The following is a 49,319-nucleotide window of genomic DNA, read 5'->3' on the forward strand; positions in this document are numbered from 1 at the left end:
TGCGGCCGGGCACCGGAATTGGTGGCGAAGCGCGGGTCGGCGGCCAGGCCGGGGACGCAGCCGGCGACCACGGTGGTCACCGCAACCAACACCGTGGCGAGCGTGATCTGCCGACTCATGCCGACCACAGTAGCTAGGCGGCGATCGCAAGCGCGGCGAAGCCGGGCGCAGGGGGTCGCCGCAAAGCTAGGCCTTGACGTAGCGGGTGTACAGGTAACCGGCGTCGTCGGTCAGAACGTGGGCACAGCGCATCCGGGTCAGCAGCTGGCTGGGGCCCGTCGCGATGCGCCGGGCCAGGCCGCCGACCAGGTAGGGCGCGATGGTCAGACACAGCTCGTCGAGCAGGTCGCGCTGGATCAGCGAATCGAGCAGCATCGGCCCGCCCTCGGTCAGGATGCGGCGCAGTCCGCGATCGCCGAGGATCGCCAGCATGGCGGCCTCGTCGACCTCGGCGGGGTCGTCGCCGGAGCAGTCGATCACCTCGCACAGGTCGGTGAGCATCTGGCGCGCCGGGGTCGCGGCCGCCGCGCAGGTGAGCACCAGCGGCGGCACCTCGGTCCGGGTGAACACCGCCATGTCGCGGTCCAGGCGACCCGATTTGGTGACGATCGCCAGCTGCGGGACCTCGCTTTGCCCGCGGGCCTGCCGCCGCTGCCGTTGAGCGGCGCTGAGCTGCGCGCCGGAGTAGCCCTCGACCCGCACGGTGCCCGCGCCGACGACGATGACGTCGGCGAGCTCGCGCAGCAGGTTGAACACGAACCGGTCGCCGGGGCCTCCCATGGTTCCGCTGCTGCCGCCGGAGGTGGCGCCGCCGTCCACGCTGGCGATGAAATTGGCCCGCACCCACGTCCCGTCGCCTTCGGGATAGTCGTAAAACCGGGGGATTTCACCGTCGGTGAGTTCGCGTACCGATCCGAGCAGCGACAGCGGCGTCTCGGGAAGGCCCATGAGGTTGATTGCAGCACGCCGCTACAGTTCTGGCATGCACGGGTCCCCCTCGCGGTCGGTGGCGCGCCTGGTGGACCGGCATCCGACCGTGTCGCCCGAGCGATTGATCGCCCAATTGACGCCGCCCCCAACGTTCGCCGACGTGAGCTTCGCGACCTATGAGCCCGATCGGGCGGAGCCGACGCAAGCGGCCGCCGTGGCGGCGTGCCGAGACTTCTGCCGTGAGGCGGTGCAACGCCGCGCGGGCCGGCGAAAGTTGTTGGGCCGACGGGCGGTGCTGCCCGGTGTCGGGTTGTATCTGGACGGCGGGTTCGGCGTGGGCAAGACCCATCTCCTGGCGTCGGCCTACTACGAGTTGCCCGGCGACGGACCGGAGTCGTCAACTCCCAAGGCGTTCGCGACATTTGGGGAGCTGACGCAGCTGGCCGGCGTGTTCGGTTTCGCCGAATGCGTGGACCTGCTGGCCGGCTACACGGCGGTGTGCATCGACGAGTTCGAGCTGGACGACCCCGGCAACACCACCCTGATCTCGCGGCTGCTCTCGTCGCTGGTCGAGCGGGGGGTGTCGGTGGCCGCGACCTCCAACACGCTGCCCGAGCAGCTCGGCGAGGGCCGGTTCGCCGCCCAGGACTTTCTGCGTGAGATCAACACGCTGGCAAGCATTTTCACGACGGTACGGATCGACGGGCCCGATTACCGGCACCGGGGGCTGCCGCCTGCGCCGCAGCCGCTGTCGGACGACGAGGTCGCCGCGCGCGCCACGCGGGTCGACGGGGCGACGCTCGACGATTTCGACGCGTTGTGCGCGCACTTGGCCACCATGCACCCGTCGCGGTACCTGACCCTCATCGAGGGGGTGACCGCCGTGTTCCTGACCGGAGTGCACGGTATCGACGACCAGAACGTGGCGCTGCGGCTGGTGGCGCTGACCGACCGGCTGTATGACGCCGGCATCCCGGTGGCCGCCTCGGGCGACAGGTTGGATTCCATCTTCAGCGAGGAGATGCTCGCCGGGGGCTACCGAAAGAAGTACCTGCGGGCCATGTCTCGGCTGCTGGCGCTGACGGTCAACGAACCGCGCGGGTCATGATGAAGTCGTTCTCGAGGCTGGCGCCCACCCGGAAGGTCCGGGTGCCGCTGACCGCGAAGCCGCTCTTGGCGTAGAAGCGTTGCGCGCGTTGGTTGGCCTGGTTGACGCCCAGCCACACCCGGCGCGCCCCCCATTCCGCGGCCGTCGTCAGCGCGAGGTCCATCAGCGCGGCCGCGACCCCGGTGCCGTGGTGCTCGGCCGCGACGTAGATTTTGGACAGCTCGGCGGCGTCATCGTCGTCGGCGTCGCGAATCAGCATGGCGTAACCGGTGATTCGATCGTCGTAGCCCGCCGTCAGGATCGCCCGACGCGGGTCGGCCAGGTACTCGGCGAAGCGCGCGGCCGAGAGGTTGGCGTCGACGAAGGCCGCGATGTTCTCGGGTGCCATCGAGTCGGGGCAGGCCAACGCAAAGGTGCGCGCGGCGATATCGGCAAGCCGCCGAACGTCGACGGAGTCCGTCGTGACGACGCGTACGGTGCTTGTCAGAGGTTCCACTGCGCGAGGTGGTAGCCCGTCTTCTTGTCCAGCAGCACCACGGTGGAGACGGGATCGCGGTAGGCGTCCCAATACACTTCGCCGCGCACGACCGCACCGTTGGGCGCGTTGGTCAGCACGTTGTCCAGCGCGTCGGGCGCATCGGTGGCCCGCGGCTTGTAGGCGTCGGCGAACGGTGTCACCCCGTCGAAGCTGAAGTTCGTCGCCATGATGAACGGATTGGGGACCCGGACGGCATGGACGACCACGTCGGCGCGTTCAACGGTGCTGCCCGGGAAGCCCTTGTAGGTGCCTTCGCGGGTGTAACCGAAGCCGGGCGGCGGATCGCACGGTGACACCCCGGCGACCGTGACGTCCGCGACGTAGGTGCCGGTGTCCACCCGCAGCGTGTCACCGATGTGGCCGATCGGGGCGTCACCGGCCCAGGCGCGGGGAGCGGGAAGAACGGCGACGGCGGTGACGCTCGCCGCGGCGACGAGGAACGCGGACACGACGATCGACCACCGGTGCATCTTCGCCATGTCTTGCCTCCTAGGCACCCTGGGAAGGGGACCTTCGAATGATTGCACACCCGGTCAGGCGGCCGGGAGGGGTTGACCGGACCCGGTCAGCCCTGCGCGCGGACGCTTGCGCCTGCCGCCAGCGATTCCAGCGCCTTGATCAGATCGGCCTCCACGCGGCCCTTGTCCACGCCGCAGCGGCGCAGCGGGCCTTCGTCGGGCGAGGCGTCCTCCAGCTCGAGCAGCGCCAGTAGCAGATGCTCGGTCCCAATGTAGTTGTGGCCCAAGCGAAGTGCTTCCCGGAAGGTCAGCTCGAGGGCCTTGCGCGCCGGTCCGGTGAAGGGGATGAGGTCGGGGGTCGTGGGGCCCGCCGGGGGCAGCTGCACGGCGGCGCGCAGCGCCTCGGTGTCGACCTTCTGCAGGTGCAGCAGCACCGTGGCCAGGGCGGCCGGATCACTGAGCACGCCGAGCAGCAGGTGGTCGGGAGTGATCCCGTCGTTGCCCGCTTCGTGCGCGGCGTTCTGGGCGGCCACCACCGCGCCCCGCGCCCGCGGGGTGAAGCGGCTGAAGCCCTGCTCGGGGTCCAGCGTGGCGGCCTCGGCGCGCGGGACGAACCGCTTCTGGGCCGCCTGTTTGGTGACGCCCATGCTCCTGCCGATGTCGGTCCACGACGCCCCGGAGCGACGGGCCTGATCCACGAAGTGTCCGATCAGATGGTCGGCGACCTCGCCCAAGTGCTCGGCGGCGAGCACGGCGTCGGCCAGTTGATCCAGCGCGTCGGTATGCACCGATTTGATGGCGTTGATCAGCTCGTCGAGGCGGACGGGATAGGCGATGCGCGTCGGGTCGGCCATGGCGTCAACGATAGGTTGACGCCATGTAGATGTCAACCACGGGTTGACGATCGTTAAGAATTGTTTCGCCGGCTGCGCTTGGGCCCCCGGGTCTGGAATATTTCGAATTTATGAAGCTTGTTCTGACAATTGCCAGCGTTGCGGCCGCTATCGGTTTGGCCGTGCCCGCGCACGCCGACGACACCGACGACGCATTCCTCGCGTCGCTGAATTCGGCCGGCTTCACCTATAACGATCCGGGCCAAGTCATCCAGGCCGCCCACTACGTGTGCTCGGCGGCCAGCAGTGGCACGGCGATGGCGGACATCGCCAAGGCGATGACGGGGAAGGCCGCCGCGCTGACCGAGGAGAAGGCGGAGAAGTTCACCGCGATCGCGGCCAGCGCCTACTGCCCGGACGCGATCTCGTCGTCCACCCCGGCGACCACCACCGCCAGCTCCTGATCGGACGATTCGCTCCACGAGATGCGGGCCGGCGGCAGCTCTGGAACGATCGGTGAGCCGTGAGGCTATTTCTGATCCTGCTCGCCCTCGGCGCCGCGATCGGCCTGGCCGGTCCGGCCCGCGCCGACGGCAGCGACGACGCCTTCCTCGCCACGGTCCACGCGGCCGGCCTGGCCTATTCGGATCCGGATCAGGCGATCACGTCCGGCAGGTCGGTGTGCAAGTTGGTGAGCGAGGGCGCGCAGTTGGGGGATGTCGTCCGGATGATCCAGATGCTCAATCGTGGGCTGCAGGGGGACGACGCCACCCGGTTTGCGGCAATCGCGGCCAATTCGTATTGCCCCCAGGCTCTTTCGGGACCCCAGGCCGCCTCTTAGCGGCGGCGTCGCGCTGACAATGTGATCCGCTTTTTACATACCCGCCCCCTAACGGCGGGTGAACGAAACGTGTAATCAACAATTTCTCCATACCATTTCGGCTACGGACAGCGCCCGCAGTCGAAAGGAAGCAGGGTTTGGACTTCCTTCAGCAGCAGTTAGTCGAACCCCTGAGCAACCTCCTCAATACGCACGTCCTGATCTATTTGCTGATCGGTGGCGGTGTCTATTTCACGGTGCGCACCCGTTTCATACAGATTCGTTACTTCGGGCGCATGGTCCGTCAGCTCCGCCGGGCGCACCACTACGACGGTGGGATCTCGTCGTTCCAGGCGTTCTGCGTGGGTCTGGCGTCGCGCGTGGGCACGGGGAACATCGCGGGCGTCGCGATCGCGCTGACGGTCGGCGGGCCCGGTGCCGTCTTCTGGATGTGGGTCGTGGCGGCGGTCGGCATGGCCACCGCGGTGATCGAGGCCACCCTGGCGCAGATCTTCAAGGTCCGCTCGGACGACGGCGCCTTCCGCGGCGGTCCCGCGTTCTACATCGAACGCGGGCTGCGGTCACGGGCGGGCGGCATCGCCTTCGCCATGCTGCTGGTTGTCACGTTCTCCACCGCGTTCAACATGGTGGAGACCAACGCGATCAGCGGGGTGTTGCAGTCGTCGCACGGCATCGGAGTCGGTTGGACCACAGTCGTTTTGGCGGTCCTGGCGGCGCCTGTGCTCTTCGGCGGCGTGCGCCGGGTCGCGCAATTCGCCGGCTCGGTGCTTCCGGTGGTGGCGCTGGCCTACACGCTGCTCGCGCTGGGAATCGTCGCCGTCAACATCACCGAGCTGCCGACGGTGATCAGGGAGATCATCGGCGGGGCCTTCGGGATCCGCCAACTGGCGGGCGGTTTCGCCGGTGGCGTGCTCGCCGCGATGTTCACCGGCGTCAAACGGGGCCTGTTCGCCTGCGAGGCCGGGATGGGCAGCTCGCCCAACATCGCCGGGGCCGCGACCGTCAGACATCCGGTGGAGCAGGGCCTGATTCAGTCGCTCGCCGTGTTCGTCGACACCATGGTGATCTGCACGGCGACGGCGTTCATCGTGCTGCTGTCGGGCCCGGACACCTACAACCCGGCCCGTTTGGGGGCGGTCGCCGGAGCCAGCCTGACGGAGTCCGCGATCGCCGCCGATCTCGGGTCGTGGACCACGGTGCTGATGACCGCCGTCGTGTTCGTCTTTGCGTTCGCGTCGGTGCTGAGCAACTACGTGGTCGCGGAGGCCAATCTGTTCTACCTGGGCGGCCGGCGCCTGGCGGCCAACGTGCTGAAGGTGGTCACGCTGCTGTCCATCGTCTTCGGCGCATTGGCCAAGCTGACGCTGGTGTGGGCGCTCGCCGACCTGACGATGGCGGTGATGGCCATCGCGAACCTGCTTACCATCTGCCTGCTGGGCAAGTGGGCGTTCGCGGCGCTCAAGGACTATCACCGGCAGTTCGCGCAGGGCCGGGGACCGGTTTTCGTCGCCAGCGAGGCGGGCCTGCCCGGTGTGCTGGACGGTGACATCTGGGAACCGGCGGAGCGCCGGCAGGTCGGAGCGCTGCCCGAGTCGTTGACGCTGCGCCGCCCGCCGCTGCGATTCTCCCGGGCTCCGGCGGCATAGCCGGCGCCGGCCGGTCAGAGTTCACCCGCCGTTTGCCCGACGAGATGCCATTCGCCGGCGGGTCTGCGAGAATCGCTGCGTTATGCGATTCCTACTGGTTCTGGCGGGCGCCGCGGCCGTGATTGGCCTGGCCGCGCCCGCGCACGCCGACGTCGACAACGACCAGGACTTCCTCAAGGACCTGCGCGACGCCGGCATCACCTACCAGGACGGCGGCAACGCGATCACGATCGGCAAGTCGGTGTGTGACCTGCTTGACGACGGGCAGTCGGACGCGAAGATCGTGACCGACCTGCGCAACCAGAATCCGGGCTTCCAGGGGGCCAGCGCCGCCAAGTTCACCTACCTCTCCGCGGCGCACTACTGCCCGAAGTACATCACCGGCGACGACCGCGGGCCCAAGCCCGACGGTGCGGCGGGCAACTGAGCGCTGCGGGGGTTGTGCCCGGCAATACGCTGGTCACTGTGCGTGCCGATCTCGGGCCGTTGACGTGGGGTGCCGCGGTGCAGACGTGGCGACCGGACCTGGTCTGCGTCGCGGTGGTCGCCCTGCTCGCCGCCGGATACACCTGGTGCTACCGACGGGCCCGGGACACCGAGCCGCCGGTCGGCCGCGCTCGAGCCGGGTGTTTCGCGGCCGGTGCGGTCGTGTGGTTGCTGGCGACGACGAGCGCGATCGGCGCCTACGCGTACGTGCTGTTCTGGGTGCGCGCGCTGCAGGTGGTGCTGCTGCTCTACGTCGTGCCGCTGTTGATCGCCCAGGGCAAGCCGGTCACGGTCTTGCGGGCCGCGCTGAGGCCGGGTGGCCGCGACCTGGTCGATCGGCTGCTGGCGACGCGCCTGGCCCGGGTGGCCGCGCACCCCGCAACCACGTCGGTGGCGATGCTGGCCACGCCGTGGCTGCTCTACCTCACGTCCTGGTACACCGCGGCCCTGGAAAACGAATGGGTGGGCGCGCCCACTCGAATTGCGTTGGTGGCCATCGGCTTTGGCTATTTTTACGCCCGGCTGCAGGAAGACCCGGTGCCCCGCAGGTACCCGCAGTCGATCTCGCTGCTGATCACCGTCGGCGAGGCCCTCGGCGACGGCGTCCTGGGGCTGGTCATCTGGCAGGGCGCATTGATCGGCTCGGCGTATTACGCGGACCTGCACCGCACCTGGGGCCCCGATCAGCGGCTCGATCAAACCATCGGCGCCGGCGTCTTGTGGATTCTCGGGGACCTGGTCGGGTGGCCGTTCGTGCTGCTGTTGATGCGCGCCCTGTCCCGCGACGAGAAGGCGCACGCGGTGCGGGTCGACGCCGAATTGGACACGGCCGAGGGTGCCGGGGACGGGAGCGTCGCACCGTCTGGACTGTGGTGGGAGAACGACCCGCAACTGCGCGAGCGGTTCCGCCGGGGCTGACGTCCGGGCCGTGGCTCAGGCGGCCCGTGCCGTCCAGGTGAAGTTGTGCATCTCGGGGATCTGCGGCGCCAGCGCGGCGGCGACCTGGCGACCGATTCGGTCGGCCGCGGCCAGGGGAGTGTCGGGATCGAGGAAACCCTCGACCTCGACGCGCAGGGTCCGTCCGGTCCACCGGGCCCGGGCGTGCGCGTGGGTGACGCCGGGGACCGTGGCGGCGACGGGCAGGTCGGCCGTGACGATCTCGGGGTCGACGCCGTCGAGCAGTCGGTGCGCGATGTCGGCGGTCACCTCCCAACCGACGTGGCAGATGAATCCGGTGACGACAATCCCGGCGACGGCGTCTGCCCAGCCCCAGCCGAGTGCCACGCCGATCAGCCCGAGCATCGCCCCCGCCGACGACAACGCGTCCAGCCAGGAGTGCTTCGCGTCGGCCACCATGGTCGCCGAGCGAATCCGCCTGCCCACCACCAACTTGTAGCGGGCCACCAGCTGGTTGCCCGCGATGCCCACGATCGCCGCCGCGATGCCCCAGCCCAGGTATCCGGTGCCGCCGTGCCGGAGCAGCTTGTGGATGCTCTCGTACGCGGCGACGGCGGCGCTGCCCCAAATCACCAGGGCCACACCAATTCCGGCCAGGTCCTCGGCGCGTTCGTAGCCGTAAGGATAGCGCTCGGTGGGAACCTTGCGCGAAGCGCGAAACCCGACGAACACCAGGATGCTGGTGGAGACGTCGGACAGGTTGTGTAGCGCATCGCCGAGCAGGGCCACCGAGCCGGACAGCAGCGCGATGGCCAATTCGATGAGCCCGGTCAGTGCCAGTCCGATGGCGCTGACGGCGACGGCCCGGTTGGCCTGTCGACGCTCGGCCGCATCGTCGGTGACGGTGTCGAGGGGAAAGCTTGCCGCCGGGTCACGGACGCCGTTCACGATGTGCATAGGGCAAGCATGCCCCATCGATCGCCGGCGCCCAACCCGGTTACGGACCCAGGCCCAGCAGGGTCGGCATCGGCGGGCTACCGGGCTCGACGTCGCGCAATCCGCAGTTGCGTCGTTCAATGCGCTCGCCGTGGAGCGCGTACAACCATTCCCGTATAAATGGCGTTCCCGTCAATTAATAGACGGTTCAGCGGTACCTAAGCGATTGTTTTCGAGTTTGCCAAGCGCCAATGCGTCACGTGTGTAACAGTATCGACGGACCGAAGCGTCAACTCGTCAGCGCGTCGACCGATGTGCGTATTTCGGTCCAGTGCAAATGTAGGCCCACCGAGGAGTCATCATGAAGAACCCGGCACGTCTGACCGGCCCGCTCGCTGCCGTTGTGGCAAGTATGACCGTCGTCGCCACCCCGATCGCGAACGCCGACTCGACGGACGACGTTTTCCTGCAGGCGCTCACGAAGCAGGGAATCACCTTTACCAACCTGTCGGACCAGACCGTCGTCAACGCCGGACATGGAGTTTGCCAGGATTGGGCCAACGGTGCGACTCTGGCGCAGACGTTGTCCGACGTACAAGGCGCGCTCGGGTTGAGCGACCACAATTCGGGTTACTTCATCGGTGCGGCGACGCAGTCTTACTGCCCGCAATACGTCAGCAAAGCCACGCAAAGCTGACGCGCGGTCACTTGTCCTGAGCGGGGCGCGGGGTGCGGTCGCGCGACGGGCGGGCGCGCCTCGGGAGGAACATGAGCATCACCGGGAACCGCAGCAGCGCGTCCCGGTGGGAGATTTCGAGGAACACCGTCTCGATCTCGATGTTCCTGATCGGCTGCCGTTCCATCATCAAACGGGTCCGCAGGTAGTGCGGGGTTCTCAGCCACTCGATGAAATTCATGCCCGCGACTCTACCCCGGCGGCGAAAGTCATTGCGGGGCAGAAAAATTTGCAGAACTGCGGGTCTACTCGGTCATTGCCTGGGGCGAACGCTGAGCCCGCGCTGACCCGCAGCAAACCGACTGCCGCCGGCGCGATCCCGTCGTCGGAGGTGCCCCGGCGTCACCGCCGATTCGCAGGAATTCTCCAGGTCTTGAACAGGGCCGGGCGACTAGAATTCACAGGGTGAACGCGCAGGCCGAAGGGTAGCGGCGATCGCCTCGGTGGGTCCGCCAGCGATGAGAAAGCCCGCAGCGATATTCGTGGCCGTTGGGGCCGTAATGCTCAGCGGGGCTGTCGCTCACGCTGACTCGCCGTCGCCGGGGCCGACGCCCCCACCCGGTACACCCAAATGCCTGACCTTCGATGGCCCACAGTTGAATTGGCTGCCGTGCGGATGGACCACCGATGGCAAGCGCTGGACTCCGCCGCCACCTCCGCCTCCACCCGGGCCGTGACCCTCCCCGCGATCGGATTGAACATTCGTCGGCCGCGAAGCCGACTATTCAACTTTCCATAAGCTGCATTTTCCCTAGTTTTCCTACTCTTCGAATCCTGCCGCATTGGAGCCGCATCCTGCGCGCGTCGTCAACGGCACGAAAGAAAGGAAGCGGATCAAATGCCCTCATCTCGCTGGCCGGCGCGACTGGCCGTCCCCGTCATGGCCGGTGTCGCCCTCATCGCCAGCACGGCCGTCGCGACCGCCGATGCCACCGACGACGCCTACCTGGCTCAACTGCGCGCTCAGGGCTTCAATTGGCCGCCGGACCACGACGCCGCCCTCATCGGCATGGGGCGCCTCATCTGCGACGATCTCGGGTGGGGCTGGACGTACGACCAAATCGCCCAAAACATCCACGCCAACCTGGACCCGAGAAACGTCACGTTCGGGGACGTCCATTCCATGGTGACGCTGGCGCATTCGACCTATTGCCCGCTGCAGCGGTGCTGGACCGACCACTGCTGACCTGAATTCTTAGGGCCATTTCTAAGACACGGCCATTGTTTCCGGTGTAGCGTCCCGATCAATTTCATAGGGGCGTGGCGGAAAGACCGGGCAATGAAAGCAGCAATGGCGGCGGTGACGGCAGCCGTTTTTGCGTTGGGTCTGCCGAGTGCCGCGCCGGCCCGTGCCGAGACCACCGGCACCGTCAAAGCGCCGACCACCCCGCGCATGAACGCCGCCAACCTGAAGTCGGGCCAGGACGGCGTGTACAACGCCGGGCAGGTCCTGACCCTGGTGTGCCACGCCGCGGGCGAGCCGGTCAAGGGCTTCTTCAGCTACCAGATCAGCGACGGCGGTTGGGACAGCCTGTGGTACAAGACATCTGACGGTCACTACGTCGCCGACGTGGACATCGACACGCGCACCCTCGACGCCCTCGGCCCCGACTGCGGCGGTGGGGGATCGGCCCCGGCGGCGGCGACCGGCGAAGACAAGGCGGCTCGCGCGATGGCGTGGGCACGTGGCCAGATGGCCGCGGATCCGGACAACACGGTGCAATGCGAGACGTTCGTCGAGCAGGCCTACAGCCACGCGTTCAGATACCCGTCGGCGATGGACGCGTTCAACGATTTCAACCGCAAAGGGTTGATTCACACCAACGCCGACAACATTCCGGAGGGGGCGCTCGTCTTTACGAGCAATCCGGGATTCGATCACGGCACCGGGCACGTGATGCTCAGCGAGGGCAACGGCCAATACCTCACCGCCAACTACTTCACCCCACCGCACATCCGGGAAATACGACCGAGTCCCTCCGATTCGCAGAACATCTTTCTCGGGTGGGCCTACGCGCCATAGGTTGGCCTCGCGCCCTGTGGTACTCACGACCCCATGAACAATCCTTCACCGGGCCCGGGATGGTGGCTGGCCTCCGACGGCAAGTGGTACCCGCAGCAATGGGAGTACACGTGGGATTTCTGCGAGGGCGACACCGCCATGGACGAGATGAAACTGAAGGCCGACGAACTGGGCCGCCAGGGATGGGAGATGGTCGGGCTCGACGCCGACCACCGGGGCGCCTTTTCCGTCGCATGCTTCTTCAAGCGGCCGATCGCGCCGTGACCCGGCCGCAGCGGGGGCGCGGACCTCGCTGAGGTGCGAGCGGCGCAAGTGGGTAACCAAGCCGGTAGCGCGCCGGGACGCGCCGATTCCAGCGATCAGGTCACTACTCGGAAGGCGGCATCGGATGGTTCGTGAGGAGGGCGGCCGGTGGGACGTCAGCATCAAGGAGAACGCGGTTTATCTCGAGCGCGTATCGCAGGACGACGAGCGGTTGTTCGACGAGTCGTTGGCGTCTGACGAGGCGCGCGACCTGGCTGAGCTGCTGACGAAATTCGCGGACAAGCTCGATCGCTCCGAGAAGTCGAAGGATCCGGACGACGAAGACGACGACGACGAAGACGAGGACGACGACAAAGACAAAGACAAAGACGACAAAGACAAAGACGACAAAGACAAAGACGACAAAGACAAAGACGACAAAGACAAAGACTAGGTGGGCGGGCGTCAGCGGGGCGCCCGATTCAGAAGTTGGCAGCCTGAGGAACGTCGAACGCGTCGGCCGCGAGGGCCGCTCGCCGCGATGAGATCATGATCGGATGACCACCCACACCTGCCTGGGTTGCGGGCTGAAAACCCGCTACTCCTATGGGCGTACCTGCGTGGGGTGCGGCCTGAAAACCCACCGCTCGTATGGTGATCGGCCGGATTGGCAGCCGCAGGCCGAGGCGGCGTTCGCGGCGCCGGCCCGGATCGTCGCCCTGGGCGAACGGCATCCGACGGCCGCGCTGGCGTTGATGGTGCCGAGCGTCATCATCGCCATCGCCGCGGTCGCCACTTACCCACTGGTGTTCGTACCGTTGCTGGTCCTGCTCGGCGCGGCCTTGGTGGCCTCAGCCCGCTACGAGGAAGCCTCGAAGTAGTTCGCTGGTCGACGGGACGCCGATGGATGACCAGAGCGTCGGTAGCATTGGCACTTCAGTGCAGCTGACGGGTGGAGCGTGCCCCTTAAACGTGTTGACGAGTTGAAGCCCGGCGACAAGATCCGGATGAAGATCGGGCACGCCACCGTCGTCGCGACTGAACCCCTCGAGGGCGACCGCACCCTGCTGACCTTTTACTACGGGACCAAACACGCGGCCGACAACGCTCTCACTGTCGATGTCCTCGCCGACGACGAGTGGGGTTGGTGAGGCAACCGGCCAGACTCTTGCTCGTGACGGACCGGCAGATGACTATGGAAGGGGTACGGCCTCGAGGAGAAGCGATGACGTCGGACCCCGTGAAAAGCTTCGTCGGATTGTGCGCTGCGTCGCTGCCGATCGCCATGTTGATTCCCCCGACCGCTGTCGCCGACAGTCCTTCGTGGAACGGCCAGTACGCGATCACGTTCATGGTGGGTCCAAAGGCCGGCACCAGCATGGCGGTCGGCAACCCCGAGGGCCAGCACACCGAGGTCTACGGTTTCCGCTCGAGCTGCACGAATGGCAAGTGCGTCGCCACCATCGTCAGCGGCCCGCCGCCGACCAACCCGACGGTTCCGCAGCCGATCCAGTTCACGTGGGATGGAAAATCCTGGTCGCAAACCAACGACTTCCAGTGGGACTGCATGATGCCCGACACCTCGATCCAGTGGAACCCGGCCCGAGCGACCGTGCGCTACACGCCCCAACCCGACGGGTCCCTCGACGGCCTGATGCACACCGACATCTTGAGCGGCGCGTGCCAGGGCACGATCGACATGGACATGAAGGCCGAGCGCGTCTGAATTCGCCCCGGACGACACCAAACCGTTTGCTGATTACTCGGTCTTCCAGCTGGGTACACCTGAGATCGTGCGGTTCTTCTCCGTTGCTGCCGCGGTCGGCATCGCTATCGCCACGCTGATGGCCCCACCGGCGCGGGCCGACTTGAGCGGCTACGGAAATTGCGTAGGAAGCATTACGGAGGTCCCGCTGTGGGAGCACGACACCCAGAATCAGCAGCTCATCGGGGTCATCGAGCAGGACCTCAATTCCGGTGTCTCGCCCGCCGCTGAAGCCCGGAAGGTGTCGCGGATGGGATTCGACCCGCGTTTGGCCAATCGGATCGTGGAGTGCGTGATCCAGGAGCGGCCGTAAAGCCCTGAGCGGGCGGCTCCCGTCAGCCGGCCGATCTGTCCACGGCCACGACAAACACCGACGTCGCCGCGGGTGCTGCGGAGGTAACCTTTAGCCGGTTGAAGGACTGAGGCTTTTGGGGGCGGTGTAATGCAGCTGAAATGGCTCAGCGTCGCCGACCTGATCGCGAAAGCCGGCGGCGATCCGTGGGCGATCAACCAGAGCTTGCAGGCCGGTAGCCCGTCTCAGATCTCGAGCCTGGCCGAGGCCTTCCATGGCGCGGGCCGGTGTACCGCCGAGGCCGACCACGCGTTCGAACAAGCCCGGAAGCGCTTCGACGCCGCGTGGAACCACCAGAACGGCGACCACCCCATCAACGACTCCCAAGAAGTGCAGCGGGTGGTCAAATCCCTTGGCGCACAGTCGGAGCAATTGCCCAAGATCGGCGCCGACCTGGAGAACATCGCCGCCGCGCTGGCCGAGGCGCAGAAGGGCGGCGCGCAGCGAATCGCCACGCTGGAACACGAGCTGCAGGGGCTGGACAACCTCATCGACGCGGCGGAACACGACCTGCAGCACGGCAACCTCGACGCGAAGTCCCAGGCCTTCCTGGAGAAGCTGATCGAGGACGCGAAAGCCGACGCCGCCGACGATGTCCGGGATGCGCTGCACGACATGGGGTCGATCCGGGACGGCTACTCGGCCACGCTGCAGAACTGCCTGGGCAATCTGCGCACCGACGGCTACGACCCGAACATCCTCCAGCCGGTCGATGCCGACACCCAGATCCCACCGCCGAGCACCAAACCCGAAGACGTGAACCGCTGGTGGACATCGCTGACCGCGCAGCAGCGCCAGCGATTCATCGCCGAGCACCCCGACCAGATCGGCAACCTCAATGGCGTCCCCATCCTGGCGCGCAATCAGGCCAACCTCGCGGTGATGAACCAAGACCTCGACCGGGTGCGCGGCATCGCCGGCCGCAACGGCGTCTCGGTCGATGACGTGCTGCGCGACCCCGCGAAATTCGGGCTGTCGGCAACCGACGTCACCCGGTACCAGAACGCCAACGAGACCAAGCAGGGCCTCGACCACGACGCGGGAGACCCGCTTCACCCGAACCCGGTCTACCTGTTCGCTTATGACCCAACGGCGTTCGGCGGCAAGGGCAGGGCGGCGATCGCGATCGGCAACCCCGACACCGCGAAGAACACCGCGGTGATCGTGCCCGGCACCAGCAGCAGCGTCAAGGGCGGCTGGCTGCACGACGGCCACAACGACGCGATCAATCTGTTCGAACAGTCCAATGCCGCCGACCCGAACAACCCGACGGCGGTCATCGCGTGGATGGGTTACGACGCCCCGAACGGCTTCGACGACGTTCAGCGCATCTCGACACCCGCACTGGCCCGCACGGGCAGTGCGGCGCTGGCACAGGACGTCAACGGTCTGTGGGCGACACACCTCGGCGCCGGCCAGCATGTCACGGTGCTGGGGCACTCCTACGGCTCGACCACCGTCGCCGACGCCTTCGCGTTACACGGCATGCACGCCAATGACGCTGTGCTACTGGGCTGTCCGGGCACCGACGCGGCACAATCCGCTGCGCAGTTCCATCTCGACGGTGGACACGTCTTCGTGGGAGACGCATCCACCGACCCGGTCGGCATGCTCGGCCATCTCGACGGGGCGAGCAAGAAGTTGTTCGGCGAGAACTTCTTTGGCACCAACCCCAGCCTGGGGACCGATCCCGCCGTCGACGGGTTCGGGTCGGTGCGCTTCCGCGCCGAGGTTCCCGGCTCCGACGGCATCAACCCCCATGACCACTCGTACTACTACCACCGCGGCAGCGAAGCCCTCTATGGCATGGCCGACATCGTCTCCGGCCACGGCGACCAACTCCAAGCCGACGGCATGACAGCCGAACACCGCCATTCGTTCGGGGGCGTCCAAGTCCGAATCCCGGGCCTGCCCCCGGTCACCATCGGTCCGCACACGCCGGACGTCATTGACCCGGAATGGGAGCGGTCGCCAGGATCTATCACCGACAACCATGTGTTCGATGCTCAACACCACCATTAAGGAACAACGCGTGTCGTGGCGCCAAGCCCTGCTCACTTCCGTATTGGTCGTCGCCGTGTTGTTAGGAGGATGCGCGCCAGTGCAACAGAAACCACCAGCAAGCGGACCTACCAATCCGTATGAAGACACCGCCCACCCCATGAGCGACGACCAGACCAGGGCACAGGTGATCGAGCCGGCCAGACAAATCGTCGCCGCCGCCAACCTGGACGGGGTCAGCGGGGCGTTCTCCTTCGCCTCCTGCAACGACCAAGGCGACCCGCCGTTCCAGGGCACCGTCACGCTCAGCTTCCTCATCCACGGCGACCCGGACGCCTATTTCCAGCAGGTCCGAACGGCGATGATCGCCCACGGGTGGAGCGACGGTGCGCCACCCGGCCAGCATTACCACGGGGCGACGCTGAATAAGGACGGCGTGGCCGCCAGCATCAGCTTCATGCCGTCCGACCACAGTTACGGGCAGATCATCCTCGATGGCCAATGCCGAAACATGGGCAACCACAAGGGCGAAGGTCAGTGGACCAACATCAACGACCAGTTGGCCGCGCGATAAGACTCAGCTGAGTCGCGATGGCGGATGGAGCTGCCTCCAGCACCGCCCCGTAGGGATTCAAGGGTGGCTCTCTGAGTACCTGTATCGCCAGGGCCTCCCGGGGGCTCCGCGCGCCTGTCAAGCTGGTGAAGATGGCAGACAACCAATTCACCTCGCACACAGGACTTTTCGATCTCAGTGGAAAGTACGCACTGGTCACTGGTGGCACCAGGGGCATCGGGCTGATGATAGCGCGCGGCCTTCTGCAGGCAGGGGCCCGCGTCGTCATCAGCTCACGCAGTGCAGACGCGTGCGCGGAGGCGCAGCGGCAGCTTTCGAAATTCGGTGACGTGCAGGCGATCCCCGCCGACCTGTCCCGCCACGACGAGTGTCAGCGCCTCGCCAACCTCGTGACGTTGAACTCGGAACGCCTGAACATTCTGGTCAACAACGCAGGAGCGATGTGGCGCGAACCGCTGGCGACATTCCCTGACGAGGCCTGGGACGCCGTCATCGATCTCAACCTCAAGTCGCCGTTCTGGCTGGTGCAAGCGCTGCTGCCCGCACTTCGCAGAGCGGGCACCGCCGATGATCCCGCGCGGATCATCAACATCGGCAGCATCGCCGCCATCCACGTCGCCCAGTCGCCCAACTACTCGTACGCCAGCAGCAAAGCGGCACTCCATCAACTCACCAGAGTGCTCGCCAGAGAGCTGGGCCCACAGCGCGTCACGGTCAACGCGATAGCACCGGGAGTGTTCCCATCACAGATGATGGCGGCCACGCTCGATGCCATCGGCGACACGATCACGGCGGCGGCCCCTCTGCGCCGGCTCGGCCGCGACGACGACATGGCGGGGACCGCCGTGTTTCTCGCCAGCCGGGCCGGGTCCTACCTCACGGGCGCCATCATCCCGGTGGACGGCGGCATCGCCACGACCGCGTCGGGTACGCCCTAGGCGTCGGTGCGAGGCTTCAGCGGCGGCCAACGCACCCTCCGGGACACCGCGAGGATGGGCAATGCAGTCGCCGGGGTACCAGCAGTACCTCCCTTTGCCTGCGCGGCGCGCCTACGGTGAAGGGATGCCCACCATGGATCCACGCACCGAGATCCGGGAGTTTCTCAGCTCGCGTCGCGCCCGCATCGCACCCGAGCAGGCGGGCTTGCCCGCCTACGGCGGCAATCGTCGGGTCAAGGGTCTGCGTCGCGAAGAGGTAGCGCTTCTGGCGGGGGTATCGGTCGACTACTACGTGCGCATGGAGCGCGGCAGCCTCGGTGGCGCCTCCGACGGCGTGCTCGACGCGTTGGCCTCTGCCCTACAACTCGACGAGGCCGAGCGGGACCACCTGTTCCACCTCGCACGCCAATCCGGTGCGCCCAGCCGCCCACGTCGGCACAAGCCGGCCGTGGCGGTGCGCTCGACACTGCAGCAGGTGCTCGACGCCATCTCCGATGCGCCGGCCTGTATCCATAACGGCCGTTATGACGTGCTCGCCATGAATCAACTGGCCCGCGCGCTGTATTCACCGGTGCTGGCCGACCCGCGACGACCCGCGAACACAGCGCGGTTCGTCTATCTGCACCCCGAGGCGGCCCGAGAATTTTTTGTCGACTACGACCAAATCGTCAGGGACGCGGCCGCGAAGCTGCGCATGGAAGCCGGCCGCAATCCGCACGACGAGGAGCTGATCGCCCTCGTCGGCGAACTATCAACGCGCAGTGAGCTATTCCGGCAACGGTGGGCATCTCAGGACGTGCGGCTGCACCGGTCCGGTCGCAAGCGTCTGCACCATCCAGTCGTGGGCCAACTCGACTTGGACGTCGAGTCGATGGAGCTGACCGCCGAGCCCGGGCTGCATCTCACCGTCTACACCGCACCCGCGGGCACGCCGACCGCTGACAATTTAGCGCTCCTGGCGTCGTGGGCGGCCAGCCAACAGACGCTGGCGACCGAACTCTAAGCACCCGCAATCGCTACTCCCACGGCGAGGCAGCGAAAGCGTTGACGTGCTGGATGTTCGAGTGATTTCACATACAGGTCCGGCGGTGCATGGAGTTCTTCGAGTCCGCACGTCCTGAGCACTTCGAGCGGATGTGTAGAGCCACAGAAGCAGATCCAAGCGGTATTTCGTGACTCAGTTACAGGGCTGCTCGCCGCGCGGGCGGTGCGCCTGAACAGTTACTCAGCGGGGTATTCCCAAATGTTCGTATGGTTCAACTCATGGTGATGTACACACACCATCGTCTTGCCCTGCCCATCCGTCGTAGGAGGTGCCCCCAACGGACACTGATCCCCCGGCGCGGGCGATAACGGCGCCAAGACCAACGCCGCAGCAATAAATGCGGATATCATCGTCGCGCTCCTTTCGCTAGCCGCTGCTCATAGCACGACGTCAGCACCAGCAGGGTTCAAAGAACACGGTTGTTGCCGTGGCCGCGGCGTTACCGCGAGTTTTGTGTCTGGCGATCTCGCGGCGCTCGTCGCGTTCGTGGATGGGTTGGCGTCGAGGGCGGTGCTAATCGTGGGTGGTGATCCTGGCGATTGACGCGACTGTGAGCGTTCGATCGGCTGCCGTTCGATGCCAGACGCTCGTACCGATCAACGCGGGCGATGCGGGCAATGGCGCGCTGAGGTACCGCTCAGGCTCATGAACTAGCCTGCACCCGACCAGACACCGATGCGAGCGCAACCCGAAATCGGCTCCTCCCTTATTGGGCCCCGCCTCTCACGTCCGCTGAAGTTGGAAAATAGTTCTCCGATAGACCCATGCACGCCACCAGCCGTCAGGACATAGGATCATAGTCAAAACGTAACCATGCTCCAACAGGTAGTCGTCGAAGGCCTGCATTGAGTGCTCAGCATTCGGCATAAATTTGACATACCGGATTTCGTCGTCACCCGGGCATCGCTCGACAAATTGCATGATCCCTGCCTGCGATAGCCACTGAAGCGCAAAGTCAAAGTTGCCCCATGCTGGAGGATTGAATGTCAAATGCCTTAGGGCTTCGTCGTATTCGGGGTCTTCTTTTCCTAGGAGCGCAATCCACCAGAGGGTTGCCGCTCCTAGGGGGTCGGTTGGTTCGGGGCTACCATGGGGAAAGAACGCCTGTTGTGCCTCTTCTGCTGACCTTATCTCCAATGGCGGGATGCTGGCGTCGAAGTCGTCCTTCTCCGCCTGCGTTGCGCGCGAGACGAATTGCGGCACTGTCCGCCGTAGGCTGAGGTAGAACTCGGTAACTGTCAACTGCGGCCGCCTGTATGCCGTACGTTGCTGCCTGAGGCAGGCCAGTGTCACCGTCGGATCGAGATCGAGTTGATCCTGCAGGAAATCGTCGGGGTGAACCGCTTCAATATCGTACGGCTCCAATGATTCTGGCGGAAAATCCTGGATGTTGGCAGTCACTATGATCGCGGCTCCGCCGCGTACGGCCGCTGCTGCCACATGACGATCTTTTAGATCGTTCGTCATCGCGGCCACGAGGTCTTCATAGCCTTCGACCATCGCATTCGGAAACGCTGACCGCATCCGGTTTAGCCGTCGCGATGCTTTCTCTGGCTCGACATTGAACTTCGTGATGAGATTTCGTTCAACCTCGTTCAGGATCTCTTCAGACCACAATGGCTCATACATCTCAGCATCAGCCAGCCAAAGTAGGAGATCAGCTAGCTGATACGGGAGCAACACGCAGGCATCGAGCAATACTCGTATCCTGGCCACATTCAGCGGGTCTCCGTGAAGCCGTTGACTACGCCGTACGCATCATCTTTTGCCGCTTCGGTGCCCATAGCCTCAAGGTCGCTGCGTCGGGACTTGCGTATCCGCTGTTGGTACGCCAGCACGTCCTCCAATCGGACTCTTCTGTGGCGACCCGGTTTCGTATACGTAATCTCACCGGATTGCAGCAGGCGCACGAGGGTGGGTCGAGACACGCCGAGTAAGTCGGCTGCTTCTTGTGTCGACAGCACCGCACGATGCGGCTCTAGGGTGACGGCTCGTCCGTCGGCGAGAGCATTGCTGGCATGAGCTAGCACATTCAATAGCTCATGGCTGAGTTTGAACTTGCGACCGTCCGAAGTGACCAGAAACATCTCTGTATGCTCACCTAAGACGTCAGCCAGCTCTTGTAACTCCCCACTTTTGGCGGAATCTGGTGGCAAGACAGTGTGGTCGGCGAGAACGTCCATGCGACCATCGTAATTCGAAAAAAACGAAAGATCGACTGCGCAACGCCTTGCATCGGATGCGCATGGGCAAGCGCCGTTGTGCTAGTTACGTGCATGCGGATCGTTCGCGAAGCGAAAAATGTGCTTTGAGCTGCAATAACTCTGGTGCGCGATACTGGGATTGAACCAGTGACCTCTTCCGTGTCAGGGAAGCGCTCTCCCGCTGAGCTAATCGCGCGGGGTCAAAAAGCTGGAGGTGGAGACGGGAATCGAACCCGTGTGCACGGCTTTGCAGGCCGTTGCCTCACCACTCGGCCACTCCACCGCTGGGATTGATGCCACTTGCACCTTCGAGCGGATGACGGGATTCGAACCCGCGACCCTCACCTTGGCAAGGTGATGCGCTACCAACTGCGCTACATCCGCGCGCCTCGGACGAGATCGTCGTCCGGTGCGAAGCACGACGATAGTCCACGTGAGCGGGCACATACAAATTTCTCGGTACGAGCCGTGTCCAGGCTAACGCAGGGCCCTAAAGGGGGATATGGGCCGGTACTGTCGAGACCAGGCTCGTGCTAATCTTCGACGTCGTTCGCCTCTTGGCGCCGGTCCCGTGGCTCAGTGGGAGAGCGTCCGCTTCACACGCGGAAGGTCGCTGGTTCGATCCCAGCCGGGACCACCCTTCTGAACTGTAGAAATAGCGCGCGTGCATTCATGGTTGCTTCATCTTTGTCCGGTTTCCACGGTGTGGGGTCGGTCGCGGCTGTCGGCTCCTGATCGCCGAATGCACTGCCCGTCGTGTGCACAGCGCGACTACGTCGGCGAATGGGCCCAATGATGTTCGACCGGCCCAACCTCGACGCCGGTCGGCGCCCGGCGGGGGCCCACGCCATATGGATGACACCGCTGGCCGGCGACCTCGGCTCTAAATTGATGGCCAACCCTTGAGATGACCGCGCTGCGCCCTGAGCGCTGCCGCGGCGATAATTCCCGATGCGGCCGGTGGCGAGCACGCGCGCAGCCAAGCGCCCCGTCAATCGCCCATCGACGTCGGACAGAACGGTGTCAGTTACTGACATGGCGATGACCGCCATAACAGTGGCTGTCATCATCTAGGATCGGGGCGTGAGTCGATGGGAACCCAATGCGCGGGGCCGCCTTGAACAGGCCGCCCTGGAGCTTTACAGCGAACGCGGGTTCGACCAGACGACGGTGGCGGAAATCGCTGAGCGCGCGGGGCTGAAAGAGCGAACGTTCTTCCGGTACTTCGCCGATAAGCGCGAGGTGCTGTTCTGGGGCGAAGGAGCGCTACACGATTTGTTCGTGCGCGCCGTTGCCGGCGCCCCCGACTCGGCGGCGCCGATGGACGCTATGGCCGCGGGACTAAAGACCATCGGGATCCTCTTTGAGGGCCGCTCTCGCGAGCAGGCGCGGCAACGCCAGACCGTCATTGCCTCCAACGCACAGCTTCAGGAACGGGAGCTGATCAAGCTCGCCAAGCTTGCCGCGGGGATCGCCGACACGTTATGCGGGCGCGGTGTGGCACAACCGGCCGCAAGCCTGACCGCAGAAATAGGAGTTGCGGTTTTCAAAGTGGCGTTTGAGCTTTGGGTCGACGACGTCAATGGCCGCGACCTGGCACAACTCATCAACGAGTCGCTCGAGGAAGTCAAAGCCTTAGCCACGCCTCGCTGATCGGCGCCGCCTGGCGGGCGGTACAGCAGGTGATGACAGTCCCTGTCATTAGTGCTAAGCTGATGACAGGTTATGACATCACGTTGAATCGATGGTGCCCGTGCGCTGCCGGCGATCGATGACACCAAGGAGAAGCTGCAGATGCCCGCCCAGAACATGGCTCTTTGGCTTCCGAAGCGCGGGGCTCGGTTCGAGGTCGGGCCTGCCCCGTACACCAGACCGGCGGCCGACGAGGTTGTTGTGCGGGCACGTGCGATCGCGGTGAATCCTGTCGACGGAATCCCCGGTTTCGCCTACCGGCTGATACTTCCGTGGCTGACGTTTCCCGCTGTGGTCGGCTCCGATGTTGCCGGCGAGGTTGTGGAAGTTGGATCCGACGTGACCCGTCTGCGCCCGGGCGATCGTGTCGTCGGCCATGCGGCAGGAATCGAGCGCAACCGCAATCGGGCAGCAGAAGGCGCTTTCCAGCTGTATGTGGTGCTCATGCAGCACATGGTCGCCCCACTGCCTATTGGTCTGCCCTTCGCGCAGGCGGCTGTGCTACCGATGGCAGTGTCGACGGCAGCGTCGGGCATGTTCCAGCAAGATCAGCTCGCACTGGCGTTGCCCACCAACGATTCCCGAGATCGCGGAGAAACCGTCCTGGTGTGGGGCGGATCGACCAGCGTCGGCAGCAATGCGATCCAGCTCGCGCTCCATGCCGGGTATCGCGTCATCGCCACCTCGTCGCCGCGCAACTTCGACTACCTCCGCTCACTGGGTGCCACCGAAACCGTCGACTACCACAGCCGCGCCGCGACCAGCGAACTCATCGACGCGATGGGCGACAGTCCGCTTGCCGGCACACTCGCGATTGGTCGAGGATCCCTGGCGCCGACGCTGGCCATCGCATCGAAAGTACTAGGCAGCCATCGGATCTCGTCCGCCCAGCCAGCGCTGTTCACCCGAGTCGAGTCGTCGTTCAGGCGCCGTAAAGGGGTCCGTGTGAATTCCATCTGGGGCGGAAGCCTCAAGGACAACGAAGTCGGCCCCGCGATATACGTGGACTTCCTGCCCAAAGCACTTTCCAACGGCACGTACCGAGCCGCACCCGACGCCATGGTCGTCGGCGACGGGCTCGACAAGATTCCCGACGCTCTCGAACGCCTTCGGAAGGGCGTCTCAGCAAGAAAGCTTGTCGTCACTGTATGACATGTACGACCGACCGTTAGCTATGAACTAAGTAGAAGCACAACATGTTTCGGCATCGAGGTGTTGAGATGATCGTGGATGAGCGGCCCGGCTTCACCGCCAGGGTCTTGGACCGGGCGGTTGCATGGCGCTGGAAGTTGCCGAAGGCAACACATCGCTTCCGGATTGAACGTGACCTCGCCGTACCCATGAGGGATGGGATCACGCTGCTGGCCGACCACTACGTGCCTGCTGACACCCAGGGGCGGGGAACGATCCTGATACGCACGCCGTACGGGCGGGGCCTGCCCATCAATATGGATGCGCGCCTATTTGCCGGACATGGTTACCACGTGGTGACGCAGAGCTGCCGCGGCTCGTTCGGCTCCGGCGGTCAGTTCACGCCGATGGCCGCCGACATGGACGACGGCCAAGACACTATGGCCTGGTTGCGCACGCAGCCGTGGTTCGACGGGCGACTAGCCACCTACGGCGCGTCCGGTGTCGGATGGACGCAGTGGGCTCTGCTGGTCGATCCGCCACCAGAACTGCGCGCGGCGGTGATCATCGCCGGCCCGCACGATGCCACCGAATTCGGCTTGGGCACAGGAGCTTTCCGTCTCCATGACTTACTCACGTGGTCGAGGGTCATTGTGAACCAGGAACGGTTCGGGTTGCTCGGTACCATGTGGATCTTCGCTCGGGCAGCGAAGCTCAACGCCCGCACCGTCGCGGCGCTCCCTCTGGCAGATGCCGCGGACATTGCACTCGGACACCGGGCGCCGTGGTTCCGCAAGTGGCTGTGTACTTCAGACCTCAGCGACCCGTTCTGGGGGCCCTACAACGCCAGCGCCGCGCTGGAAAAGGTGTCGGTGCCGATCCGGCTCGTCGGCGGCTGGCAAGACCTGCTGCTTACCCAAACCATGCGCCAGTACGACGTGCTGCACGAACGTGGACTCGACGTCACACTCACCGTCGGGCCATGGATACACCAGGAGGTCGTCAGCGGCGCGAACGGGCAGCTCGCCCGCGGCAACCTTGACTGGATGGCCGAGCACCTCGCGGGTGAACCCGTCACCCGCGCGCACCAGCCCGTCCGGATCGCCGTCACCGGCACCGACGAATGGCGCGAACACCCTCACTGGCCACCGCCAGGCACCGAACAGATCCACTATCTACAGCCGACCGGACAGCTCACCATGCGGCAGGCGCAGTCCGGCACCTCCTCGTTCACCTACGACCCCGCACATCCCACACCCACGGTTTCCGGGCCCTTGATCGACAACAACGCCGGAGTGCGCGACAACTGCGACCTCGAATCACGCTCAGACGTGCTGACCTTCACCACCCCCGCGCTACCCGCAATGCTGGAGATCATCGGCACTCCCATCGTGGAGCTGGACCACAGCACGAGCAATCCGCACGCCGACGTGTTCGTCCGGCTCTGCGATGTCGACACTAAAGGCTGTTCCCGCAACTTCTCTGAGACCTTCCTACGGCTCGATCCCGCAGCCGGGGACCGACTGCTGCGGCTACGTCTGCACCCCTGCGCACATCGGCTCGCCGCCGGCCACCGGCTACGGCTACAGGTATCGGGCGGGTCGTTTCCCCAGTACATGCGGAACGAAGGCACCGACGCGTCACCTGGCACGGGCACCGAGCTACGAGCGTGCCGCCACACCATCCATCACGGGAAGTCCCGGGTAATCCTTCCCGTTCCCGCATTGGCCTGTTTAGATGCTTGCTCCGAGACACCCGGAAGGTCGCTGGTTCGATCCCAGCCGGGACCACCCTTCTGAATTGCACGAGCACGGTCCGATCGGCTTGCAGCGCGTGACGTTCGGCACTGGAACCGGCGCGCTGGGACGTCGTGGTCGGCGGTTGCTTGGAGCAATTCGTCGTGTTTGTCGAGTAAGTGCTTTGCGCGGTCGGGGAAAAGGTCAGGAAATTGGTGGGCACGACTCCTGCGGCTTGCCTGAAGCGGGCGAGTGGACGCGGGGACGGGCGGCACGGTCCTTCTCTTGATAGATCCGCCAATTGGCGTCCCCGATTGCGGGTCGTCGCGGCATGGTTCGATACCGGATTGACCGTCGACCGAGCCCGCTAGATCATGCACATCCGCTGCGACCAATGTCGCAGGGCAGCGGCTCTCTCCTACGGAATATTTTCTCTGCCGGGCCTACCCGGGTATCTTCTCCGATATCTTGTCCACGATTGTCGCTAGGGCCGTCGGAGCGCCATTGCCCTCTTCGCAAACCTGCGCATAGATGACCACATTGTTCTTTGCCCGGGCCTCTTTGGCGCAGACCGAACCGACGACCTGACCGTTCTTCAATCCTGTTGCCGTCCAACGCACATCCGTAGCGGTGACGTCGATTTTTTGCCATTTAGTGTACATATTGAAAGAATTCTTGGTGACAGCATTGTCGCAGGAATTCAATGGCTTGGCGAAAGCGGTGTCCAGCAACTGCGTCGCTGTTTTCGCGTCGGCGACCATCGCAACGTCCTGATTGACCAGGGGAGGGTGCGTCATGTCGTGCTCATAAGAATTGGCCCGGTATGCGGTGTAATCGCCAAACGAGTCGGTGTTCGGCCCGTATAGCGCCCCGCACTCGGGGTTACCCTCGACGACGGCAACGGGTTTCGGAGGGGAGAGAAAGCCCGGCGGAGGCTTGGCGACATAGTCGAATTTCGTCCCGACGATATCGCCGACGGTGGCCGGCGCCAGGATCAGCGAGTCGATGCTGGTGGGCGCCATCGTGGGTGGAGGCGGAGGTGGCGCTGGCGCTGTGGTTGTCACCGTGGTTGTCCCCGTTGGTGCCGCCGGCGTTGCGCTGTGGCCGCCGCCCTTCCCGCCGGCACACCCAACCGCCACCGTGATAGCGGCGAAGGTGGCGGCTACGGCGAAACTGTCCGTGATGTTCATCCCTGATCTCCTCAGGACCGTGGGCGGCTGCGACGCAGACCGGCCGCGATGCTTATGCAAAGCCAACGCGTAAACGGCCCGATGCACCTAGTGTCGAAAGTCCCTAGCTCGCCGCCAGGAAGCTCTCAATTCCCATTTCGAAACGCCGGGCCAGCCATGTTGCTGCGCGCTACGTCAGAGTGTGAGTCTGACCCCTCAAGGAACGTTCTCGCCTGCTGTTAGTCCGTAGATGAGCAACGTTGGGATTCCCGGAGAGCAGGTATTCCGATGCCCAGCATCGGGGTGCAAGCACCGTGTCCGGTTTTATGTCGGATTACCGGATCAAGTGAATCTGGTATGAAGCTCCACTCCGATCACTCCGATCACTCCGATCACTCCGATCAGTGCCAAGCTCTAAGCGCCTCGTGACTGCCGCTACGCCTCGTTCACGGGATACGGCTTTGCGCAAACCGGCCTGTCGGCGGCGCTCTTCATCATCGGCCCGGCCTACGACCCCCGAAAAATTACTGCCATTGCCCCAGGTCATTCCGCGATAGGGTGACACGACCGGTGGGTTGGCCACCCTCTTTACGCGCGAGGACAGTGACCGTCGATGGCCGACGTGGATGCAGAGGCGATCCAGCAGGATCTGATCGCCGGGGTCGCCGCGGAACTCGACTTCGCGGGCGTCGAGCAGATCGGGCGCGGCGGATTCGGGGTCGTCTACCGTTGCGCGCAGCCTGAGCTGGACCGCATGGTGGCCGTCAAGGTCCTGACCAACGACCTCGACCCCGAAAACCTGGACCGGTTCCTGCGCGAGCAGCGCGCGATGGGCCGGCTCTCAGGGCACCCGCACATCGTCACCGTCCTGCAGGTCGGTACCACCCGCGGCGGCCGGCCGTTCATCGTGATGCCCTACCACGGCACGGGGTCGCTGTGGGGGCAGGTCAGCGGGCACGGGCCCCTAGACTGGCGCCAGGCGCTCAGCATCGGCGTCAAGCTCGCCGGCGCGCTGGAGGCCGCGCACCGGGCCGGCATCCTGCACCGCGACGTGAAGCCGGGCAACGTGCTGCTGACCGACTACGGGGAACCGCAGCTGACCGACTTCGGGCTGGCCCGCATCGCCGGCGGGTTCGAGACCCGCTCGGGCGTGGTCATCGGTTCACCGGCGTTCATCGCCCCCGAACTCCTCGAAGGCGCGACTCCCACAACCGGATCCGACGTCTACTCGCTGGGCGCGACGCTGTTCTGCGCGCTGACCGGCCACCCGCCCATGGGCCGGCCCATCCCCGAGATGCTGGCCAGACAGCGGGTGCCCGAGGACGTCATCGCCGTCATCGAAACCGCCATGACCCGCGATCCGTCACGCCGGCCGGCGTCGGCCCTGGAATACGGTGAACAGCTGCGCGAGGTACAGCGCCGCCACCACCTCCCGGTCGACGACATGGTGGTGCCGGTCGAGCTCAAGCGCACGGGCTCGCCGCCGGCCGGATCGTCGGATCATCGGCGCGAGGCCACCACGACGCCCCCGGCGCCGTCGACGAAATACCGTCCCCCCGCGTCGATTCAGTCGCTGGTCCCGCGCGACCGGTTGATGGCGCTGCTGCGCGCGGCCGGGCGGCGGCGGCTGATCCTGCTGTACGCGCCGTCGGGTTACGGCAAAACCACCCTGGTCGCCCAGTGGCGCGCGGAACTGGCCGCTTCGGGCGTGACGGTGGCGTGGCTGACGGTCGACGACGACGACAACAACGTGGTCTGGTTCCTCGCCCACCTGCTTGCAGCCATCCGGCGGGTACGTCCCGCGCTCGCCGAACCGCTGGAGCAGATCATCGAGCAGCGCGGCGACGAGGCGACCCGCTACGTGTTGACCTCGCTGATCGACGCGATCGACGAGGCCGGCGAACCCGTCACGCTGGTCATCGACGACTGGCAGCGGGTCTCGGACGCCCAAACCATCGACGCTCTGCGATTTTTGATCGACCACGGTTGCGATCACCTGCAGATCATTGTGACCAGCTGGTCGCGCGCCGGATTGCCGTTGAGCAAGTTACGAGTTCGCGATGAGCTGGTCGAAATCGATTGCGAGAAACTGCGATTCGATGCCGAGGAGGCGCGGTCGCTGCTCAACGAGACCATCGGGCTGCAGTTGGCGGGCAGCGACGTGACGGCCCTGACCGCTTCGACGGACGGGTGGGTCGCCGGCCTGCAGATGGCCAAGCTGTCGCTGCGCGGCGGCGGCGATCCGGGCGCCTTGGTGAGCCGGATGTCGGGCGAAAGCGAGGAGGTCGGCGAATTCCTGGCCGAGAACGTCCTCGACATCCTCGACCCGCAACTGGTGGACTTCATGATGGCGACCGCGATCACCGAACGCATCTGCGGTGAGCTGGCATCGGTGTTGGCCGGCGTCGACGGCGGACACGCCACGCTGGAAGAGGTCGAGCGCCGCGGCTTGTTCCTGCGCCACATCGACCATGACCCGCAGTGGTTTCGCTACCACCAGATGTTCGCCGGATTCCTCCGGCGCCGCCTCGAACGCGACGATCCCGGCCGCCTCCATGACCTGCACCGCGCCGCGTCGGCGTGGTTCGCCGAGCACGGCCACATCAGCGAGGCCGTCGACCACGCCCTGGCGGCGGGGGAGACCGCCCGGGCGGTGGACCTAGTGGAGGACATCGAGACCAGGTCCCTGATCAACCAGTCACGCATGACCACCTTCCTCGGCCTGGTCGAGAAGCTGCCCCCGCAGCTCGTGACCACACGACCGCTGCTGCAACTCTCGATGGCGTGGTCGAACATCCTGCTGCACCGCACCCAGGCCACCGAGATCGCACTCGACCGCTTCGCCGCAGCCATCGCCACGTCCGACCTGCCGGAGGCGCGGTGCGCGGAGCTGACCCTGGAAGCCAGGGTGGTGCGGGCGGTGGCCGAGATCTATGCCGACCGGATCGAAGGCCTCGAGGACATGCTGGCCGAGGTGATGTCGAGGGCGCACGAACTGCGTCCGGTGCTCCCGCAGGCGGCCGCCATCGCGCTGGCGTTCGCGGCGATCCACCGCTTCGACCTTTCCGCCGCGCAACGACTCCTGGAGTGGGCGGAGCCGTTCAACGAGCAGGTCGGCGCGGTCGGCGCCGTCTACGCCCGCAGCTGGGCGGGCATCGCCGCGCGCCAGCAGCTCGACATCCCGCTGGCGTTGCGCAGGTTCCGGCAGGCGTTCGAGACCGGCACCGCGGCGGGGGCGCACTCGTACGCGGCGCGGATCGCCGGTGCGGTGCTCGGCGAAATGCTCTACGAAACGGGCGAATTGGACGAGGCCGCCGAACTGCTCGAGGAGAGCTATCACCTGGGCCCCGAAGGGGGCGGGGTCGACTACCTGGTGGCACGCTACGTCGTCGGCGCGAAAATCAAAGCCGCGCAGGGCGATCGCGAAGCCGCGGTGGACCGCCTCGACGCGGGCATGGCGGTGGCCGACAAGCTGCGGCTGCCACGCCTGGCCGCCGCCATCACCCTCGAGCGGGTCAGGCTGGGGCTGCCCATCGACCCCGCCGAGGCGGACCGGCTGCGGGCCGGCGGCGACATTCCCCGCGGCGGCGACGGCATCGCCATCCTCACCGCCGAGCTCGACGCGGCCTCGGGCATCCGGCTGCTCTCGCGCAGCCATGCCAGCGAAGACCGGGACGAGGCATGCCGGCGCGCCGGCGCCCTGGTGGCCGGAATGGACCCGGCCGCCCGGCCGTTGGCCGCCCTGCAGGCCCGCCTGCTGCTCATCGAAACCCTCACCGCGGCTGGGCGTGCCGCCGACGCGCGCGACGACATCGCGGCGGTGCGCGCCCTGTGCACCGAACAGGGATTGTCGCGGCTGCTCATCGACGCCGGCCTCGGTTAACGGGCGATCGTCCCGCGGGGGCCTGTAGTTGCAGGTACCTGTCGGTGCCGATAAGTTTCGAACATGCGAATCTGCGCCGGGTCGTGAGCCGGGGCGAGAATGCGCATCCAGATGCGGCTCCGGCAACCACACGAGTTTTCTCGTTCAGGCGTGTCCGGGGCCGGCGTCCGTTCGGTTGCTGACGGCTCTTCACGCTGACGCTCATGGCCGGGCCAGTCGTATCCGGGAGTCGTGCCGCGGAGGCCGAAGCCGTCTCCGAATTCCTGGACACCTGCCGCGCTATGCCCGCCTGCTTGCTGGTGGAGGGTGAGGCCGGAATCGGCAAAACCACCCTGTGGCTGGCCGCGACCGAGCAGGCCCGGGCGGTGGGCATGCGAGTGCTCACAGCGCGTGCGGCGATCACTGAATCGGTGACGGCCTACGTCTCGTTGGCCGACCTGTTTTCCTCGGTCGATCGCGAGGTCATCGAAGCGCTGCCCGGGCCGCAACGCCTGGCGGTCGACCAAATCATGTTGCAGGTCAGCGATGACGGCCGGGCAACCGATCAGCGTGCGGTAGCGGCGGCATTCCTGTCGGCGATCGACATACTGGCAGAAACCACGCCGGTGCTCTTGGCCGTCGACGACCTGCAGTGGCTGGATCCCTCCAGCGCTCGCGTGGTGGCGTTCGCAGCGCGACGCTTTTCGGGTCCGGTCGGCCTGCTGGCGACCGTGCGTACCGGCGGTGGTGACGATGTGTCTTGGCTGCAGCTCGAAAGGCCGGATGCCATAAGACGAATTGCCCTCAAGCCGTTGGCCCTCGGGGCATTGCGTCAGATCATCACTGCCCGGCTGGGACGCTCGGTTTCGCGGCATACCATGCTGCGGATCCATGAAGCTTCCGGCGGTAATCCGTTCTACGCCATCGAATTAGCGCGCACGATCCCTGAGGGTGAAGCGGGCATCGAGATGACGCTGCCAACCACCTTGGCCGGGCTGGTGGCTTCCAAGATCGATGTGCTCGATGAGGACACTCGCCAAATACTGCTTGCCGCTGCGTGCCTGGCCGAGCCGACGGTAGAGGCCGTGGCACAGGCTGCCGCCCAGGGCGTGGATGAGTGCGTACGGCGACTGCTGGTCGCGGAAGAGAGGGGCATCGTCACCATCGACCGGCACCGGCTGCGCTTCACCCACCCGCTGCTGACCGCCGCCGTATACACGATGGCCGCACCCACGCAACGGCGTGCAATGCACCGGCGATTGGCGTCGATCGTCGATCACCCTGAATTGCGCGCTCGTCACCTGGCGCTGGCCGCCACGCACGGCGACGCGAAGACGCTGGAGGCGCTCGATGCTGCCGCCGAATTGGCCAACAGGCGCGGGGCGCCGGCGGCTGCCGCGGAGTTCACCGAGTTGGCCAATGAGCTCGGCGTCGGCAGCCCCGAACGCCAGATTCGCTGTGCAACATTCTATTTCAGCGCTGGCGATGCCGTACGCGCACGCGATCTCCTCGAGGAGGTCATCAGGACGCCCGCGCCGGCGAAGGTACACGCTGAAGCGCTCAGCTTGCTGGGGCTGTGGGCTCTGCTCGACGGCAGTTCCCGGGAAGGCGCGAGGCAGCTCCAACGAGCAGCGGACTCCGCCACCGGCGACGATGAGTTGCTGGCTTACATACTCGCGTTGTTGGCGTTCGCGCGGATCAACATTCACGAGTTCGAAGGCGCCGTCGACGCGGCTGACGAAGCGGTCACCACCGCAACCCGGCTCGACGACCGTCAGCTGCTGAGCCAGGCGTCGAGCATGCGAGTGCTGGTGCGGTTCCTGGTCGGTGAGGGCTTCGACGAGGAGGGGCTGCGGACCGCGTTGCTGCTGGACGATGGCGACGACACGCCGTCGGCCATGCTGTGGCCCACTCTCCAGCACGCCGCCTTGCTCAACGGGACGGGACGGCTCGACGAAGCGCGGCAAGCACTCAGGGCGATTCGGCAACGCTACATCGAGCGCGGCGCCGAAAGCGAAATGATGGTCGGTGCCTTCCATGGCGCGCTCAACGAAATATGGCGTGGCGACTTCGCAGAGGCATCGCTCATCGGTGAGGATGCGCTGCAGCGTGCCCGCCAGCTCGATGCTGACCTGCCGTTGGCCGTGGCGCTGATGATTCAGGCGATGGTGGCCGCCTACGCCGGCGATGAGGCCGTCGCGCGTCGCGACGCCAGTGCCGCACTGACGGCTGCTGAACGCTGCGACTCGCCGGCGCTGGTCACCGTCTGGCCCACGAGCACACTGGGCTTTCTCGAGGTATCGCTGGGGAACTACGAATCGGCACTTCGGGTCCTGTCACCGCTGCTGCGTGGCTTCGAGCAGAGCCCGCGTGCCACGGAGATCTTTATCACCCCTTTTCTGCCTGACGCCGCTGAAGCCTTGATTCGTCTCGACAGGTTCACTGAGGCGAAGAACCTGATTGATGTGTTGGAGGACAACGGACGTCGGTTGGATCGGCCGTGGATGCTGGCGGTCGGTGCGCGGTGCCGGGCGATGCTTCTGGCCGGGGACCGCGATCTGACTGCGGCGCTGACGGCCGCGCAACGGGCGATGGCCGCGCATGAGCGCCTGCCGATGCCCTTCGAGCGTGGCCGCACGCAGTTGTTGCTCGGTGACATCCTGCGCAGGCAGCGCAGCCGCGAGAATGCGGCCGCGGCGATGCGCGCGGCGGCGGCCACATTCGAGGACCTGGGCACGCCGCTGTGGGAGCGCCGTGCCCGAACATCCCTCGAGCGCATCAATTTCGGCCCAGCCGACTCGAAAGTGCTGACGTCGGCCGAGCGGCGTATCGCCGACTTGGCAGCAGCCGGCAGGACCAATCATGACATCGCCTCCGCGCTGTTCATCAGTCCCAAGACCGTCGAGGTTCACCTCTCACGGATATACCGCAAGCTCGGCATCCGGTCGCGCGCAGAACTCGGCCGTCGCCTCGACCAACTGGAACGTGATGACTGACAACGGATTCGGCTACCGATTTGCCCAGGCGCGTCGCGGCCGCACAGAGATCAGGGCATCTGGTAGGCGCAGCGTCCCGGCGTGTGCTCGGTGAGGTGGACGGGTTGGCCGTCTACCAGGATCGAGCAGTCATGCGTACCGTGGTGATCGGTGTAATTCAAGGCCAGGAACTTGCTTCCCGTGACCTGCACGGTCTGCGACCACGGCGTCGGTACCCACGTGGTGGTGCTGGCGGGGTATACCGGGGTGCCGGGGTCGGGAATGGCGGAGAAGACATCGCCCGCGCCAAGGACCTGGTAGGTGACCGTATGCGCGCCCGCCGCAGGGGAATTGGTCTGCGGCTTCAATCCGCCGGTGGCGCCGACCCCGGCGTTCGCGTTCTCCTGCCACGTTTCGGTGCGCCGTTGCGGGGTGACGCACACCGCGTCGCCGTCGTATGCCTCGCGCCACACCAACCCTGAAACGCATGTCTTGGGGCCGTATGCGCCCCCGCCGGCGTAGCCCTTGCCGTCGGCTGCGGCGGCATTCTCGGTCTGGACCTCGGCGGCTATTGCGGGCGAGACGCAGACGTTGTCACCGGGCCGGGCCTGACGCGGAACCAGCCCGGGTGCGTCTCCGGGAATGCAGCCGCCATTCGCCGAAGCGGTGGGCGCGGCCACCGGGCCCAGGGCGGTAACAGCGACCGCATAGAGCACGGGTATCAAACGCACGCCCAGGTTGCGTGCTGCCCGCGTTGCCTCGCGGCCGGGCTGTGCCAGGGAAGTGCCCCCTGCTGGCGCATGACAAGACATGAGAACAACTCCCATCGACGTATGCCCTTCTGGTCGTCATTGGGAAGCTAACGCCGCCAGCGATGGGGATGGAATACGGAGTTTCCCTACCCAATTCCGGACTGGCGCCGCAGGGCCCCGCGTTCCGCGGCCGCTCGCCGAAAGCCGTCGGCAATGTAGGGGTTTTCCCTGATGTGGCGCGGACCAATTAGCGCTACCATCGGTCGCTACCTCGAACCTCCGAGCGACAGGGGTCGGATGCGGAACCGAGTCAGCGCCCGGGACGTCCGATGCGTGATCGTGCCGCTGCTTGCCGTATTCGCACTGGCCCTGGCAGCGGCGACCACCGTGGCGAGTACCGCGTCGGAGTCGTATCAGCTGGCCTCGACCTCGCCGCCGCCAACACCTCCCAGTACCTTGACCGCCAACGAGCAGGGCTACGTGCGCGTGACCACGGCCTCGAACGCTATCGGTTGTTCCATCAGCGCCGAACTGGTCGCCTGCCAAACCTCCGCCGACCGCTGGCCCCCTCGCGCCAGTGGTCAGCCGTTTCATACCGTAAGCGTCAGTGCCGACGGCAAATTCCAATTCGTGGACGCCGACCTTGGGGCGCTTGCCGGCAAGGTTGAGCTGGGACCCGGGACATACGAGGCTCAAGGCTGGACCGTCACGGCGACCGTCGACACCGTCACCTTCACCAATGACCGCACCGGCCACGGCATGCAGGTGAGCACACAGTCCGTCCAACCTATGTAGGGCTGGTCCTGCGGGGCACCCTTGCTTGTGCGGGGCAGCGTCGCAGGGCGACGCCAAAGTATAGGGAAACCACTGATATCACCCGCCGCTTGGCCGCGCCTAGCGTGGGAGCCGCACGCTGTCGATCCCATGCGTAGCCGAAAGGACGGCCATGTTGACCAAACCCATGCCGTGGACAGCGCTCTGCACGATCGTCCTTTGCGGCGCGACTCTGATCGTCGAAGCACCGGCTGCGACGGCCGACCCGCCGGCTCCGGCCTGCAAGCCGGGGTTCGTCTGGCGCGCCGCTCGCCCAGGCGATGCAGTGTGTGTCACCCCCGAGGTCAGGGACAAGACCGCACAGCAGAACGCCGTCGCGGCACAAAACGTCCAACCCGGTGGTGGCAACGCCTGCAAGCCCGGTTTCGTTTGGCGCAATGCCTATTCGGGTGACGCGGTCTGCGTGACGCCCGATGTGCGCGACCAGGCGGCCGCCGACAACGCGGCCGCCGCCTCCCGCACGGTCAGCGCCACCGGCGCGTGCCAGAAGTGGCGTGGCGTCAGTGAAGAACTCCTCCTCGCCGAAGACAACGGCTACAAAGTCTTCGCGTACACGTCGTTGACCGGCCAGGCCAGTTTCGAGGGGCACGGCGGACCCGAGGTCAAGGGGAGGATAAGCGCCGGCCCCGGGATCAGGGGCAGTGACATCGGCTTCGCCGTGGTCTGGGACAACGGCTGGAACAGTCGATACGCCGGCATGATCCACCCCGACGGCAGCGCGCGTGGCGGCTATGAAGACTTCGGTCCTGGAAACGCGGGTATCCACAGCGGCAACTGGGACGCGGTCGGAAAGTTCGTCTGTGACCAATAACTTTCTACTGCAGCAGTATTCGCTTTGATGCAGCAGCTGCGGTGACTTCCGGCAGGGCCACAAGAGGGGAGCGTCTCATGCCAGTTTCACATCGCCTGACCCGCAGTGCCGGAGTCGACCTGCACAAGCTTGCCCATACCTGCTACCTGTTGGCGGCGGTGGCCGCGGGCGCAATCGCTTTCGGGGTAGCTCCGTCGCACGCGGACCCGAACCTGCCCTACGGACCCAATACCTGTGTCCAGGGCCTGGTCTGGCGGGAGGCGCGGGTCGGCGACGCTGTGTGTGTTCGCCCGGGTGACCGCACCCGCACAGCACAAGAGAACGCCGCAGCCGCCGACCGGCGCGATCCCAACGGCCCGTATGGGCCACAGAGTTGTAAGCAGGGATCGGTGTGGCGGGAGGCGTTCGACGGCGACACGGTTTGCGTAACGCCAGACACCCGGCGAGAAAACCTCGACTGGAATGGGTATCGGTGCGGCACGGTTCTCGGTGCACAGCAGCACGCGGGTTACTGCCCGCCGTACCCGCCGCCGCCCAACGACATCGGCTAGTTGCGTGCGCCTTTCCCGAACCGCTTTGATGTGCGTTCCACGCGAAACCGGTAGGGAAACACCCTATTTCTCCAACACCCCGCCGCGAATAGCGTCAGGCAACAGGTGAATTGAGAGGAGCTTCTCATGTCGGTGAGTACGACACTGCAAGCTGCGCGTAACCCGCTCCTAGCCGGGATGCGGCTGCCCATGTTGCCGTTGTGGGTGGCGGCGGCCACCGTGCTGAGCGGTGTGACGGGGTTACCGGCCGCGTCGGCGAACGGTAATTGCATTCCCAACGACATGGCCAATTTGGTTCCGCGCAAAGCGCGACCGGGCGATATGGTTTGCGTACCCTCGAACATCGCCCAGACCGTCCAGGACGAAAACAATGCTGCGGCAAAGGGTGTGGGCTATGTGCCCGGTGGCGGCGCTTATGGGCCCAAGACCTGCACTTCTGGTTTGGTGTGGCGCGAGGCGTTCGACGGCGATGCGGTGTGCGTGAGTCCGCAACGGCGGCAACAAACGTGGCAGGAGAACGCCGACGCCGGTGTCGGCAACACCGGCGGCCTCAAACCCGAGGCCGGCTTCAATCCCGGTGGCGCCAAAGCGGCCCCCGGAAGCGGCGGGCCAGATGCGGCCTTACTCGCCGCAGTCAACGACGCCCGGGTGAACCCGGGCAAGTACCTCCCGCACCCCACGGACAAGGACGGCACCAAATGGGATACCTCCGGCGCGCTTACGAAACCTTGCCCGAAACCCTTCGCCGATTCGGGGGCCTTGGACAACACGGCGGCCACCCATAACGGCTTCATCGCCAATATGGACGCCAGTACGGTCGACAATTTCCCGAACATGCACAAGACCGCGAGTGGTGGCCTGACCACGGACCAGGGTGGGCCCATCACCCAGGCCGGATACTCCAATACGGGCGAGATCGTCGCCGATGGGTTCCCCTCGGAAGCGGCCGCCGTGCAGTTCTGGATGCAAGATGACGGCGGCAAGAACAATTGGGGTCACCGCAACCTGATCCTGAACTGTGGCCTCACCGATGCCGGTGCGGCGCACTTCGCCGGCGGCCCCAGGGGGCATTACTGGACCGTCGACATGGGATCTCACTGAAACGCCTGATATCGGGGATATTCCCAGTCTTCGGAAGCGTCGGAGGGTGCCCGACACCCTTGCCTGGTCGCACCCAGTGGGCCACCATAAGACCGCGGCTGGGTGCGCTCGACAAGGGACGGTGGAGATGGCAGGAAACCAAGAAGGCATCGGCATCCTCAAACTCGAGTGCCCGCAAGGCCATCCGGTGGGCAGGCTGCTCAAGGACGCTCCCCATCAGTCGGTCGCCTACGACCCCGGCGCGCAGGCGGGGCCGCGCCGGTTCTGGCCGGACGAAGACGACCAGCCGCAGTTCAAGGCGACCTGCAGATACTGCGAGCGGCCGGTGGGGCAAGCCACAGCCACGCTGCAGAGCGCGCTCGCGGCGTTGCTCGACGACGCGGCCACCACCAGCGCCACGGCGACGCTGCCGTATGCCTGACCGGCCGCCGGGGCTACTGTAAGAGCGACAGTAGCGACCGACGCACGAGGAGTCCCGTGGCGCAGATCCCGCCGACATCCCAGAGCACGCCCCGCCCGCCTGAGGGCGACTGGCTCGGCACCCCCTATCTGACCCTCGAGCGCCAGGGGTCGATCGCGGTGTGCACCATCGACCGGCCCGAGGCGCGCAACGCCCTGACGCCGGCGATGTACTTCGGAATCCGTTACGCCGTGGGCCGTGTCAACGAGGACCCGGACCTGGCCGGGCTGCTGCTCACCGGGACAGGCGACGTCTTCGCGCCCGGCGGCGACATGGGCGGCGGCGGAGCCACGGACAACTGGATCACCTTCGGCGGCGCGCTGGGAATGGACGTCACCCCGTTCGACGCGGTGCGCACCTCCGCGAAGCCAGTCGTTTCCGCGGTAAACGGCCTGTGTCAGGGCGGCGGGTTCCAGATCGCGCTGTGCAGCGACCTGGCCGTGGTCAGCGAGCGGGCCACCTTCCGCGTGCCCGAACTGTTCCGCGGCTACGCCGACACCTATTACAGCCAGATGCTCACCCGCGTCATCGGGCCGGTGCGCACCCGCGACCTGATGTTCACCGGACGGGTGCTCACCGCGGCCGAGGCGCTGGACTGGGGCCTGGTCACCCGCGTGGTCGCGCACGACGACCTGCTCGCCGAGGCGAAAGACCTACTGGCGCAATGCTGTCGCACCGCGCCGCGCGCCCGCGGCGTGATCAAGTCCAGCATCGACAGCTATCTGGGGCTCTACGACCGCATCGGCATGACCAGCAGCCTGAGTGACGCCGAGGCGCGCGAGGGCTTCCGCGCGTTCAAGGAGCGCCGCTCGCCCGATTGGGTGCACCCGGACCTGCGGGTCGACGGGCGGCTCTAGATCACCACAGGTCGATCCACTCCCCGTGGGGCGTGACCCGTAACCGCTCGCTGATCCCGGCCTGGTCGAACGCCGCGGCGAATTCGTCGACACCCTCGGTGAAGTGGGCCCAGCCGTCGACGTGGGCGGGGATCACCACGCGGGCGCCCAGGATCTCGGCGGCGGCCGCCGCGCGGGCCGCGGTCAGGGTCAGCGGTCGCCCGCCTTCTTTGGCGGGCACGCTGGCCGCGCCCGCGAACAGCACGGCGACGTCGATGACGCCCGCCCGGTCGGCGACGTCCTTGACCGCCGCGATCGAGGCGTTGTCTCCGCTGAGGTACACGGTGGGCAGGCCGGGCCCGGACAGCACGAAGCCGGTCACCTCGCAGTTGACGTGGCCGCCTTCGTCGCGCTGTCCGTCGGCCGGGCCGTGCACGGCCGGAACGGCTTGCACGTCAAGCGATCCGGACAGTTCGTGGGTCTGCCAGGGCGCCACCCCCAACGCCGGGGGGCCCAGCCGGCCCGCCGCGCCGGGGTGGGTGATCACCAGCGGGGCGGCCAGGGCCATCCGGCGGCCGTCGTCGTCGAGGTTGTCGGGATGCTGGTCATGGCTGATCAACACCGCATCCACCCGGCCGAGCGCCTCGGGGCTCACCGCGGGCCCGGTCAGCTTGGTCAGGTAGGCGTGCACGCCGGGCGGGTCGAACGTCGGATCCATCACCAGCCGGTGGCCCGCGATGTCCAGCACCGTGGTCGGGCCGCCCAGTACGCTGATCGCGCAGTCGCGTCGATGCGCGTCCACCAGCGCGCTCATACCGCTCGCGTCCGGTCGCGCCAGTACGGTTCGCGCAGCTGGGTTTTGAGGATCTTTCCGCTCGCGTTACGGGGTAGCGCCTCCACGAACTCCACGGTTCGCGGGCACTTGTAGCCGGCGAGGTGACGGCGGCAGAACTCGATGACGTCTTTTTCGTCGACCTCGCCGGAAGCCACCACGATCGCCTTGACCGATTCGCCCCAGAAGTCGTCGGGCACCCCGATCACCGCGGCGTCCGCGATGGCGGGGTGCTCGACGAGCACGCTTTCCACCTCGGGGCCGTACACGTTCTCCCCGCCGGTGATGATCATGTCCCTGAGCCGGTCCTCGATGTAGACGTAGCCGTCGGCGTCCAGGCGCCCCACGTCGCCCGTGCGCACCCAGTCGTCGCCGGTGATCGTCTCGGCGGTCGCCTCCGGCCGGTTCAGATAGCCGCTCATGTTCTGGTTGCTGCGTACCCAGATCTCGCCGGGCTCCCCGGCGGGCACCTCGACACCCGTGTCGGGATCGACGACCCGGATCTCGGTGCCCAGCACCGCCTTTCCGGCCGCCAGCTGCAGGTGTGGACGGGCGGAGTCGCGGTGGTCGGCGTCGCTGAGCGCGGTGACCGCGCCGCACAGTTCCGTCTGCCCGTACACCTGAACGAATCGCGTGTCGGGCCAGGTGGACAGCGCCCGGTGCAGCAGGGGCAGCGGCATGGGCGCCGCCCCGTACACGATGTAGCGCAGGCCCGCGACCGTGGCGTGGGCCGCTTCGCCGGCGTCGAGGAATCGGGCGATCACCGGCGGGACGAAGAACGCATGGGTGGCCCCGGCCCGCACCGCGCCGATCAGGGCGGCGGCGTCGGGTTCGCGGGTCATGATCGTCGGCACCCCGGCGCGAATGCCGAAGAGCGCGTAGCCGATTCCGCCGACATGGAACAGGGGCATGGCCACCAGGTTCGCGTCCCCGTCGCCGAACGGGAACTCCGGCGCCAGGTTCGCCGCGTGATTGACCAGCGCGCGCTGGCTCAGCAGCACGCCTTTGGGTCGCCCCGTGGTGCCGGAGCTGTAGATCACCAGCGCGGTCTCGCCCTCGTCGACGCCGGCGTCGCCCTCGGTGGGCGCCGCCGCGGCGAGCAGGGATTCGTACTCGTCGCCCACCGCGACGATGCGTTCCACGCCGGGCACCCGTGCGGCGGCCGCCTCGGCCGCCGGCTGCAGCTCGGCGCCGACGATGAGCAGCCGCGCCCCGCTGTCATCGAGCACGTGCACGAGTTCGTCGCCGATGACGCGCCAGTTGACGATGGTCGTCACCGCCCCGATCGACGCGGCGGCGAACAGCACCTCGAGGCAGGCGGGGTGGTTCTTGTCCAGAAACGCCACGCACTGACCCCGCTGCACACCGGCGGCGCGCAGCGCCCCGGCCACGCGACGGATCCGCTCGGCCCAGTCGGCCCAGGACCACTGCCGTTCGCCGTAGCGGATGGCCACGGCGTCGGGCCGCTGCTGTGCGTGCCGGTCGACGAATCCGGCCAGCGTCTCGGTCGTGTTCGCCGTGGTGTCGGCTGGTGGCATGAAACCCCTCCGAGTTCGATTCGCTCCACTATGTGATACGCGGTCACGTCCGCGCTCGCCACGTCGGCCCTCCGTTTGACTGGGAGCCTCCGCCTACCAGTGATCACCAACAAGTCCTGGCGCGCGCACCGGCGTCGGCGCACGATCAGGCTATGCCCGAGACGACGCGTCTGCCGCTGCTGCCACCGCTCAGTCTGAGCCCGGAGCAGAAGCGCCTCTACGACGACATGGCGGCGGTGATCGAGCGCAACTTCGACGGACTCGTCGCACGCCGCGAGGACGGCGCCCTGATCGGCCCCTTCAACGGCTGGCTGCATTTTCCGCAGTTCGGAAAGCCGGCCTGGGCGTTCAACAAGGCGCTTTGGGAACACAGGGTGCTGCCCGACGCCATCCATCAGTTGGTGATCCTGGTGACCGCCGCAAAATTCGGCGCCCGCTATGAGATCTACGGCCACGAGCACTTCGCCAGGCGAGCAGGTCTCGCGGAGCGCAAGATCGCGACGATCGCCGCGGGCGAACGCCCCCACGACCTCGACGACGACGAGGGTGCGGCCTACGACATGGCGGCCGCGCTGAACCGGGGCGGCTCGCTCCCGGAGACGACGTACCAGGCAGCGCGACAAGCGTTTGGCGCGGAGGGCCTCGCCGAGATCGTCTTTCTGGTGGGATGTTTCTCGATGGTCGGCGTCACGCTGAACGCGTTCGATGCGTCGGTACCGGGCAGGGAGGAAAGCCTCGGCTGATGCTGCTCCCGTTGGTGCTTCATCGACGAGCGAGCCGCAGCGCTCACTCCATGGACCGGATCATCATCCCGCCGTCGTCGACGGCCTGAGGAGTGGCATTGTTGTTCTGTCTGAAGTCGATGAAGACCGACCGTTGGTTGGACGTGTTCAGCAGTTCGGTGAAGGTGCCGATGACCGGAATGCGCCCCTCTGCTGCCGGCACATCGGCGGTGTAATCCACCGAGGCTTGTTGCTGGAAGTTGGCGCTCTGGAGCGGTTGCGTCTCGAGCGCGGTCAGGTTCCTCATATTGCCCAGACCGGATGAGGATGCGTACTGATCCATGTCGCCTTGCAGGACCGCATCGACGTCCGTGTTGCCGGCCGGCTTGACCGCGACCCGCAGTTGGGCGCTGCCGTCGGCATTGCTGAGCGCCAGCCAGTTCGGGCCGCGGTGGCCGGGCGTCCAGCCGGGCGCCGGAGAGATCGAAACGCCCTGAGCAACGGCGATCGGCTCGGCCGATGCGAGCCGCACCGGCGACGGTTCGGCGGCGACGTTCAGGACGATCGTGGCCGTCATGGCGGTGGCCACGGCCATCGCGGTGCCGACCCGTCGGGGTCGTGGTAGCTCGAGTGTCGACGTATTCATGCGCCAGCTCCTGATGCGGGTTTGGGCAAAGGGTGGGTCTCGCCCGCTATGTCCACGATCTCCCCGAAAGCGGATGGTGTCCAAGACCGGGCCGCTATTTGCCGATAGCTCTCCGTTATCGAAATCGGCTTCGGCGGCGGACCGGTGTGTCAACATGTCTGCGGCCTGACACGATTTTTCGAGCAGAGGGGACCGAGCGTGGTGAACCCTGACCGTGCCCGCTCACGCACGTTCGTCGTGACGGGCGCCGCATCCGGAATCGGCCTGGCGACCGCCAGGCGGCTGCTGGCCGAGGGGGGCACGGTCGTCGGCGCCGACCTGGCCGCCGCGCCGGACCTCGGGCCCCGGTTCACGTTCGTGACCGCGGACGTGGCCGACGAGGCCGCGGTCGCCGCGGTGCTGGCCGCCGTGCCCGATCGTCTCGACGGCGTCCTGCACGCCGCCGGGGTCGCCGGGGGCGGACCGGTCCACCTGCTCGACCGGGCCGAATGGGAGCGGGTGATCGGGATCAACCTCACCGGCACGTTCCTGGTCGCCAAGGCGGCGCTGGCCCGGATGATCGAGCAGCCCCGCGTGGACGGCGAACGCGGTTCGCTGGTGACCGTCGCCAGCGTCGAGGGCCTGGAAGGCACCGCGGGCGGCAGCTCCTACAACGCGGCCAAGGGCGGCGTCGTGCTGCTCACCAAGAACATCGCGCTCGACTACGGCCCCAGCGGCATCCGGGCCAACGCGATCTGCCCCGGCTTCATCGAAACGCCGATGGCGCAAAGCGTCTTCGGTCTCCCCGGCATGGAGGGACCGCTGCAATCGATCACTGCCGAGCACGCACTGCAACGTCTGGGCCGGCCGGAGGAGGTCGCGGCCATGGCGGCGTTCCTGCTGTCGCCCGACGCCTCGTTCGTCAGCGGCCAGGCGATCGCCGTCGACGGCGGCTACACGGCCGGCCGCGACCACGGTGTGGTCAAACTCTTCGGCTTTCCCTCCTAGCGCCTTAAGATTCGCGCATGGTCACTCCCGACGAGGCGATCGAGGCGATTCGGGGCACCGGCGGTGCGCAGCCGGGTTGCCGCGCGCTGCACGCCAAGGGCACGCTCTACCGCGGCACGTTCACCGCCACACCCGATGCGGCGATGCTTACGCGCGCAAAGCATCTCGACGGTTCGACGGTCCCGGCGCTGATCCGTTTCTCCAATGGCGCCGGCAACCCCAAACAGCGTGACAACGTGCCGGGAATCCGCGGGATGGCGGTCAAGTTCACCCTGCCCGACGGCTCCACCACCGACGTCGTGACGCAGACCGCGCGCCTGTTCGTCTCGAGCACACCGGACGGATTCGTCGATCTGCTCAAGGCGATGCGGCCCGGCCTGACGACGCCGCTGCGCATGGCCAAGTACTTCCTCACCCATCCCCGGCTGCTCGGCGCGCTGCCGGTGCTGCGCGACGCGAACAAGATCCCGGCCAGCTATGCCACCATCGAGTACCACGGCTTGCACGCGTTCCGCTGGGTCGCCGCCGACGGCAGCGCCAGATTCGTTCGCTACCACCTGGTTCCGGCCGCCGCAGCGAACTACCTGTCGGCGTCGGCCGCCCAGGGCGAAGGAGCGGACTTTCTCACCGACGAGCTGAACGCGCGCCTGGCGAGCGGGCCGGTGCGATTCGACTATCGGGTGCAGATCGGCGGGCCCACCGACTCCACGGTCGATCCGTCGGCGCCCTGGCAGAGCACCCAGATCGCGACCGTCGGCACCGTGGAGATCACCGGCCTGGAGACCGAGCGCGAACACGGCGGCGACATCGTGGTGTTCGACCCGATGCGGGTGACCGACGGCATCGAGCCCTCCGACGATCCGGTCCTGCGGTTCCGGACGCTTGCGTATTCGGCGTCGGTGAAGCTGCGGACGGGCGTCGAGCGCGGGGCCGAAGCCCCGCCCGCCTGACCATAACCTCGGACCGCCCGGTCGCCCGCGAGCCGAAACCGGCGGCAGGCTAGGGTTTTCCTTCAGTGTCGCCTTCCCACATGCTGCTGATCTGCTTGGCCGGGTTCGGCGCCGGCGCCATCAACGCGCTCGTCGGGTCCGGCACCCTGATCACGTTCCCGACGCTGGTCGCCCTCGGCTTCCCACCGGTCACGGCCACCATGTCCAACGCGACCGGTCTGGTAGCCGGCAGCGTGTCGGGCACCTGGGGTTACCGCGCCGAGCTGGGCGGCCAGTGGGACCGGCTGCGTTGGCAGCTCCCGGCGTCGCTGGCCGGTGCGGTGCTGGGCGCATTCCTGCTGCTGCACCTGCCGGAGAAGGTCTTCGCCGAAGTGGTGCCGGTGTTGTTGATCCTGGCGCTGATCCTGGTGGTCGCCGGGCCGCGGATCCAGGCGTGGACGAGCCGGCGGGCCGAGGCCGCGGGCCGTTCGGCCGAGCACATCACGCCCGCCCGGATGGCCGTGCTGGTGCTCGGCACGTTCGCCGTCGGCGTCTACGGCGGCTACTTCACCGCGGCGCAGGGCATCTTGCTGGTCGGCCTGATGGGTGCGCTGCTGCCGGAGTCGGTGCAGCGGATGAACGCCGCCAAAAACCTCATGACGCTGGTGGTGAATGTGGTTGCGGCGGTGGCCTATACGTTGGTGGCCTTCGACCGGATCAGCTGGCCGGCCGCCGGGCTGATCGCGGCCGGCTCACTGGTCGGGGGACTGGTCGGGGCCCGCTACGGGCGCCGGCTGTCGGGCAACGCGCTGCGCGCCACCATCGTGGTGGTGGGCCTGATCGGGCTGTATCGACTGCTCGCCGTCGCCTGACAGAAAAGGGTTGCCGCACAAAGCGTTCAGTTCAGCGTGGCGACGGCCGCCTCCTCGATCACGTCCATCACCTCGCCCCGACGACGCCAGGCCCGCAGCTGGCGCATCGCCCCGTTGCCCTGCTCGGCGACCCGGTCGAGTTCGGCCACGACGCGGTCATACTCACCGAGCGACTCCAACGCCGCCCGCACGCGTCGCACGAGCGCGCCCAGCTGCTCACGCGCCGGCACCGCCCCGCGGCCGTGGACCAGGTCGAGCGTGCGTCCGGCGAGCCCGTCGTGGGCGGCCTTCCAGTACGCCGCGCGCAGGGCCGCCGGCGGAAGCCGGCCGGGCCCATCGGCTTCGAGCGCCGTCATCACCGCCGCCCTGACCAGGGTGGCCAGCAGCACCGTCTCCGCGACCGTCGCCGGCACGTCGGCCACCCGCACCTCGATCGTCGGGAAATTCTCCGACGGGCGCACGTCCCAATAGACCATCTTCTGGTCCAGGATCACTTCGCTGTCGATCAGCATCCGCACCGTGCGGTCGTAGTCGTCGGGCGACGGGAAGAAGGGCGGCGGCCCGGCTACCGGCCAGCGCCGCCACAGCACGCTGCGCCAGCTCGCGTAGCCGCTGTCGGCGCAGCGATACACCGCCGAATTCGCCGACAGCGCAAGCAAAGACGGCAGCCAGGGCCGCAGCCAGTTGCTGACCGCGACGGCGGCCGCGCGGTCGGGAACCGCAACGTGCACATGGCATCCGCAGATGCCCTGCTCGTGGGCGACCATCCCGTACTCGGCGCCGATGCGCCGGTAGCGGGGCGTGTCGGTGACGGGGAACTCGTGCGGCGTGGCGGGCGGTAGCCCGGCGGCGAGCAGCTGAAGCCCCACCGCCTCGGCCGCCCGGGCCGCCGTGCGCCGCAGCCGCGACAGTTCCTCGCCGAGTTCGGTACTGGCTGCCACAACGCTGGAGGTCGTTTCGACCTGGCAGCTGCTCAGTTCCAGCTGCAGCTCGACGCCACGGCGGGCCGCCTCGGCGGCCACGTCAACGTTCCGCGGAGCCGGTTCTCCGGTTCGCGGGTCGACGAGGAGGAATTCCTCCTCCGCGCCGAAGGTGGGCGGGTCGCTCATCTGGCCCGGGGGAGGGCGATCAGGGGTTGGGCCGCCCCGTCACCAGCGGGCCGCGGACCCCAGGGCGGAATCGGCGGTCGGGTAGATGGGCAGCAGCGCGGACAGGCCGCACGCGTCGACGATGCGGGCGACGATCGGTTCGCGGCTCACCAGGCGCAATTCGATGCCACGCTCCTTGCAGCGCTTCGCCTCGTCGGCCAGCACCGCGAAGGCGCAGCAGCCCATGAAATCGAGTCCGGTGACGTCGACGACGAAAGGGCCGGGAGCGATGACGATGCCGGCCACCTCGGAGACCAGCTGGCGCCAGGTGTGCTCGTTGCAGGCGTCGACCTCACCGCCCGCGTAGATGAGCACCGCCGGGCCGCTGCGATCGGCGGTCGCGCGCAGGGTGCTGTTCGGATCGCCGAGCTCGTAGACCAGCTTCGTGCTCAGCATCAAGTGGGTAGTTGTCATAGGTTCTGCAATGGCCGAGCACATCGTGGACTCCTAATCGACCGGCGTCTACGACGCTGCGATGGATGCCCGTCCTGCCCTCTGAAGACAGACTCTTCGCGGAAGTGCGAATCTCATTTCTATAACAAGACAGGTCGGTCTGTCTACCTGTCCCGGCTAAGAGTATGTTGTGGGTTGTTATGACAGCTTCCGACCTCGGAAGGCCCGCCGCGTCGGCTCGTGAGCGCATCTTGACCGCGGCATATGACCTGTTCAGCCGGCGCGGGATCCGTGCTGTCGGCACCGAAGAGGTCATCGAGAAGGCCGGGGTCGCCAAGGCCACGTTGTACCGTCACTTCGCCACCAAGAACGACCTGGTGCTGGCAGTGCTGCAGCGGCGCGAGGAGCTGTGGACGCACGGGCTGATCGAGGAGCAGTCCCGGCAGCGCGGCGAGACGCCCGAGGAACAGTTGCTGGCGATCTTCGACGTCATGCACGAATGGATTCAGCTGCGCGACGGCTACGAGGGCTGCTCGTTCATCAACGTGCTGCTCGAGCTCGGGCCCGATTCCCCCGCGGGACGGGCCTGCGTCACCCACATCGACCACGTCCGCGACATCGTGCGGCACCGCGCCGTCGCGGCGGGGCTGACCGACGTCGAGGATTTCGCCTCGTCCTGGCACATCCTGATGAAGGGCGCGATCGTGCTGGCGGCCGTCGGCGACCGGGACGCCGCCCTCCGTGCCCGCAGGATGGCCGTCGCGCTCATCGAAGAGCACCGGCCGGTCGTACCGGAGGATGTCGGCGAGGCGGCCAGTTAGCCGCCGCTGTCACGCGGCGTCGGCCGCGGTGTTCTCCGCCTTGCGGTAGTGCTCGGCCTCGAGTTCGGCGATGGCCCGCGAGGTGCGCTCGCGCAGCGCGAAGGCGGCGATCAGCCCGAACACGATGGCGATGACGAGCGCGATCCAGGAGAACCGCTCCATCCAGCGCTCGGCGGCCATCCCGGCGTAATACACCAGCGCGGTGGTGCCGCCGGCCCAGCAGATGGCGCCCGAGACGTTGGCGGTCAGGAAGCGGGGGTAGTGCATCTTCAGGGCGCCGGCCAGCGGCCCGGCGAAAATGCGCAGCAGCGCGATGAAGCGGCCGAAGAAGACCGCTCGAACTCCCCAGCGGTTGAACAACTTTTCGGCCAACGCGACGTGTCCGGGACCGAAATGTTTGGGGAACCGCCGGCCGAGGCGGTCGAAGAGCGGCATGCCGAACCGGCGCCCGATCGCATAGCCGATCGAGTCGCCGACCACGGCGCCGATCACCGCCGCGACGCCGACCCCGACGGGGTTGACCGGCAAGTCGTCATGCGACGACATCAACGCGGCACTGACCAGGATGATCTCCCCGGGAAGGGGAATGCCCAGGCTCTCCAGCCCGACCACACCGCCGACCACCAGGTAGACCGCGAGCGGCGGGATCGCGTGCAGCAAAGCCTCCACATCCATGCGTCCAGGATGCCTGACCGCCCGGCGATACGCGCCCTAAACCCTCCGGTTGGCGTCGGCCGGTCTGCTCGGCTCGCTGAGGCTCTCCAGCCGCGGTCGTTTGGGTTCCCGCCCGTCGGCCGACGACAGGCCGCGCAGCCGCCGCCAGATCCACGGGAAGAAACTGTCCTGCGTCCACCGCAGCTGTTCGTAAGCCCCGCTGCTGCGCGACCGGCGCCTGGCGTCGGGGCTGGCGTGTGCCCAATCATGGTTGCTGCCAGGCAGATTCAGGGCCTCGGCGGCCGCGGCGGCGAACAGCATGTGCCCCTTGGTGGAGGCGTGCACGCGGTCGATCGCCCAGGTGTCCAGTTCGCGCATCGACGGCGCGTTGTACAGGTCGACCAGCCCGAACCCGTAGCGGTCGGCCGCCGCCGTGATCGCGGCGTTGATGCGGGCCAGGCGCCCCGACACCAGCCGCCCCAGCGGGAGGAACTGCGCGACGTTCGGAAAGGTCGTCGTCACCACCGTCGCGCCGGATCTGGCCAGCGCGGCGTAGACGTACTCGAGGTCGGCCAGGGCGGGGCTGAACGAGCGCCCCGGCTGAATGACGTCGTTCATCCCGGCGCACACGGTGATCAGGTCCGGCTGCATCGCCAGCGCCTGCGGGACCTGTTCGTACAGGACGTCGGCGATCCGCTTGCCGCGGATCGCCAGGTTGGCGTAGTGCAGGCCGGGGTAGAGCGAATCGAGCATGACGGCGAGCCGGTCGGCGAATCCGAGGAGACCCACGACGTCGTCGCCGTCCCACAAGCCCTCGGTCTGACTGTCCCCGATGGCGACGTAACGGCGATACCCGGACGGAATGGCCCCGCGCACGAAGCCGAGAATAATAGCCATCGCCGGCCCGGTGTGTGAAGCATGGCCGCCCACCTCCGCTGCGCAGAACCGCGATCCGTGGGCTAGCGTCGGTGAGCGTGGCTATGCCTTTGAAGGGCAAGGAAATTCACATCGGTCGCCGGGGCGGCGTCGCGTTCGGTGTTTCGGTCGCCGTGGCCGTGTTCGTGGCGGGGTTGCTGTGGGCCAAGTGGCTGCCCTACGCGGCGAAGGCGGCCGCGGCCCACCGGAGCCGCCACTGGCCCGGATCGAGCATCCTCACCGTGGGCGGGGTGCACGCCGGGGACCGCCCGACGTGGCATGCCGCCGCGACCTTCTTCCACGCGTACGTGTCGTCGATCTGGCCGGCGCTGATCGTGGCGCTGCTGATCAGCGCCTCGGTTCAGGCGTTGATGCCCCGGGCGTGGCTGCCGCGCGCG

General features: G+C 66.7%; 53 protein-coding genes, 4 tRNA genes and 1 pseudogene (1 of these 58 cut by a window edge). 37 read left to right on the top strand and 21 right to left on the bottom strand.

The features are described from left to right. Together A5713_RS12295 and A5713_RS12300 are read right to left on the bottom strand one after the other, a co-directional pair. On the bottom strand, positions 1 to 119 hold the start of the coding sequence (locus A5713_RS12295; protein WP_067927315.1) for an alpha/beta hydrolase. 1,441 nt of this gene lie to the left of the window's left edge; only the first 119 of its 1,560 coding nucleotides appear in the window; the start codon lies at positions 117 to 119; its stop codon lies beyond the left edge, outside the window. A gap of 67 nt (positions 120 to 186) precedes the next feature. Continuing rightward, a complete protein-coding gene (locus A5713_RS12300; RefSeq protein WP_068095859.1) occupies positions 187 to 948 on the bottom strand; it encodes a pyrimidine reductase family protein in 762 nt (253 codons plus the stop codon). Between A5713_RS12300 and zapE the strand changes: the two genes are divergently transcribed. Beyond that, positions 947 to 2,038, top strand: a complete 1,092-nt coding sequence (gene zapE, locus A5713_RS12305) for a cell division protein ZapE (protein ID WP_156751862.1) — start codon at positions 947 to 949, stop codon at positions 2,036 to 2,038. The two genes, A5713_RS12300 and zapE, sit on opposite strands and share 2 nt — an antisense overlap. On the opposite strand, the gene A5713_RS12310 is transcribed toward zapE, so the two are convergent. The 3 genes from A5713_RS12310 to A5713_RS12320 form a co-directional block, all read right to left on the bottom strand. Further along, positions 2,016 to 2,534, bottom strand: a complete 519-nt coding sequence (locus A5713_RS12310) for a GNAT family N-acetyltransferase (RefSeq protein WP_068095861.1) — start codon at positions 2,532 to 2,534, stop codon at positions 2,016 to 2,018. The two genes, zapE and A5713_RS12310, sit on opposite strands and share 23 nt — an antisense overlap. After that, a complete protein-coding gene (locus A5713_RS12315) occupies positions 2,522 to 3,046 on the bottom strand; it encodes a hypothetical protein (RefSeq protein WP_067927392.1) in 525 nt (174 codons plus the stop codon). The genes A5713_RS12310 and A5713_RS12315 overlap by 13 nt, the downstream gene beginning before the upstream one ends. Positions 3,047 to 3,141: 95 nt before the next feature. After that, entirely contained in the window at positions 3,142 to 3,888 is a 747-nt protein-coding gene (locus tag A5713_RS12320; protein ID WP_068095863.1) for a Clp protease N-terminal domain-containing protein, read from the bottom strand. Between the two features lie 110 nt (positions 3,889 to 3,998). Between A5713_RS12320 and A5713_RS12325 the strand changes: the two genes are divergently transcribed. From A5713_RS12325 to A5713_RS12345, 5 genes are all read left to right on the top strand, one after another. Next, positions 3,999 to 4,331, top strand: a complete 333-nt coding sequence (locus A5713_RS12325; RefSeq protein ID WP_067927301.1) for a DUF732 domain-containing protein — start codon at positions 3,999 to 4,001, stop codon at positions 4,329 to 4,331. A gap of 59 nt (positions 4,332 to 4,390) precedes the next feature. Continuing rightward, positions 4,391 to 4,708, top strand: coding sequence for a DUF732 domain-containing protein (locus A5713_RS12330; protein ID WP_067927298.1), 318 nt, complete (start codon positions 4,391 to 4,393; stop codon positions 4,706 to 4,708). 137 nt (positions 4,709 to 4,845) lie between these two features. Then, a complete protein-coding gene (locus tag A5713_RS12335) occupies positions 4,846 to 6,354 on the top strand; it encodes a sodium:alanine symporter family protein (protein WP_067927295.1) in 1,509 nt (502 codons plus the stop codon). A gap of 82 nt (positions 6,355 to 6,436) precedes the next feature. Further along, positions 6,437 to 6,781, top strand: a complete 345-nt coding sequence (locus A5713_RS12340) for a DUF732 domain-containing protein (protein WP_067927292.1) — start codon at positions 6,437 to 6,439, stop codon at positions 6,779 to 6,781. Between the two features lie 38 nt (positions 6,782 to 6,819). After that, complete coding sequence (locus tag A5713_RS12345) at positions 6,820 to 7,758, top strand: cytochrome c oxidase assembly protein (RefSeq protein WP_068095919.1); 939 nt, start codon at positions 6,820 to 6,822, stop codon at positions 7,756 to 7,758. Positions 7,759 to 7,773: 15 nt separating this feature from the next. Here the strand turns inward: A5713_RS12345 and A5713_RS12350 are convergent, their stop codons facing one another. Then, complete coding sequence (locus A5713_RS12350) at positions 7,774 to 8,694, bottom strand: cation diffusion facilitator family transporter (RefSeq protein ID WP_068095865.1); 921 nt, start codon at positions 8,692 to 8,694, stop codon at positions 7,774 to 7,776. A gap of 340 nt (positions 8,695 to 9,034) precedes the next feature. Here A5713_RS12350 and A5713_RS12355 point away from each other — a divergent pair, with 340 nt between their 5' ends. Beyond that, on the top strand, positions 9,035 to 9,370 hold the full coding sequence (locus A5713_RS12355; RefSeq protein WP_082972918.1) for a DUF732 domain-containing protein: 336 nt from the start codon (positions 9,035 to 9,037) through the stop codon (positions 9,368 to 9,370). Positions 9,371 to 9,377: 7 nt separating this feature from the next. Here A5713_RS12355 and A5713_RS12360 read toward each other — a convergent pair whose 3' ends face one another. Continuing rightward, positions 9,378 to 9,590: a hypothetical protein gene (locus A5713_RS12360; protein WP_067927286.1), complete on the bottom strand. Its 213-nt coding sequence runs from the start codon at positions 9,588 to 9,590 to the stop codon at positions 9,378 to 9,380. Positions 9,591 to 10,247: 657 nt separating this feature from the next. On the opposite strand from A5713_RS12360, the gene A5713_RS12365 reads away from it, so the two are divergent. The 12 genes from A5713_RS12365 to A5713_RS12415 all read left to right on the top strand — a co-directional run bounded on the left by A5713_RS12365 (position 10,248) and on the right by A5713_RS12415 (position 18,308). Then, a complete protein-coding gene (locus tag A5713_RS12365; protein ID WP_068095866.1) occupies positions 10,248 to 10,595 on the top strand; it encodes a DUF732 domain-containing protein in 348 nt (115 codons plus the stop codon). Positions 10,596 to 10,688: 93 nt separating this feature from the next. Further along, a complete protein-coding gene (locus A5713_RS12370) occupies positions 10,689 to 11,432 on the top strand; it encodes a hypothetical protein (protein WP_142393449.1) in 744 nt (247 codons plus the stop codon). Positions 11,433 to 11,465: 33 nt separating this feature from the next. Beyond that, positions 11,466 to 11,696, top strand: coding sequence for a hypothetical protein (locus A5713_RS12375; RefSeq protein ID WP_067927277.1), 231 nt, complete (start codon positions 11,466 to 11,468; stop codon positions 11,694 to 11,696). Positions 11,697 to 11,820: 124 nt separating this feature from the next. Beyond that, positions 11,821 to 12,129: a hypothetical protein gene (locus A5713_RS12380; RefSeq protein ID WP_068095868.1), complete on the top strand. Its 309-nt coding sequence runs from the start codon at positions 11,821 to 11,823 to the stop codon at positions 12,127 to 12,129. Between the two features lie 103 nt (positions 12,130 to 12,232). Further along, the gene (locus A5713_RS12385; RefSeq protein ID WP_102417953.1) at positions 12,233 to 12,556 is read left to right on the top strand and encodes a hypothetical protein; all 324 of its coding nucleotides are present in this window, start codon (positions 12,233 to 12,235) and stop codon (positions 12,554 to 12,556) included. Between the two features lie 78 nt (positions 12,557 to 12,634). Next, positions 12,635 to 12,826: a hypothetical protein gene (locus tag A5713_RS28270; protein ID WP_142393448.1), complete on the top strand. Its 192-nt coding sequence runs from the start codon at positions 12,635 to 12,637 to the stop codon at positions 12,824 to 12,826. Between the two features lie 74 nt (positions 12,827 to 12,900). Continuing rightward, a complete protein-coding gene (locus tag A5713_RS12390) occupies positions 12,901 to 13,401 on the top strand; it encodes a hypothetical protein (RefSeq protein WP_067927268.1) in 501 nt (166 codons plus the stop codon). Between the two features lie 67 nt (positions 13,402 to 13,468). Next, positions 13,469 to 13,753 (top strand): hypothetical protein, encoded by a 285-nt coding sequence (locus A5713_RS12395; protein ID WP_068095870.1) that lies wholly within the window; start codon positions 13,469 to 13,471, stop codon positions 13,751 to 13,753. 129 nt (positions 13,754 to 13,882) lie between these two features. Then, positions 13,883 to 15,814 carry an alpha/beta hydrolase gene (locus A5713_RS12400; protein WP_068095872.1) on the top strand — a complete coding sequence of 644 codons (1,932 nt, stop codon included), beginning with the start codon at positions 13,883 to 13,885 and terminating at the stop codon, positions 15,812 to 15,814. Next, a complete protein-coding gene (locus A5713_RS12405; RefSeq protein ID WP_067927261.1) occupies positions 15,795 to 16,367 on the top strand; it encodes a hypothetical protein in 573 nt (190 codons plus the stop codon). The genes A5713_RS12400 and A5713_RS12405 overlap by 20 nt, the downstream gene beginning before the upstream one ends. A gap of 131 nt (positions 16,368 to 16,498) precedes the next feature. After that, the gene (locus A5713_RS12410; protein ID WP_068095921.1) at positions 16,499 to 17,305 is read left to right on the top strand and encodes an SDR family oxidoreductase; all 807 of its coding nucleotides are present in this window, start codon (positions 16,499 to 16,501) and stop codon (positions 17,303 to 17,305) included. 133 nt (positions 17,306 to 17,438) lie between these two features. Beyond that, positions 17,439 to 18,308, top strand: coding sequence for a helix-turn-helix transcriptional regulator (locus A5713_RS12415; protein WP_369804426.1), 870 nt, complete (start codon positions 17,439 to 17,441; stop codon positions 18,306 to 18,308). 765 nt (positions 18,309 to 19,073) lie between these two features. Here A5713_RS12415 and A5713_RS12420 read toward each other — a convergent pair. The 5 genes from A5713_RS12420 to A5713_RS12440 form a co-directional block, all read right to left on the bottom strand. Next, positions 19,074 to 20,048: a PIN domain-containing protein gene (locus A5713_RS12420; RefSeq protein WP_231980377.1), complete on the bottom strand. Its 975-nt coding sequence runs from the start codon at positions 20,046 to 20,048 to the stop codon at positions 19,074 to 19,076. A 20-nt stretch (positions 20,049 to 20,068) separates the two neighbouring features. Then, positions 20,069 to 20,533: a helix-turn-helix domain-containing protein gene (locus A5713_RS12425; RefSeq protein ID WP_068095876.1), complete on the bottom strand. Its 465-nt coding sequence runs from the start codon at positions 20,531 to 20,533 to the stop codon at positions 20,069 to 20,071. A 142-nt stretch (positions 20,534 to 20,675) separates the two neighbouring features. Then, positions 20,676 to 20,750 (bottom strand) — tRNA-Val (locus A5713_RS12430). Between the two features lie 13 nt (positions 20,751 to 20,763). Then, a tRNA-Cys gene (locus A5713_RS12435) sits at positions 20,764 to 20,837 on the bottom strand. A gap of 28 nt (positions 20,838 to 20,865) precedes the next feature. Continuing rightward, positions 20,866 to 20,938 (bottom strand) — tRNA-Gly (locus A5713_RS12440). Between the two features lie 181 nt (positions 20,939 to 21,119). On the opposite strand from A5713_RS12440, the gene A5713_RS12445 reads away from it, so the two are divergent. The 4 genes from A5713_RS12445 (at position 21,120) to A5713_RS12460 (ending at position 25,176) form a co-directional block, all read left to right on the top strand. Next, positions 21,120 to 21,191, top strand: a tRNA-Val gene (locus tag A5713_RS12445). Positions 21,192 to 21,637: 446 nt separating this feature from the next. Continuing rightward, a complete protein-coding gene (locus A5713_RS12450) occupies positions 21,638 to 22,207 on the top strand; it encodes a TetR family transcriptional regulator (RefSeq protein WP_068095878.1) in 570 nt (189 codons plus the stop codon). Positions 22,208 to 22,348: 141 nt separating this feature from the next. Further along, positions 22,349 to 23,398 carry a zinc-binding alcohol dehydrogenase family protein gene (locus A5713_RS12455; protein WP_068095880.1) on the top strand — a complete coding sequence of 350 codons (1,050 nt, stop codon included), beginning with the start codon at positions 22,349 to 22,351 and terminating at the stop codon, positions 23,396 to 23,398. A gap of 68 nt (positions 23,399 to 23,466) precedes the next feature. Further along, entirely contained in the window at positions 23,467 to 25,176 is a 1,710-nt protein-coding gene (locus tag A5713_RS12460) for a CocE/NonD family hydrolase (protein WP_068095882.1), read from the top strand. A gap of 380 nt (positions 25,177 to 25,556) precedes the next feature. Here A5713_RS12460 and A5713_RS12465 read toward each other — a convergent pair whose 3' ends face one another. Continuing rightward, the gene (locus A5713_RS12465) at positions 25,557 to 26,303 is read right to left on the bottom strand and encodes a sensor domain-containing protein (protein WP_082972920.1); all 747 of its coding nucleotides are present in this window, start codon (positions 26,301 to 26,303) and stop codon (positions 25,557 to 25,559) included. A 592-nt stretch (positions 26,304 to 26,895) separates the two neighbouring features. Between A5713_RS12465 and A5713_RS12470 the strand changes: the two genes are divergently transcribed. Then, a complete protein-coding gene (locus tag A5713_RS12470; RefSeq protein ID WP_068095884.1) occupies positions 26,896 to 30,165 on the top strand; it encodes a serine/threonine-protein kinase in 3,270 nt (1,089 codons plus the stop codon). A gap of 203 nt (positions 30,166 to 30,368) precedes the next feature. Further along, the gene (locus A5713_RS12475; protein ID WP_068095886.1) at positions 30,369 to 33,140 is read left to right on the top strand and encodes a LuxR family transcriptional regulator; all 2,772 of its coding nucleotides are present in this window, start codon (positions 30,369 to 30,371) and stop codon (positions 33,138 to 33,140) included. 50 nt (positions 33,141 to 33,190) lie between these two features. On the opposite strand, the gene A5713_RS12480 is transcribed toward A5713_RS12475, so the two are convergent. After that, entirely contained in the window at positions 33,191 to 33,850 is a 660-nt protein-coding gene (locus A5713_RS12480) for a hypothetical protein (RefSeq protein WP_142393447.1), read from the bottom strand. A gap of 354 nt (positions 33,851 to 34,204) precedes the next feature. On the opposite strand from A5713_RS12480, the gene A5713_RS12485 reads away from it, so the two are divergent. The 6 genes from A5713_RS12485 (at position 34,205) to A5713_RS12505 (ending at position 38,485) form a co-directional block, all read left to right on the top strand. Beyond that, positions 34,205 to 34,666, top strand: coding sequence for a hypothetical protein (locus tag A5713_RS12485; RefSeq protein ID WP_142393446.1), 462 nt, complete (start codon positions 34,205 to 34,207; stop codon positions 34,664 to 34,666). 151 nt (positions 34,667 to 34,817) lie between these two features. After that, a complete protein-coding gene (locus A5713_RS12490) occupies positions 34,818 to 35,516 on the top strand; it encodes a hypothetical protein (protein ID WP_068095890.1) in 699 nt (232 codons plus the stop codon). 77 nt (positions 35,517 to 35,593) lie between these two features. Continuing rightward, positions 35,594 to 36,067, top strand: coding sequence for a hypothetical protein (locus tag A5713_RS28275; RefSeq protein ID WP_142393445.1), 474 nt, complete (start codon positions 35,594 to 35,596; stop codon positions 36,065 to 36,067). A 177-nt stretch (positions 36,068 to 36,244) separates the two neighbouring features. Then, a complete protein-coding gene (locus tag A5713_RS12495; protein ID WP_068095892.1) occupies positions 36,245 to 37,168 on the top strand; it encodes a CAP domain-containing protein in 924 nt (307 codons plus the stop codon). Positions 37,169 to 37,295: 127 nt separating this feature from the next. Next, positions 37,296 to 37,589 (top strand): hypothetical protein, encoded by a 294-nt coding sequence (locus tag A5713_RS12500; RefSeq protein WP_067927379.1) that lies wholly within the window; start codon positions 37,296 to 37,298, stop codon positions 37,587 to 37,589. A 56-nt stretch (positions 37,590 to 37,645) separates the two neighbouring features. Continuing rightward, positions 37,646 to 38,485, top strand: a complete 840-nt coding sequence (locus A5713_RS12505; protein ID WP_068095894.1) for an enoyl-CoA hydratase/isomerase family protein — start codon at positions 37,646 to 37,648, stop codon at positions 38,483 to 38,485. 1 nt (position 38,486) lies between these two features. Here A5713_RS12505 and A5713_RS12510 read toward each other — a convergent pair whose 3' ends face one another. Beyond that, the gene (locus A5713_RS12510) at positions 38,487 to 39,266 is read right to left on the bottom strand and encodes an MBL fold metallo-hydrolase (RefSeq protein WP_068095923.1); all 780 of its coding nucleotides are present in this window, start codon (positions 39,264 to 39,266) and stop codon (positions 38,487 to 38,489) included. 8 nt (positions 39,267 to 39,274) lie between these two features. Next, on the bottom strand, positions 39,275 to 40,834 hold the full coding sequence (locus A5713_RS12515) for a long-chain-fatty-acid--CoA ligase (RefSeq protein WP_068095896.1): 1,560 nt from the start codon (positions 40,832 to 40,834) through the stop codon (positions 39,275 to 39,277). 152 nt (positions 40,835 to 40,986) lie between these two features. Between A5713_RS12515 and A5713_RS12520 the strand changes: the two genes are divergently transcribed. Continuing rightward, a complete protein-coding gene (locus A5713_RS12520; RefSeq protein WP_068095898.1) occupies positions 40,987 to 41,577 on the top strand; it encodes a carboxymuconolactone decarboxylase family protein in 591 nt (196 codons plus the stop codon). A gap of 43 nt (positions 41,578 to 41,620) precedes the next feature. On the opposite strand, the gene A5713_RS12525 is transcribed toward A5713_RS12520, so the two are convergent. Beyond that, entirely contained in the window at positions 41,621 to 42,088 is a 468-nt protein-coding gene (locus tag A5713_RS12525; protein WP_197516362.1) for a hypothetical protein, read from the bottom strand. A 312-nt stretch (positions 42,089 to 42,400) separates the two neighbouring features. Between A5713_RS12525 and A5713_RS12530 the strand changes: the two genes are divergently transcribed. From A5713_RS12530 to A5713_RS12540, 3 genes are all read left to right on the top strand, one after another. Then, positions 42,401 to 43,189, top strand: a complete 789-nt coding sequence (locus A5713_RS12530) for an SDR family NAD(P)-dependent oxidoreductase (protein ID WP_067927213.1) — start codon at positions 42,401 to 42,403, stop codon at positions 43,187 to 43,189. Positions 43,190 to 43,206: 17 nt separating this feature from the next. Continuing rightward, entirely contained in the window at positions 43,207 to 44,139 is a 933-nt protein-coding gene (locus tag A5713_RS12535; protein ID WP_068095902.1) for a catalase family peroxidase, read from the top strand. Positions 44,140 to 44,204: 65 nt separating this feature from the next. Further along, positions 44,205 to 44,990, top strand: coding sequence for a sulfite exporter TauE/SafE family protein (locus tag A5713_RS12540; RefSeq protein ID WP_068095904.1), 786 nt, complete (start codon positions 44,205 to 44,207; stop codon positions 44,988 to 44,990). A 26-nt stretch (positions 44,991 to 45,016) separates the two neighbouring features. Here the strand turns inward: A5713_RS12540 and A5713_RS12545 are convergent, their stop codons facing one another. Both A5713_RS12545 and A5713_RS12550 read right to left on the bottom strand, forming a co-directional pair. Further along, positions 45,017 to 46,099, bottom strand: coding sequence for a glutamate--cysteine ligase (locus A5713_RS12545; RefSeq protein WP_068095906.1), 1,083 nt, complete (start codon positions 46,097 to 46,099; stop codon positions 45,017 to 45,019). 39 nt (positions 46,100 to 46,138) lie between these two features. Beyond that, positions 46,139 to 46,576 carry an anti-sigma factor antagonist gene (locus A5713_RS12550; protein ID WP_067927204.1) on the bottom strand — a complete coding sequence of 146 codons (438 nt, stop codon included), beginning with the start codon at positions 46,574 to 46,576 and terminating at the stop codon, positions 46,139 to 46,141. Between the two features lie 155 nt (positions 46,577 to 46,731). Between A5713_RS12550 and A5713_RS12555 the strand changes: the two genes are divergently transcribed. Further along, a complete protein-coding gene (locus A5713_RS12555) occupies positions 46,732 to 47,352 on the top strand; it encodes a TetR/AcrR family transcriptional regulator (RefSeq protein ID WP_067927201.1) in 621 nt (206 codons plus the stop codon). A 9-nt stretch (positions 47,353 to 47,361) separates the two neighbouring features. Here the strand turns inward: A5713_RS12555 and A5713_RS12560 are convergent, their stop codons facing one another. Both A5713_RS12560 and A5713_RS12565 read right to left on the bottom strand, forming a co-directional pair. Then, the gene (locus A5713_RS12560; RefSeq protein WP_067927199.1) at positions 47,362 to 48,027 is read right to left on the bottom strand and encodes a DedA family protein; all 666 of its coding nucleotides are present in this window, start codon (positions 48,025 to 48,027) and stop codon (positions 47,362 to 47,364) included. Positions 48,028 to 48,063: 36 nt separating this feature from the next. Continuing rightward, positions 48,064 to 48,882: an SGNH/GDSL hydrolase family protein gene (locus A5713_RS12565; RefSeq protein WP_082972922.1), complete on the bottom strand. Its 819-nt coding sequence runs from the start codon at positions 48,880 to 48,882 to the stop codon at positions 48,064 to 48,066. Positions 48,883 to 48,986: 104 nt separating this feature from the next. On the opposite strand from A5713_RS12565, the pseudogene A5713_RS12570 reads away from it, so the two are divergent. Beyond that, positions 48,987 to 49,319, top strand: a pseudogene (locus tag A5713_RS12570) (permease); the annotation flags it as partial.

The organism is Mycobacterium sp. E2497, assembly GCF_001668695.1.
GTDB lineage: Bacteria > Actinomycetota > Actinomycetes > Mycobacteriales > Mycobacteriaceae > Mycobacterium.

Coding starts and splice junctions, on each gene's coding strand:
- zapE (WP_156751862.1), top strand. CDS start 947: ATGAGGTTGATTGCAGCACGCCGCTACAGTTCTGGCATGCACGGGTCC.
- A5713_RS12300 (WP_068095859.1), bottom strand. CDS start 948: ATGGGCCTTCCCGAGACGCCGCTGTCGCTGCTCGGATCGGTACGCGAA.
- A5713_RS12315 (WP_067927392.1), bottom strand. CDS start 3,046: ATGCACCGGTGGTCGATCGTCGTGTCCGCGTTCCTCGTCGCCGCGGCG.
- A5713_RS12320 (WP_068095863.1), bottom strand. CDS start 3,888: ATGGCCGACCCGACGCGCATCGCCTATCCCGTCCGCCTCGACGAGCTG.
- A5713_RS12325 (WP_067927301.1), top strand. CDS start 3,999: ATGAAGCTTGTTCTGACAATTGCCAGCGTTGCGGCCGCTATCGGTTTG.
- A5713_RS12340 (WP_067927292.1), top strand. CDS start 6,437: ATGCGATTCCTACTGGTTCTGGCGGGCGCCGCGGCCGTGATTGGCCTG.
- A5713_RS12350 (WP_068095865.1), bottom strand. CDS start 8,694: ATGCACATCGTGAACGGCGTCCGTGACCCGGCGGCAAGCTTTCCCCTC.
- A5713_RS12355 (WP_082972918.1), top strand. CDS start 9,035: ATGAAGAACCCGGCACGTCTGACCGGCCCGCTCGCTGCCGTTGTGGCA.
- A5713_RS12360 (WP_067927286.1), bottom strand. CDS start 9,590: ATGAATTTCATCGAGTGGCTGAGAACCCCGCACTACCTGCGGACCCGT.
- A5713_RS12365 (WP_068095866.1), top strand. CDS start 10,248: ATGCCCTCATCTCGCTGGCCGGCGCGACTGGCCGTCCCCGTCATGGCC.
- A5713_RS12370 (WP_142393449.1), top strand. CDS start 10,689: ATGAAAGCAGCAATGGCGGCGGTGACGGCAGCCGTTTTTGCGTTGGGT.
- A5713_RS12375 (WP_067927277.1), top strand. CDS start 11,466: ATGAACAATCCTTCACCGGGCCCGGGATGGTGGCTGGCCTCCGACGGC.
- A5713_RS12380 (WP_068095868.1), top strand. CDS start 11,821: ATGGTTCGTGAGGAGGGCGGCCGGTGGGACGTCAGCATCAAGGAGAAC.
- A5713_RS12385 (WP_102417953.1), top strand. CDS start 12,233: ATGACCACCCACACCTGCCTGGGTTGCGGGCTGAAAACCCGCTACTCC.
- A5713_RS12390 (WP_067927268.1), top strand. CDS start 12,901: ATGACGTCGGACCCCGTGAAAAGCTTCGTCGGATTGTGCGCTGCGTCG.
- A5713_RS12400 (WP_068095872.1), top strand. CDS start 13,883: ATGCAGCTGAAATGGCTCAGCGTCGCCGACCTGATCGCGAAAGCCGGC.
- A5713_RS12405 (WP_067927261.1), top strand. CDS start 15,795: ATGCTCAACACCACCATTAAGGAACAACGCGTGTCGTGGCGCCAAGCC.
- A5713_RS12410 (WP_068095921.1), top strand. CDS start 16,499: ATGGCAGACAACCAATTCACCTCGCACACAGGACTTTTCGATCTCAGT.
- A5713_RS12415 (WP_369804426.1), top strand. CDS start 17,439: ATGGATCCACGCACCGAGATCCGGGAGTTTCTCAGCTCGCGTCGCGCC.
- A5713_RS12425 (WP_068095876.1), bottom strand. CDS start 20,533: ATGGACGTTCTCGCCGACCACACTGTCTTGCCACCAGATTCCGCCAAA.
- A5713_RS12455 (WP_068095880.1), top strand. CDS start 22,349: ATGCCCGCCCAGAACATGGCTCTTTGGCTTCCGAAGCGCGGGGCTCGG.
- A5713_RS12460 (WP_068095882.1), top strand. CDS start 23,467: ATGATCGTGGATGAGCGGCCCGGCTTCACCGCCAGGGTCTTGGACCGG.
- A5713_RS12465 (WP_082972920.1), bottom strand. CDS start 26,303: ATGAACATCACGGACAGTTTCGCCGTAGCCGCCACCTTCGCCGCTATC.
- A5713_RS12470 (WP_068095884.1), top strand. CDS start 26,896: ATGGCCGACGTGGATGCAGAGGCGATCCAGCAGGATCTGATCGCCGGG.
- A5713_RS12475 (WP_068095886.1), top strand. CDS start 30,369: ATGGCCGGGCCAGTCGTATCCGGGAGTCGTGCCGCGGAGGCCGAAGCC.
- A5713_RS12490 (WP_068095890.1), top strand. CDS start 34,818: ATGTTGACCAAACCCATGCCGTGGACAGCGCTCTGCACGATCGTCCTT.
- A5713_RS28275 (WP_142393445.1), top strand. CDS start 35,594: ATGCCAGTTTCACATCGCCTGACCCGCAGTGCCGGAGTCGACCTGCAC.
- A5713_RS12495 (WP_068095892.1), top strand. CDS start 36,245: ATGCGGCTGCCCATGTTGCCGTTGTGGGTGGCGGCGGCCACCGTGCTG.
- A5713_RS12500 (WP_067927379.1), top strand. CDS start 37,296: ATGGCAGGAAACCAAGAAGGCATCGGCATCCTCAAACTCGAGTGCCCG.
- A5713_RS12515 (WP_068095896.1), bottom strand. CDS start 40,834: ATGCCACCAGCCGACACCACGGCGAACACGACCGAGACGCTGGCCGGA.
- A5713_RS12520 (WP_068095898.1), top strand. CDS start 40,987: ATGCCCGAGACGACGCGTCTGCCGCTGCTGCCACCGCTCAGTCTGAGC.
- A5713_RS12535 (WP_068095902.1), top strand. CDS start 43,207: ATGGTCACTCCCGACGAGGCGATCGAGGCGATTCGGGGCACCGGCGGT.
- A5713_RS12545 (WP_068095906.1), bottom strand. CDS start 46,099: ATGAGCGACCCGCCCACCTTCGGCGCGGAGGAGGAATTCCTCCTCGTC.
- A5713_RS12550 (WP_067927204.1), bottom strand. CDS start 46,576: ATGTGCTCGGCCATTGCAGAACCTATGACAACTACCCACTTGATGCTG.
- A5713_RS12555 (WP_067927201.1), top strand. CDS start 46,732: ATGACAGCTTCCGACCTCGGAAGGCCCGCCGCGTCGGCTCGTGAGCGC.
- A5713_RS12560 (WP_067927199.1), bottom strand. CDS start 48,027: ATGGATGTGGAGGCTTTGCTGCACGCGATCCCGCCGCTCGCGGTCTAC.